Source organism: Pseudoxanthomonas sp. F11, assembly GCF_037046485.1.
Taxonomy (GTDB): Bacteria; Pseudomonadota; Gammaproteobacteria; order Xanthomonadales; family Xanthomonadaceae; genus Pseudoxanthomonas_A.
The window spans coordinates 564,828-621,100 of record NZ_JBANLZ010000002.1 but is presented as its reverse complement, the minus strand read 5'-3'; the positions used below and the strand labels follow the sequence as shown (position 1 = coordinate 621,100).

Sequence of the window (56,273 nt, the reverse complement as noted above, 5' to 3'; positions counted from 1 at the left end):
CACCGCCATGTTCAGGGCGCGCGCACCCTGGCTACCGCCCAGCACGAGCAGGCGCAGCGGGCCTTCGCGGCCGGCGAGGCGCGATGCCGGCGGCGCGATGGCAGCGATCTCTTCGCGCACCGGATTGCCCACTACTTCCTCGCGCTGCGGGAACGCACCGGGGAACCCGGTCATCACGCGGCGCGCCACCCTTACCAGTACGCGGTTCGTGAAGCCGGCAGCGCGGTTCTGTTCGTGCACCAGCAGCGGCAAACCCATCAGGCGCGCGGCGACGCCCCCGGGGCCGGACGCGAAGCCGCCGAAGCTGACCACCGCGCGGGGCGCCCGGCGGCGCAGCACGAAACCCGCGGCACGGATCGCGCGCAGCACGCGCACCGGCGCGCCGAGCAGCGCCAGCGTGCTCTTGCCGCGCAGTCCCGTGATCGCCAGCGTATCCAGCGGGATGTCGTGCTGGGGTACCAGGCGTGTTTCCATCGCGCCGTCCGCGCCCAGCCAGATCACGGGCACGCCGCGTGAGCGCAGCACCTTGGCCACGGCCAGCGCGGGGAAGATATGACCGCCGGTGCCTCCGGCCATCATCATCACGGGTGCCGGGGAGGTCGCGGCGCTCATGCGATCCTCTCGAAAGTGGGTTCGACGCGCGCGCGCAGGCGGCTGGTGCCCCGCAGCTTTTCGGACAACGACGGCGCCGGTTGCGGCGCGGCCGACGCGGCATCGACGGGCGCGCGTACCCCGCCGCTCGGCGTCGTCTGCAGCGCTTCGCCGCGCAGCGCGACCTGGCGCTGGGTGCGCTCAAGCTCGTACGACACCCGCAGCAGCAGGCCCATCGCCACGCAGGTCATCAGGATGCTGGAGCCACCGGAGGAGATCAGCGGCAGAGTCAGGCCCTTGGTCGGCAGCAGACCCAAGTTCACCCCCATCGAGACGAAGCTCTGCATGCCAATCCACAGCGCCACGCCGAAGGCGACATAGCCGGCGAAATGGCGGCGCATTTCCACGCAGCGCAGACCGATGACGAACGCGCGCCCGACCAGCAGCGCGTACAGCGCCACCACCACGCAGACGCCCACGAAGCCAAGCTCTTCGCCGATCACGGAGAAGATGAAGTCGGTATGCACTTCGGGCAGGTAGTTCAGCTTGAGCACGGAGCCGCCGAGGCCGATGCCCGACCATTCGCCGCGCCCGATCGCCATCAAGGCATTGGTCAGCTGGTAGCCGCTGCCGAACGGATCGGCCCACGGATCGGAGAATGACGTCAGCCGGCGCATGCGGTACGGCTCGGCGATCGCGACCACGGCGAGGATGGGCAGGCCCACCAGCACCGGGCCGAACATGCGCGGCATGTTCACACCGCCCAGCACCAGCATGCCGGCGGTGATCGCCAGCAACAGCGAGGACGAACCGAAGTCCGGCTGCATCAGCAGCAGCGCAACCAGCAGCACCACCACGCCCAACGGCTTCAGCATCGCCGCCCAGGTCGCGTTGACCTCGTCGCGGAAGCGCACCAGGTAGCTGGCCAGCCAGACGATGAAGAACACCTTCACCACTTCCACGACCTGGAAGTTCGACACGCCCAGGTTGATCCAGCGGTGCGCGCCCTTCACGCTCACGCCCAGTCCCGGCACGAACACCAGCAACAGCAGCACCACGCAACCGAGCAGCAGCAGGTGGTTGCGCGCCTCGATGCTCTTCAGCTCGGTGCGCGTCACCCACCACGCCAGGCCCGCGCCCGCGACCAGGAACATGCCGTGGCGGATCAGGTAGTAGAACGGATTGCCGTGCTGGTAGATCGACGCCGAGGCGACCATCACCACGCCCAACGATGCCAGCGCCAGCATGGCGCCGAGCAACCAGGGGTCGAAGCGGCCCCCGATGGCTTCCAGTCGCGTGGCTTGGCGCGGCGTGTCGTTCATCAGCGCACCTTCAACGTGGCCAGGCCGACGAGCACCAGCACGACGGAGATGATCCAGAAGCGCACGATCACGCGCGGCTCGGGCCAGCCCTTCAGCTCGAAGTGGTGGTGGATCGGCGCCATCCGGAATACGCGCTTGCCGGTCAGCTTGAACGACGCCACCTGGATCATCACCGACAGCGTCTCGATGACGAAGATGCCGCCCATGATCACCAGCACCAGTTCCTGGCGCACGATCACCGCAATGGTGCCCAGTACTGCGCCCAGCGCCAACGCGCCGATGTCGCCCATGAACACCATCGCCGGGTAGGTGTTGAACCACAGGAAACCCAGGCCCGCGCCCGCGATGGCGGCACAGATGATGGTCAGCTCGCCGGCGCCGGGCACCTGCGGGATCTGCAGGTAGTTGGAGAACACCGCGTTGCCGGAGGCGTAGGCGAACACGCCCAGCGCGCACGCCACCAGCACCGTCGGCATGATCGCCAGCCCATCCAGGCCGTCGGTCAGGTTGACCGCATTGGAGAAGCCGACGATCCAGAAGTACGCGATGGCGACGAAGCCGACGCCGGCCAGCGGCAGCGCGATCGACTTGAAGAACGGCACGTAGAAGGTCGTCGCCGCCGGCACGTCGGCGTACAAATACAGGTACAGGCCCGCGGCCAGGCCGAAGATCGACTGCAGCAGGTATTTCCAGCGGGATTTCAGGCCGTTCGGATCGCGCCTGACGATCTTGATCCAGTCGTCGTACCAGCCGATCACGCCGAAGCACAGCATGACCAGCAGTACCACCCACACGTACTTGTTGCGCAGGTCGCCCCACAGCAGCACCGACGCGGCCACCGTGATCAGGATCAGCGCACCGCCCATGGTCGGCGTGCCGGCCTTGGAGAAGTGCGACTGCGGGCCGTCCTTGCGGATCGGCTGGCCGCCCTTCAGCTGGCCCAGCCGGCGGATCACCGCCGGGCCCAGCCACAGCGACAGCGCCAGCGACGTCAGTGCGGCCAGGATGCCGCGGAACGTCAGGTAGCCGAACAGGCCGAAGAAGTTCTCCAGGCTCTGCAGCCAGCGAGCCAGTTCAAGCAACATGCGATGTGTCCTCCCCGGTGGACAGCAAGGCGGCGACGATCCGGTCCATCGCGCTGCCGCGCGACCCCTTGACCAGACAGCGCACGCCGGCCCGCAGGTCGGCGCGCAGCGCGGCCGCCAGCGAAGCGTGATCTTGGAATGAATGCGCACCCTCGCCGAATGCGGCGGCGGCGGCGGCGCTCAACGGTCCCAGCGTGTACAGCCGGCGAAGCCCAGCGGCCCTGGCGCGCGCGCCCATGTCGGCGTGCAGGGCTTCTTCGTCGGCGCCCAGTTCGCGCATGTCGCCCAGCACCAGCCAGCCTTCCCCGCCGGCCTGCGCACTCGCGGCGGCGAGCGTGTCGATGGCCGCGATCAGCGAACCGGGGTTGGCGTTGTAGCTGTCGTCGATCACCACCGCGCCGTTGGGCAACGTGTGCGCGACCTGGCGCCCGGCAACCGGCTGTGCGGCCGAGAGACCGTCGGCGATGGTCGCCAGCGATACGCCGCAGGCCATGGCGAGCGCCGCGGCGGCGAGTGCATTGCGCACGTTGTGACGGCCCGGCAGATGCAGGCTGACGGCGACGTCGCCATGCGGGGCCACCAACACGAAATCCGACCCGTCCGCGGTCGCGCGGATGTCGCGCGCCGTCAGGTCGGCCGTGGCATCCAGCCCGAAGCGCAGGATGCGGCGATCCGGCACGCGGCTGGCGAAATACTCGGCGAACGCGTCGTCGGCATTGATCACCGCGGTGCCGTCGGCCGGCAGCGCGTCGTAGATGGCGCCCTTGGTTTCGGCCACGCCGACCAGCGAACCCATGCGCTCCAGGTGGGCGGCGGCGATGTTGTTCACCAGCGCCACTTCCGGCGTGACGATGTCGGTGAGGTAGGCGATGTCGCCCGGCTTGCCGGCCCCCATCTCGTAGACGGCGAAGTCCGCATCGTCGGGCGCGTCGATGACCGCCAGCGGCAGGCCGATCTCGTTGTTGCGGTTGCCGGGATTGAAATAGGTCACGCCGGCCCGCTGCAGGATGGAGACCACCAGCGTCTTGACCGTGGTCTTGCCGTTGCTGCCGGTGATGGCGACCGTCTTTTCCACGCGGTCGCGCTGCAGGCCGGCGGCGATGCGCGCCAGCGCCAGCAGGGTATCCGGCACGACGACCTGCGGCACGTCGACCTTCACCTCGTGGTCGACCAGCACCGCGGCGGCACCACGCATGGAGGCGTCGTAGGCGAAGTCGTGCCCGTCGAAGCGCTCGCCACGCAGCGCCACGTACAGGCTGCCCGGCACCAGGGTGCGCGTGTCGTTGGTCAACGAGCCGATCACCAGATCATCGCCGATCAGCTCGCCACCGGCCCAGTGCGCCAGCAAGGAAAGGGGAAGCCGCTTCATCGACGGTCCTCCAGGGCGTGGCGCGCCACGGCGGTGTCGTCGAACGGGTGTTTCACGCCATGGATTTCCTGGTAAGGCTCGTGACCCTTGCCGGCCACCAGCACGATGTCGTCCGGACCGGCCTGGGCGACGGCCTGCGCGATGGCCTGCGCGCGGTCGCGCTGCACCAGGGCGGCATCCGGCTTAACGAAGCCGGCCATGATGTCGGCCACGATGCGGTCGCCATCCTCGGTGCGCGGGTTGTCGTCGGTGACCACCACCACATCGGCCAGGCGCTCGGCGATGGCGGCCATCTGCGGACGCTTGCCGGTATCGCGGTCTCCACCGCAGCCGAACACGCAGAACAGCCGGCCCTGCACGTGGTCGCGCAGGCTGGCCAGCGCCTGCTCCAGCGCATCCGGCGTGTGCGCGTAGTCGATCACCACCAGCGGACGGCGGACGCCGGCCGCGTCGGTATCGCCCCCCAGCCGGTTCATGCGGCCATGGATCGGCGCCAGCCGCGACAGCGTGCGCGCGATGTCGGCGGTGCTGTCGCCCAGCGCGCGCAGCGCACCGGCGACGGCCAGCAGGTTGTCCACGTTGAAGCGGCCCAGCAGGCGCGACTGCACCGGCTGCACCTCGTCGCCGATCACCAGGTCGAACCCGATGCCGTTGCCGTCCAGACGCAGGGCGTCCGCGCGTACGCTGGCATCGGCTTGCCCGCGCGAACTCACGCCGATGCGCTGCACGCCGTGCGGCAGCCGGGCGAACAGGTCGCGACCGTAGGCATCGTCCAGGTTGACCACGCCCGCCTTCAGGCCGGGGCGGAAGAACAGCAGCGACTTGGCCGCGCCGTAGCGCTCCATGTCGCCGTGGTAGTCCAGGTGGTCGCGGGTGAGGTTGGTGAATACGCCGACGTCGAAATGCACGGCGTCGACGCGGCCCTGGTCCAGCGCATGCGAACTGACTTCCATCGCCACCGCCTTCGCGCCCGCATCGCGGAACTGCGCCAGCAGTGCATGCATCTGCAGCACCAGCGGCGTGGTGAAGCCGGTCGGCACCACCTCGCCATACATGCCGGCGCCCAGCGTGCCGACCGTCGCACAGCGGATGCCGCGCAGGTGCCAGGCCTGCGCCAGCAGCTGCACCGTGGACGTCTTGCCGTTGGTGCCGGTCACCCCGACCATCTTCATGTCGTGCGAGGGCGCGGCGTGGAACCGGTCGGCCATCGCGCCCATGCGGGCGCGCAGCCCCGGCACCGCGATCGCGTCGCGTGGCGCTTCCAGGCCGTCCGGCACCGGCGGCTCGAACAGGATGGCACTGGCGCCATTCTCCTTCGCCTGTGCCGCGAAGTTCAGTCCGTGCGCGCCGAAGCCGGCGATCGCCACGAAGGCGTCGCCCGGCTGCACGCTGCGGCTGTCCAGGGTCAGTCCGCGCACCACGATGTCGCGCGGCACGTCCACGTCGGGCAGCAGTTCGGCCAGGGCCATCATCCGCCTCATCGCGTCGCTCCCGTGGCCGGCAGCGTGGCGTGCGGGGCGTCGAATGCGGACGGGTCCGTGGTGTCGACCACATCGTCGGCAATCGGCGTCGGCACGGGCGCCTGTGTGGCGGCACCCGGCTTGCCCGCGTTCTTGGCCTGCGCGGCCAGCCAGGCTTCGATGTCATCCGGCGGCACGTCCATCAGGCGCAGCGCACCATCCATCACATCGTGGAAGACCGGCGCGGCGACCAGGCCGCCGAAGTAGCCGCCTTCCTGGGAATCGTTGATGACCACGACAGCCGCGAAGCGCGGATTGCTGGCAGGCACCAGGCCGGCGAAGAAGGACGCGTAGCGACCCTTCGCGTAACCGCCGCCGGAGGCGATGCGGGCAGTGCCGGTCTTGCCCGCCACGCGATAGCCCAGCACCCCGGCGCGCTTGGCACCGCCCTGCGTCACCACGGTTTCCATCATGCCGACGACTTCGCGTGCGATGGCGGGGTCGAGCACCTGCGGCGCTTCGCTCCGCTGGCCCTTCACGAACGTGGGCGTCACCAGTCTGCCGCCGTTGCCCAGCGCCGAATAGGCGCGCGCGATCTGCAACGGCGTGACCGCCAGGCCGTAACCGTACGACATGGTCGCCTTCTGCAGGCCGTTCCAGCGGTCCGGCGGCGCCAGCATGCCGGCGGACTCGCCGGGGAAGCCGCTGCCGGGCTTCTGCCCGTAGCCGAAGCTGTGGATGCTTTCGTAGAAGTAGTCGTTGGGCAGTTTCTCGGCGATCTTGATCGAGCCGATGTTCGAACTTTTCGTGATGACGCCGGTGACGGTCAGCACGCCGTTGTTCCGGGGCACGTCGCGGATGGTGTAGCGGCTGTTCAGGGCCATGTAGCCCGGATTGGTGTTGACCAGCGTCGAGGGCGTGACCACGCCGGCCTTCAGCGCCGTCGACACGGTCAGGGGCTTCATCGTGGAGCCGGGCTCGATCATGTCCGTCAGCGCCCGGTTCCGCCGCGCGTCCGGCTTCACCCGGTCGATCGCGTTGGGGTTGTACGTGGGCAGGTTGACCATCGCCAGCACTTCGCCGGTGGCCACGTCCATGATGACGATGGAACCGCTGCTGGCCTGGTGTTCGAGCAGCGCATTGCGCAGCTCGCGGTGCGCCAGGTACTGGATGCGGCGGTCGATGCTCAGCGTCAGGTCCTTGCCCGGCTGCGCGGAGCGGATCAGGTCGACGTTCTCGACGATGCGACCGCGGTTGTCGCGGATCACCTTCTGCACGCCCGGCGTGCCGCTGAGCCATTCGTCGAACGCCAGTTCCAGCCCTTCCTGGCCGCGGTCGTCGATGTTGGTGAAGCCCAGCACGTGGGCCATCGCCGGCCCCTGCGGGTAGAAGCGGCGGAACTCGCGCTGGGAGAACACGCCGGGAATCTTGTGCGCCAGGATCTTCTGCGCCTCGTCCGGATTGATCCGGCGCTTGAGGTACAGGAACTCCTTGTCGGCCTTCTGCGACAGGCGGTTGGTCAGGTGATCCAGCGGCACGCCCAGGGCCTGCGCCAGTTCCGGCAGGCGGTCGGGCGCCTTCAGCAGTTCCTGCGGGTTGCCCCATACCGATTCCACCGGCGAGGACACCGCCACCGGCTCGCCGTTGCGGTCGGTGATCATGCCGCGCGAGGTCGGGATGGGGATCTCGCGCAGGAAGCGCGCATCGCCCTGGCGCTGGTAGAAATCGTGGTTGATCAGCTGCACGTAAGCCGCGCGGCCGACCAGGCTGACCGAGCACAGGCCCATTGCGCCCAGCACCAGGGCCAGGCGGCCGCGCAGGTTGAAGCGCGCCCGGTTGCGGTTCTTGGATGGCGCGGCGGTCATGGACGCACCACCACGATGTCGGCCGCTTCCGGGAACTTCATGCCCAGGCGTACGCGCGCGACCTGGTCGATGCGCGTGGCCTCGGCCACGGTGGCCTGCTCCAGCTGCAGGCGACCGAACTCGACGTTCAGTTCGTCCCGCGCGCGCTCCAGCCGCGTCACCTCGTCGAACAGCACGCGATGGCGGTGGCGCGCGTACACCACCCCGATCGCGGAAGCGATGTTGGCCAGCACCAGGACGGCGAGCAGGAAGCGCGTCACGCCGCGGCCTCCAGCTTCTCGGCCACCCGCAGCACCGCACTGCGGGCGCGCGGATTGGAGGCCACTTCATCGGGCTCGCCCTTCTGGCCGCTGCCGATGGCACGCAGCGTGGGCACGAACGTCTCGGCCACCGGCAGCCGGCGGTTGGCCGGTGGCGCCTTGGCGTGCTTGTTGATGAACTGCTTGACGATGCGGTCTTCCAGCGAGTGGAAGCTGATCACCGCCAGCCGGCCACCGGGCTTGAGGCAGGCCAGCGCGGCATCCAGGCCGAGTTCCAGGTCCGCGAGTTCGCGGTTGATGTGGATGCGGATGGCCTGGAAGCTGCGCGTGGCAGGATGGATCTTGTCGCCGCGCGGCATGACCGAGGCGATCACCGATGCCAGGTCGGCGGTGCGGGTGAACGGTTGGGTCGCGCGACGGGCGACGATGGCGCGCGCGATGCGGCGGCTCTGCTTCTCCTCACCGTAGGTCCACAGCACGTCGGCGATCTCGCGCTCGTCGGCGCGCGCGATCCACTCGGCCGCGCTCTCGCCGGACTCCGGGTCCATGCGCATGTCCAGCGGACCGTCCTTGCCGAAGCTGAAGCCACGCTCGGCCACGTCCAGCTGCGGCGAAGACACGCCCAGGTCGAGCAGCACGCCGTCCAGGCCGGCCGCCGCCTGGTCCCATTGCGCGAGCCCGGCGAAACTGCCGCGACGGATCGCCACGCGCGCGTCGCCCGCGAACATCTGTTCGGCATGCGCGATCGCGTCGGGATCCTTGTCCATCAACAGCAGCCGGCCTCCCGGGCCGAGTCGTTGCAGCACGCCGCGCGCGTGGCCTCCGCGCCCGAAGGTGCCGTCCAGGTACGTTCCGTCCTCTCTCACCTGCAGCCCTTCCATGACCTGCGTGTACAACACCGGCAAGTGCAGCGCTGGGAGGTGACCGGCCGGCGCGGACTGCCGCTTGCCGTCACCCCGGCTCACAAGCGCAACTCGAGCATGTGTGCGCTCAGATCGTCGTCGGTGAGGGTCTGACGGATCTGCGCGTGATGCGCCTGTTCGCTCCAGAGTTCGAACTTCTCGCCCATGCCAAGCAGCACGGCCTTCTTCTCGATGCCCACCGCACTGCGGTGGCTGGCCGGGATGCTGATGCGGCCGTTGCCGTCCAGTTCCACCGGCGAAGCGGCGCCGACCAGCTTCAGCTGCAGGCTGCGATGCGCGCGCTGGGTGCTGGGCAGCTTGTTGACGTCGTCGCGGACCCGCTGCCAGACCTTTTCGGGGTACAGGTACAGGCTGCCGGCCTCAAAGGGGTTGTAGGTGATCACCAGGCGGTTGCCGCACTCGCGCGCGACCAGGTCGCGGTACGCGGTGGGCACCGCGAGCCGTCCCTTGTCGTCCACTGTGATGGCGGTCTCACCCTGAAACACGACGCTGCCTTCCCGACGCCCTGACGAGCGATCAATTGAACCACGAAAACCCACCAAAAACCCGGTTTTCCCTCTGTTGCCCACGTTACCACCGCACACAGGGTTGTCAACAGGAAAACGGGCAGGAAATCACTTGGCGGATCAATGGCTTGCGGCAAACTTCAGAGACTTGTTCAAGCCTTATCCACAAGTTGCTGTTTCGTCTCAAATTTTGAGATTGAGGAACGATTCAGTGAGGTGACCATGCCTTCACGCCGCCCACCGTGGTGAGGCACCCGCGGGTGTGGAACTGCGCGAACCGGGGGTCCAGAATTCCCCCATGTGCCTGCTTGCGCTCGCCTGGAACGTGCATCCCCGCTGGCGCCTGCTGCTGGCCGGCAACCGCGACGAGTTCCATGCGCGCCCGACGGCCCCGCTGGCACCGTGGGCATCGGCGCCGCACGTCCTTGCCGGGCGCGACCTGCAGTCGGGGGGAACCTGGGCCGGCGCGGACCGGCAGGGTCGGATGGCGGTGGTCACCAACGTGCGCGACCCGCGCATCCAGGTGCCCGGGGCTCCCTCACGGGGACAGTTGGCGGCCGGGTTCCTGCAATCGCCCGATGGCGCGGACCACCGCGCCTCGGGACTGCTGGCGGCTGCCGAGGCCTTCGCCCCCTTCAATCTGGTGCTGGTCGATGCGACGACCTGCGAGTACCTGAGCAACTACCCCACCCCGCGCCGGACCGCCCTCGCACCCGGCCTGCACGGCCTGTCCAACGGCGACCTGGACGAACCGTGGCCGAAGACCCTGGCCCTGAAGACGCGCCTCGCGGACTGGGTGGCGTCGGGCGAGGATGACGTGTCGCCGCTGTGGAATGCCCTGGCCGACGAGACCCGCGCCGACGACTCCCGACTCCCGGACACCGGCGTGGGGCTCGAACTGGAACGCATGCTGTCGGCCGCCTTCATCCGCGACGCCCGCTATGGCACCCGCGCCAGCACCCTGATCGCGATCGATCATGCCGGGCACGGCTGGATCAGCGAGCGGCGGTTCGGGCCGGAAGGCGTTTTCGAGGGCGAAACGACATTGCGGATCGGACCCGGCGCGTAGCCCAGCGCCATCGCAGCTGAGGGTTTGCGGTCGCGACTCACGTCGCTCCTACAGAGCGCTGTCGAAGCTCCGCCTTACCAGCCCCCTGAGTCAGGGGGCGATCCGCACCGCAGGTGCGGATGGGGGTATGGCAGCGAAGGCCTGGGGCCCAAAGTTCGCGCTGCGAACTTTGGGAGCTTCATCGCGCGTCGCGCGATGAAGCTGGCGGCGGAGCCGGCCGGTAAGCCGGGTTCTGTCGTGGACAGTCATTCCTCTAGGCGCAACGTCACCGTTACGCTCAAGCAACCTACCCGGAGACACTGCGGGCCGCAGCGTAGCCTCCCTATTTGGTCTTGCTCCCGGTGGGGTTTGCCGTGCCGGTCCGTTGCCGGACTCGCGGTGCGCTCTTACCGCACCATTTCACCCTTGCCACGCATTCCGAAGAACCGTTCGGCGGTATCTTTCTGTTGCACTTTCCGTCGGCTCGCGCCGCCCAGGCGTTACCTGGCACCGTGCCCTGTGGAGCCCGGACTTTCCTCGGCATTGTTTCCAATGACGCGACTGTCTGGCCGGCTCCGCCACCTGCATTGTCGCACAGGGCCAGGGACTGGACGCGCTCAGCGCAGCGCAAGCGCCAGCATGCCGGCGAGCGGCGCCGCCAGGACCAGCCATCCTGTCGCCACCCGCCACCGCACCAATGCCACGACGCCCACGATCACCACGATCGGGTCGGCGACTCCCCGTACCGCCTCTGCCCTCAGCGGACCGCACAGCGCCGCCAACAGCAGGCCGACGACCGCGGCATTGATGCCCGCCAGCACGGCGCGCATGCGTGGCACTCGCGCGATGCGTTGCCAGAACGGCAGCACGCCGACCACCAACAGGAACGACGGCAGGAAGATCGCCACCAGCGCCAGTGCGCCGCCCACCCATCCGCCACGACCCGCCTCCATCGCGGCACCGAGATAGCCGGCGAAGGTGAACATCGGCCCCGGTACCGCCTGCGCGGCGCCGTAGCCTGCCAGGAAGACTTCCTGCGTGACCCATCCCGGCGCCACCACGCCTTCCTGGAGCAGCGGCATGACCACGTGCCCGCCCCCGAAGACCAGCGACCCCGCGCGATAGAACAAGCCGAACACGTCCAGCATCGACCCCGCGCCTGCCGCACGCCAGGGAACCACCAGCAGCGCCAAGAACACCGACAGCGCGACGATCCCCGTCCGCCGTGATCCCGCCTGCCCGGTGTGCGCGAGTGGCGGCGGCGGTCCGCCCACCGGCATGCCCAGGCCCGCCAGCGCGCCGAGCACGATCACGCCCACCTGCATCCATGTCGATGGCCAGATCAGCAGCAACGCGGCAGCCCCCAGCATCAGCCCCCAGGCGGCCGCCGTCCGACAGAACGCGCGCGCCATGCCCCATACGGCGTGGGCCACCACCACCACGGCCAGCAGCTTGAGGCCATGCAGCACACCGGGGGGCACCACGTCGCGCCAGTGCGACAGGCTGGCGCCCAGCGCCACCATCAACAGGGCCGACGGCGCGGTGAAACCGCACCATGCCGCGACGGCGCCGCGGATGCCTGCTTGCGACAGACCGATGGCCATGCCCACCTGGCTGCTGGCCGGTCCGGGCAGGAACTGGCAAAGCGCGACAAGCTCGGCGTACGCACTGTCCGTCAGCCACTGGCGTCGTGCCACGAACGCATCGCGAAAATAGCCGAGATGGGCGATGGGGCCACCGAATGACACCAGCCCAAGCCCAAGGAATACGCGGAATACCCCCCAGGCGCTGGCGCGTTGTCGCGGATGCCCCGCCGTCGTCCCTCGCATGAGCATCATCCCCATCCTTTCCTTCGCTATGGCGTCTTCCTCGACACCTCGATGATTCATGCCAGCGCTGCTGCACCATCGAGGACGTCCATGGGAAGCGGCCCGGACGCCAGGACGAAGTCGTTGTAGGCGCGTGGATCGAACCGCGCTCCCAGGCGCTGACGGACCTTCTCGCGCGTCACCAGTATCTGCTGCTTGCCGACCATGAAGCTGCAGGCCTGCCCCGGGTAGACGCAATAGCGGTCGATCTCGCGCTCGGCGGCGTCGCGATGTTCGCCGGCATTGGCCACCATCCAGTCGATGGCGTGCTGGCGGGTCCAGCGCGCGTGGTGGAGGCCGGTGTCGACGACGACGCGGCAGGCACGGAACAACTGCCCCTGTAGGTAGCCGATGCGCCCGAACGGATCGCTTTCGAAGGCACCCATCTCGTCCGCCAGCTGTTCGGCATACAGGGCCCAGCCCTCGGTCCAGGCCGAGAAGCGCACCGTGCGCCGGAACAGCGACAGTCCACCCGCCTCGCTCAGGACGCTGTCCTGGAAATGGTGACCGGGTATTCCTTCATGGTGCAGCAGCGTCGGGATGCGCCACAGCGCGTTCTCCGCGACCGAGCGCAGGTTGAGGAAGATGGTCGAAGTCTGGGCGGGATCGCTGCTGGCGCTGTAGAAAGCGCCCGGCGCGCCGTCCTGAATCGCGGGCGAGATGCGCTGCACCTCGACCGGCCGATCCGGAATCACCCGGAAACCCCGCGGCAGCAGGCCCTTGATCCGATCCAGGTGTGCGCTGGCGTAGTCGATGATCGCCTGGCGTCCCGCTTCCGTATCCGGCTTGAGGAAGCGCGGGTCGCGATCCAGGACAGCCATGCGCTCACCCACCGATCCGCGTGCCAGGCCCTGTGCACGCAGCAGCTGATCGATCTCGGCGGACAGTTCCTCTACCCAGGTCAGCCCGAGCTGGTGCAGCTCGCCCGGTGCATGGCGGGCCGTGGTGTTGGAATGCAGGGCCGAGGCGTAATAGGCCTCGCCGTCCGGCTTGGCCCAGACACCCGCCCGATCGTCGGCGCGATGCTGCAAGGCCACGAGCGCCTCGCTCTGGCGTTGCAGGGCAGGCACGATACGCTCGACGAAGATCGCGGAGGCGCGGCGGTCCAGATCGGCAATCCCGGCATCGCGCGCACGCGCCAGGGCCGATGCCGTCAGTGCATTGCCGGTCGGCGCGGCATCGCGCAGGGTCGCGATCTGCCTCAAGGTCTTGGCCAGGATGAAATCCGGGGGGATGACGCCCAGGCCCGCATCGTGGCGGATCTGTTCGGTCTCCTGGTCCAGGGCCACGGCGAACTGGCCCAACTTGTCCACGTAGCGGTCTGCATCCGCCGCGTCCTTCATCGGTGAGCGTCCGCCGATGCCGTCCGGCAGCCAGAAATAGGCGCCGTTCATCTGGCTGACGACATACGGGCTGGGTCGCAGGTTCAGGTCCGAAAATCCGTAGCGTCCGTACTGGTCCGCCATGGCCTCGTAGACGAAGCGGGCCGTGTCGTAGTCCAGCGTCGCGGTAGCCGAAAGCGCGGCACGCTCGATACCGCGCAGCTCGACCAGGCGCTGTAGCGTGGCCTGCCGGCGGCGCGCGCGTGCGGCCAGCGAATAGTCGGCCAGGCGGTCCAGCCCACCCTCTTCTGCCTTCAGGGCCTCGGCATGGCGTTGCAGCAAGCCCGCCAGACGGATGTCCTCGGCGGGCGCATTCCCCGTCGTGTCAGAGACAGGATTCGAACCGGCCATGCGCGCGGCCAGGGGCCACGTCACGCCGAGCGCCACGGCGCCGACCAGCAGTTCACGACGACGCATCAAGTGCACCTCCAAAACAAGGCGTCCGGAACCCTCCATACCGAAAGGCCGGAACGCAGAATGAGATCACGCAGTATCTCCGAAGAAGAAGCGCGCCCAGGGCCTACTGCGCTGCCTCGCCCGACATCAGCCAGCGGTCGATCTTGGCTTCCAGCACGTCCAGCGGCAGGGCGCCGGTGTCCAGCACCTGGTCGTGGAAACGCCGGATGTCGAAATCCGCGCCCAGGCGCTCGGTCGCACGCCGCCGCAGTTCCTGGAACTTCAGCTCACCCACCTTGTAGGCGCAGGCCTGGCCCGGGTTGGTGATGTAGCGGTCGATCTCGACCGCTACGTCGCGCGGGGCCATGGACGTGTTCGCCAGCATGTAGTCGATCGCGCGTTGACGATCCCATTGCAAGGCATGGAGACCGGTGTCGACCACCAGGCGTACGGCGCGCAGCATTTCCATGTCCAGGTGGCCGAACCATTGGTAGGGGTCGGAGAACATGCCCAGTTCCTGGCCCAGGGATTCGGCATACAGGCCCCAGCCCTCGGTGTAGGCGGTGGCCGGCACCTGGCCGAAGCGCAGCAGGTCCGGCAGGCTCTCGTCCTCCTGGACCAGCGAGATCTGGTAGTGGTGGCCGGGCACGCCCTCGTGCAGTTGCAGGGTCTCCAGGGTGGGGATGGGGCGCGTGTTCAACATGGCCATGTTGAAGAACAGGACGCCGGGCTCCGACGCGTCCGGCGGACCGGCGCGGTAGTAGCCCGTGCCCCGCTGGTCCCCCAGCGCCGGCAGCGGACGCAGCTCGAATGCGGCACGCGGACGACGCGAGAACAGTTCGGGCATCCGCTCCCAGACCTTTTTCTCGATGCGTTCGAAGTGACCGATGAGGTCTTCGGGTTTGGAATAGTAGAACTCGGGCCCGGTGCGGACGTGTTCGAAGAAGGCCGGCAGGTCGCCGTCGAAGCCGGTCGCCTGGCGCGCCTGCTCCATCGCGGCGCGGATCCTGGCCACTTCGGACAGGCCGATCTGGTGGATCTGCTGCGCGCTCATCGTGGTGGTGGTGTGCTGGACCAGCAGGGACGCATAGACGCGCTCGCCGTCCTTCATCGCCCACAGGCCTGCGCCCTCGGTGGCGACCGGCAGGTAGCGGTCGCGCAGGAACATGCGCCACCGTTCATAGGCCGGAATGGCGCGGCCCTCGATGGCCCGGCGGTACGCGACCTCCAGGCGGGCGCGGTCCACCGATCGCATGGCCTCGGGGAAACGCATGACCGGGGAGTACAAGGGATTCTCTTCGACCGGCAGCGTGAGGAAGGCTTCGACCTGCGCCAGGACGTTGTTCACCACCACCTTGGGCTGGTGGTAGCCCTGGGCCATGCCCTGCTCCAGGCGATCCACCGTACTGTCCATGTAGCCGGCGAAACCCTCCAGCTGCGCCAACCCCCGTTCGTAGTCTTCGACCGTCTTGAAGCGGACGCCCGACAGGTAGTCGGGGAATTCGACGTGCAGGCCGAAGGAGGCGTTCAGCGGCACCAGGTTGCGGATCGCGTGGATGCCGCTGTCGATGTCGCCCAGCGCCTGCTCGGCCTGGTAGCGGAACGCGTCGTAGGCAATCTGGTCTTTCTCGCCCAGGGAGGCACGGTCGATGCCGGCCAGCCCCGACAGTTCGGCGCGCTTGTTGGTCGCCAGCTGCCGGGCGAAGGCCTCGCTCTGCGGATCGACGAAGACGGCCCCGGTCGGGGGCAGGCCGCGCTCGGCAAGACGCAGCGGATGGAGCGCGTCGTCCGCCTTCTGGCTCTCCGCCACCAGCAGGCCAAAACGCTGACGGGCGTCCAGCGGGGTCCACGCCATCGCGGCGGGCGATGCGGCCAGTACGACCAGTATCGCGCCCGCCACCATGAGCAGTTCACGCATTCTCATCCTCATCCCCTTTCACTCGAGGTCAGCCAGAACTGCCCACTATCGCGCGCCATACAACTCCTTTCTCGGCGCGCCGGTGATCTCGGCAGCCAACTTGGCCGCCGTCGACGGCGGCAGGTGCTGGTTGAGCAGCGTGTAGACGCGGCGGCCCTCGGACAGGCGCGCCTCCCTGTCGTCGCCGGCGCCCTGCACCATCACGACGAACTCGCCCTTGCGCTGGTTTTCGTCGGCGTCGACTTTGGCTTGCAGGTCGGCCAGCGTGCCGTCGAGGACGGTCTCGAACAGCTTGGTCAGCTCGCGCGCCAGCACCGCCGGACGATCGTCGCCGAATGCGGCGCGCATGTCGGCCAGCGATTCAGCGATGCGGTGCGAGGATTCGTAGAACACCAGCGTGCGCGTCTCGCCCGCCAGCCGCTGCAACTGATCGCGCCGCGCGGACGCCTTCGCTGGCAGGAATCCCTCGAAGGCGAAGCGGTCGCTGGGCAGGCCTGCCACGCTGAGCGCCGCGATGGCCGCACACGCGCCCGGCAACGGGCTGACCCGGACGCCGGCCGCGCGCGCGGCGCGCACCAGGCGGAAGCCGGGGTCGCTGACCAGGGGTGTGCCCGCGTCGCTGACCAGCGCCAGCGATTCACCCGCCAGCAGCCGGTCGACCACGCGCTGCGCCAGCGCATCCTCGTTGTGCTCATGAAGGGCCACCAGCGGGGTGGAGATACCGAAGTGGGCCAGCAGCTGTCCGCTGCGGCGCGTGTCCTCCGCGCAGATGGCCGCCACCGAACGCAGCACCTCCAGCGCGCGCGGGGTCAGGTCGCCCAGGTTGCCGATCGGGGTGGCGACGATGAACAGGGTTCCGGCAGGCATTCCAGTGGGGTCCGGTGGCTGGGGGTAGAATCGTAGCCGGTTCCCCTGCCCGAACACCGACGATGCCCCTGGATCCGCCTGTCGCACGCACGCTTTCCGCACGCCTCCGTCCCGCGCAATGCCTGGTGGCATTGCTGTTGGTCGCCCTGCTGGCGAGCTGCGCCACCACGCCTAGCGCGGGCCCGGCGACGTCGGCGGTACGGTTCGCCCCCGCCTTCGCGGACGCCGCCACGCTGGCCCGTCAGGACGCCGCCCTCAGCGGCCAGGCCCGTACCGACAATGCGCGCGAGATCGATCGCCTGCTGGCCACGCTCGACGATGCCACCCTCGCGCGCGACGCCGCGGCATTGCCGTCGGGCGATCCGCTGTACAACTTCGCCGGCCGTGCGCTGCAGCGCCGCGGGTTGCCGCTGCCACGCCCGTTCGACCGCGGCGCCCAGTGGCGCTTCGATGCCGGCAACCGCCCGCCCGCGGACAGCGACGGCTACCGGCCCCCGATGAAGCTCGCCGTGCTGCTGCCGCTGTCGGGCAATCTGGCCACGGCAGCCGCGCCCGTGCGCGACGGTCTGCTGGCCGGCTACTACGGCGAGCGCCGTCGCCGCCCCGACATCCAGTTCTACGACACCACCGGCACCGCCGCGGGTGCGACCGCGGCCTATGCGCGCGCGACCGCCGAGGGTGCGGACTTCGTGGTCGGGCCGCTGGGTCGCGACGAAGTGAGCGCACTGTTCCAGCAGCCCGGGCTGACCACCCCCATGCTGGTGCTGAACCGTGGCACCGTGGCGCCCCCGGACGGCAAGGCCGGTTTTTCGCTGGCGCCGGAAGACGACGGCATCGCCGCCGCCGAATACGTGCTGGCCCGCGAGCGCAAGACCGCGCTGATCATCGAAGGCAGCGACGATAACGGACGCCGCGCCTCGCAGGCGTTCCGCGAACGCTTCTCCGAACGCGGCGGCCGTGTGACGCGCGTGATCAGCGTGCCCGAGGCACCCGGCGACCTGTCGGCGGTGCTGGCTACCGCCTCGCAGGAAGGCGCCGATGCCGTGTTCCTGGCCGTGCGCGGCAGCACCGCGCGGGCGCTGACGCCGCAGCTGGCGCTGGCCGGCCTGGGCGGCAAGACGCGCGTGGGCACTTCGCAGCTCACCTCCGGCACGGGCAAGCCGGAAGAAGACGTGGCGCTGGATGGCATCGCCTTCCCCACCGAGGCATGGACCTCGCGCGGCGTGCCGGCGCTGCCCGCCGCCAGCGTGACCGGCGAGCGCGTGCCGACCGCCCGCGGACCGGCGGCGCGCCTGTTCGCCTTCGGCTACGACGCCTGGCTGTTGACCGCCTACCTGGAAAAGCTGGCGACCGGCGCGAACGCCGAGATCCGCGGCGCCACCGGCCGCCTGCAGCTGGACGGGTTCGGCAACGTGGTGCGCACGCCGTCCTGGTCGACGTTCACCGGCGGACGCGCCGCACCGATCGCGGATGGCGGTTGACCGACGCGCCCGTGGGCGGGCTGTCGAAGTCGCTGCACGCGATCTGCTGCAGCGCGCAGGATTGACCGAGCTCGCCACCAACGCGAACTACCGCGGTGGTGAGCTTGACCTGGTGATGCAGGACGCCACCCGGTCCGGCACACCGACGGTGGTGTTCGTCGAAGTGCGTTACCGCCAGTCGCAGGCCTTCGGCGGCGGCATGGCCTCGGTCGACACCGGCAAGCGCCGCCGCCTGGTGCACGCGGCGCAGCGCTTCCTGCAGGACCACCCCGCGCTCGCCGACGCACCGTGCCGTTTCGACGTGGTCGATGCGCAGGGCGATCCGGCCTCGCCGCGACTGGACTGGATCCGGGACGCCTTCCGCGCGGACGAGGTCTGAGCGCGCGCCTACAATGGCGCCATGGACTCCAGCCTGCCGCGCGCGTTGCACGATGCCATGTCGACCCGGCTCGGAGACGGCTGGCTGACGGGCGAAGGACGGCGCCTCTACGGCGGCGACGATTCGCGCCGCTGGGCCATGCCTTCGGCCGTGGCGTTGCCGCGCACCCCCGACGACGTGGTGGCGCTGGTACGTGCATGTCGCGAACACCGGGTACCGCTGGTCGCGCGCGGCGCGGGCACCGGCACCACCGGCGCCGCCGTGCCCACGCAGGGAGGCGTGGTGGTGTCCTTCGCGCGCATGGACCGCATCCTGGAACTGCGCGCCGCCGATCGTTGCGTGGTGGTGGAACCCGGCGTGCTCAACGGTGGGCTGCAGCAGACGCTGGCGCCCTACAACCTGTTCTGGCCGCCGGATCCCTCCAGCGCGGACCTGTGCAGCGTGGGCGGCAACCTGGCCACCAACGCCGGCGGTCCGCGCGCGGTGAAGTACGGCACCGCGCGCGACAATGTGCTCGGCCTGGTCGCCGTGACGGGCGCGGGTGACCTGATCCGCTGCGGCGGCGCCTACACCAAGGACGCGACCGGCTACGACCTTACCCACCTGATCGTCGGCAGCGAAGGCACGCTCGCGCTGATCGTCGAAGCGACGCTCAAGCTCGCGCCGCGGCCGCACGCGCAAGCCGGCCTGCGCGTGCTCTATCGCGACGCGGCGACCGCAGCCGCTGCCGTGTCCCGCATCATGGCGCGGCCGACTACGCCCACGATGCTGGAGTTCATGGACCGCAGCGCCATCGCGCTGATCCGCCGCAACGGCAGCGACGTACCGGAAGCGGGCGCGATGCTGCTGGTCGAGGCCGATGGCGACGACGACACCCTGCCCTATGCGCTGCAGGCGCTGGCCGACGCGGCGGAGGGCGAGGGCCTGATCGCGCTGGATGTCGCCACCGACGGCAGCGCACGCGACCGCCTGTGGGCCGCGCGCCGTGCCCTGTCGCCGGCACTGCGCACCATCAGGCCGGGCAAGATCAACGAGGATGTGGTGGTGCCGGTGTCGCGCATTCCCGACCTGGTGGCGGCCATGGAGGCATTGTCGCTTGAGGCCGGCCTGCCCGTCGTCGTGTTCGGCCACGCGGGCAACGGCAACCTGCACGTCAACATCATGTACGACGACGCCGATGCCGCCGAGACGGCGCGCGCCCAGGCTGCGCTGCCCCGCGTGTTCGCGCAGGTGCTGGCGCTGGGCGGCACGCTGTCGGGCGAGCACGGCATCGGCCTGAGCAAGCGCAATTTCATGGCCGACGCATTCAGCGCCGCAACGCTCGACGCGATGCATGCCGTGAAGGCGGCGCTCGATCCCGACGGCATCCTCAATCCGGGCAAGGTATTGCCGCCGCGGGAACCCCTGTAGGAGCGACGTCAGTCTCGACCGCGCACCGTGCCCGACCAGGAATCCACCGACGGCATGTTGCCTCTCGCTCACCGACCTGCTGAAGATCGACATGCACTGACGACCTAAGGTCGCGACTCACGTCGCGCCTACAACAGCCTCAATGCTCCGCGAAGTGGTCGTAGCCGCGTCGCCGCGACGACCAGGGCTGGCTTTGGGCATCCACGGGATGTACACCCTCGCCTGCCGTGATCCTGCCGATACGTGTGATGCGGAGGCCGAGTTGGGTCGACACGGCATCGATGCCTGCGCGCGCTTCGAGCGGCGCGGTGAAACAGAGCTCGTAGTCGTCGCCGCCGCTGGCCTGCAGGGCCGTGCGGGTCGCTGCATCGAACGCGGCGCGCAAGGTCTCCGACATCGGCAAGGCATCGACTTCGACCTGCGCGGCCACCCGGCTCCGCGACGCGATGTGGCCGAGATCGGCCAGCAGTCCATCGGAAACATCGACACAGGCGGTCGCGATGCCGGCCAGGGCACGACCGGCGGCCACACGCGGCGTCGGCCGATCAAGCCGTGCGCGCAAGGCGGGGACAGGCTCGCGATCCAGCAACGCCAGACCGCCGGCCGCATCGCCCAGCGTGCCGGTCACCCAAACCTCGTCGCCCACCCGCGCGCCATCACGACGCAGCGCCTGACCCGGCTCCACCAACCCCATCGCGGTCACCGAGATCGACAGCGGGCCGCGCGTGGTGTCGCCGCCGACCAGCGCGATGCCGTGCTGCCCGGCCAGAGCGAGGAAGCCATCGAGGAAGCCCTCGATCCATGCCGGATCGGACTGCGGCAACGACAGCGACAGCGTGCACCACGCCGGCTCCGCCCCCATCGAGGCGAGGTCGGAGAGATTCACCGCCAGCGCCTTCCAGCCGATATCCGCCGGCGATGTGCCGCGCGGGAAGTGGACGCCGTCGTTCAGCGTATCGGCGGTGACGACGAGCTGCCGCCCGGGTGGCGGCGCCAGCAACGCGGCGTCGTCGCCGATGCCCAGCACCACGTCCGCGCGCGTCGCCACGCGTGCGCGGATGCGGGCGATCAGGTCGAATTCGCCGGCGCCCATCGCGTCAGGTCCGGGCGCGCGCCAGGTCGACGGCCGCCTGGATCGCCGCGCGTGCCTGCGGGCTGTTCTTCCAGCAGGTGGAGGCGGTCAGGCCGGCGGCACTGGCCACGATCTCGGACGGTTCGGCGGCGGCCAGTTGCCGCAGCGAGGCGATGCCCATCTGCTCCAGCCGCTGCACCACCGTGGGACCCACCCCCCTCACCGCGAGCAAGGCCTCACGCTCTTCCGGAGGAAACCGTGCGCCGCCGCCCGACACGTCAGCGCCGCGCCTGCGCCTCGGCGGGCCGCCATTCGACGGCGGCGTGGTCGAGCACGCCATTGATGTAGGTGTGCCCGTGTTCGGAACCGAAACGCTTGGCGGTTTCGATGGCTTCGTTCAGCACCACGCGGTACGGCACGTCGACGCGATGGATCAGCTCATAGGCGGCGATGCGCAACACGGCGCGCTCGATGGGGTCCACTTCTTCCACCGTGCGGTCGAGGAAGGGCAGCAACGCCTCGTCCAGCGAGGCGCGGTGCCTCACCACGCCCCGTACCAGGTCTTCGAAATACTCCAGGTCGGCGATCTCGTGCGCCTGCTCGTGCGCGAACTGGGCGATGACCTGGCCGACTTCGCCGCCCGACATCTGCCACGCGTACACGGCCTGCAAAGCGCGGCGGCGCGCGCGGGCGCGCGTGACCGGATCGATGCCGTCCTTGCGGGGGGAATGGGGATGTCGGCTCACGGCGGCTCCTGTGCTGCGTGTTCGTTGCGTACGGATGATCAGGCCAGCTGCGCCAGCAGGTGCGCCATCTCGATGGCGGCCAGCGCGGCTTCCTCGCCCTTGTTGCCATGGCTGCCGCCGGCACGGGCTTCGGCATCCTCGATGCGCTCCACCGCCAGCACGCCGTTGAGCACGGGCACGCCGGTATCCAGTTGCACGCGCATCAGGCCCTCGGCGCAGCGGTCGGCAACGTGCTCGTAGTGGCGGGTATCGCCGCGGATCACGCAGCCCAGGGCGATGATGGCCGCATGGTCGCCCGCCGCGGCCAGGCGTGCCGCCACCAGGGGGATCTCCCACGCGCCCGGCACGCGCACCACGTCGATCGCGTCCTCGCCCACGCCATTGCCGGCCAGGCTCTGGCGCGCACCGGCCACCAGCACATCGGTGATGCGCGGGTTCCAGCGGCTGGCGATGATCGCGAAGCGGGCGCCGTCGGGCGCGCGCAGATCGCCTTCGTAGTGGGACATGGCGGGTTCCTTGGGGGTGGGAAAGTCTAACAGCCGGGGCGGCCCGGGCGCCGCCCGGGGGATCAGGGCTGCACGTACTCGACCACGTCCAGGCCGAAACCGGCCAGCCCCACCTGGCGCCGCGGCGTGCCCAGCACGCGCAGCCGGCCCAGGCCCAGATCGGCCAGGATCTGCGCGCCGGCGCCGTTGCGGCGCCACTGGCCCACATCCTTGGCGTTGGCGCGCACTTCCGGCTGCTTGCGCAGTCGCGCCAGCAGGGCGTCGGCGTTGCGCGGTTCGGACAGGACCACCATGACGCCCTGCCCTTCGGTCGCGATGGCGCGCAGGGCATCGGTGGCGTGAACGCCGAAATCGTCGCGCCGCCAGTGCAGCAGGTCGCTCAGCGGGTTCTCCACCTGCACGCGCACCAGCGTGGGCGTGGTCCTGTCGGGCGTGCCGCGCACCAGGGCGAAATGCAGCTCGTGGGCGATGCGGTCGCGGTAGGTCACCAACCGGAACGGACCGAACTCGGTGTCGATCTCGCGCTCGTCGATGCGCTCCACGGTGTGCTCGGTGGCCAACCGGTAGGCGATCAGGTCGGCGATGGAGCCCATCTTCAGCCCATGCTCGCGTGCGAACACCTCCAACTGCGGGCGGCGCGCCATGGTGCCGTCCGGGTTCAGTACCTCGACCAGCACGCCGGCCGGCTCCAGTCCGGCCAGCATCGGCAGGTCACTGGCAGCCTCGGTATGGCCGGCACGCGTCAGCACGCCACCCGGCTGGGCGATCAGCGGGAAGATGTGGCCCGGCTGGCTGAGATCGGTGGGCTTAGCGTCGGGACGCACGGCGGTGCGGACGGTATGCGCGCGGTCGTAGGCGGAGATGCCGGTGGTCACGCCCTCGGCCGCCTCGATGCTGACGGTGAAGTTGGTGTGGAACTGCGCGGTGTTGTGCTGGACCATCGGCGCCAGACCGAGCTGGGCGCAACGCGCGCGCGTCAGCGACAGGCAGACCAGGCCACGCGCATGGGTCACCATGAAGTTGATGTCGGACGGCTTGACCAGCTCGGCCGCCATGATCAGATCGCCTTCGTTCTCGCGGTCCTCATCGTCGACGATGACCACCATGCGTCCGTTGCGGATCTCTTCAAGGAGTTCGGGAATCGGGGAAAAAGCCATCTTTCAGCGCTCGGATAATGGAAGAGAAGTCGTCATCCCGGCGAACGCCGGGATCCATCTTGATCTTGATGCTTGGTCTGTCTTGCCAGCGAAACAGCAACGTCAAAGTGGATCCCAGCGTTCGCTGGGATGACGGTGACGGATGACGGTGCGCGTGACGGTGTCCATAGACGGGTCGGACGCCACTCAGCGCGCGCCGAGCAGGCGTTCCACATAGCGCGCGACCAGGTCGATTTCCAGGTTCACCGCATCGCCGACGGCCGTCTGCGAGAACGCGGTATGCGACACCGTGTGCGGGATCAGCGCGACCTCGAAGCCTTCGCCGTCCACCTCGTTGACCGTCAGGCTCACGCCGTCGACGCAGATCGAGCCCTTCTTCGCGATGTACTTCAACAGCGGCGCCGGCGCGGCGAAACGCCAGCGCTGCGCGCGCGCATCCTCGTGCACCGACAGCACGCGGCCGACGCCGTCCACGTGGCCGCTGACCAGATGGCCACCGAGACGATCGGTCGGGCGCATGGCGCGCTCCAGGTTCACCAGCGCGCCGTCGCGCAGACGCCCGAGCGTGGTCAGCGAAAGCGTTTCGGTGGAGGCGTCGGCCTGGAAGCTGGACGCGTCGAACGCGATCACGGTCAGGCATACCCCATTCACTGCGATGCTCTCGCCGAGTTGGACGGCGTCGAACGGCAGCGTGCCCACGGCGACGGTCAGGCGGATGTCGCCGCCCACGGGTTGCAGCGCGGCGATGCGGCCCACGCCCTCGATGATGCCGGTGAACATCAGCAGGCCTCCGGCAGGAAGACAGGGAAAGCGCTGGGAATCGTGGAAGGCATGGCACGTCTCTCGCGGAAGCAAAGCGGAGACGCCCCCGGGGCGCGAAGGCAGGCGCACGACGCCGCGCTTGCGCGCGGTTCGGCGATGCCGTCTTCTTTCATCCGGACTATGACCGTCGGCTCCGGCATCTGACCGGATCTGCTGACCCTTCGGCGACATTGGAAAGTCCGCACGGGCAGGTGCGGGCTTTTGCGAGGGACTCGCATGCCGCCCCAGGCGCTCGCGGGCTCGTCGCTGGGCGACCTACCGCCGGTGGGGAATTGCACCCCGCCCTGAAGACGTCGTTGGTGGTGTGCCGGCGGACCGGCCCGCGCATTCTACACCGCGCCCCTTCCCCCGGCCGGCGAACGGAGTGTTCCGCGCGGACTCAGCCCTCAGGCTTGCGGCGCAGGTGCAGGATCAGGGGCCAGCGCATGGTGCGCACCCGCTGCGGATCGCCCCAGACCTCGGCCAGCGCCGGGGTGTGCGCGTAGACCGGGTCTTCCCCCGTCGCCGCCCGGTAGCTGCCGGTGGCGGACAGGCTGCCGAAATAACCCAGCAGCGTGGGCAGGTTCCAGTCGGCGGTCAGCCACAGGCGCGGCGTGGGCAGGGCCTCGAACGGCCAGACATAGTCGCCGTACCCCATGTCCACGTCGGCGCGCTCCGGCGGCCAGTAGGGGTCGATGTCGTCGCGGACCTTCTCGGCCACCTCAGCCAGGTCGTCCTCGAAGATGATGTCCTGGTAGGTCCAGGCGGCCAGCACGCCCCCGGGACGCAGCACACGTTCGCAGGTGGCGAAGAAGCGATAGCGATCGAACCAGTGCAGCGCCTGCGCCACGGCGACCAGGTCGACGCTGGCGTCGTCCAGGGCGGTGGTTTCGGCGGGTTCGACCGCCAGGCTGACCCTGGTATCGGACAGGCCCTGCGCCCAGTGGCGCTCGATCTGCGCCGCGCTGGGGTCGGTGGCGTGCACGTGGGCGAAGCGCGCGGCCAGTCCGCGCGTGGCCTGGCCGCTGCCCGCCCCCGGTTCCCACACCCTGCCGTCGGCAGGCACGACGGCGGTGATCGCGTCGTACAGCGCATCGGGGTAGGTCGGACGCGAGGCGAGATAGACGTCGGCGACGCCGGAGAAATGATCCTTGAAAGCCACCATGGCGGGCGGTCAGCGGGCAGGTTGCAGCAGGAGGCGGTGATCTTCGCCAATCATGCGGCTGTCCACAATCTCCAGCTTCAGCCGGTCCGCCATGGTCTGGATGCCCAGTCCGCCGAACAGTGGCCGGGCCTGGTCGCCCAGCAGCACCGGCGCGACGTACAGCAGCACCTCGTCCGCCAGGCCGGCCGCGATGAACGCGCCCGCCAGCGTGGCACCGGCCTCGGCGTGCACTTCGTTGATGCCGCGCCCGGCCAGCAACTCCAGCACCGCCTTCAGATCGAAGTTGCTGCCTGTGGCGGGCGCCACCACCCGCTGCACGTCGGCATCGCGCGGCGGCTTGGCATCGGCGGTGTGTACGTACAGGGTAGGCGCTTCGCCCTGGCGCACGTTGCCGCGCGCCACGGTGGCAAGCCCGGGATCGAGCACCACCCGCAGCGGCGGTTCGAAGGCGGTGTCGTCGCCGAAGCGCACCGTCAGCGACGGGTCGTCCGCCAGCACGGTACCCGCACCGGTCAGGATGGCCCCGGCACGCGCGCGCCAGCGCATCACGTCGCGGCGGGACGCCTCGCCGCTGATCCACTTGGAATCCCCGTTGGCCATTGCGGTGCGGCCATCCAGGCTGGTGGCCAGCTTCACCCGCATCCATGGCCTGCCGCGCTCCACGCGCGACAGGAAACCCCGGTTCAGGCGCCGCGCCTGCGCTTCCATCAACCCGGACTGCACGATGATCCCCGCGGCGCGCAGCCGGTCGAAGCCGGCGCCGTCGACCTGCGCGAACGGGTCGCGCATCGCCGCCACCACGCGCGCGACGCCCGCCGCCACCAGCGCTTCGGCGCAGGGCCCGGTGCGGCCGGTGTGGGCACAGGGCTCCAGGGTGACATAGGCGGTGGCGCCCTTCGCACGCTCACCTGCGGCCTGCAGTGCGAATACCTCGGCATGCGGCTCGCCCGCCTTCTGGTGCCAGCCTTCGCCGACGGTTTCCTCACCCTGGGTGATCACGCAGCCCACCATGGGATTCGGCCGCGTGGTGTAGGTACCTCGCTCGGCCAGGCGCAGCGCACGCGCCATGCAGTGGTGGTCGAAGGCGGAGAAACGGGTCTCGGTCATGCGTCGTCCACGCGATGCGGCGGAGGCTCAGTATGCGCCACGCGCTCGGCGGGCACGATCGACATGATCACCACCGGCGTGCCGTGCAGCGATGTGCGCTCCTCGACCTGCCAGCCGAGCGACGCGTAGAAGTCCTCGTGCCACAGGGTGAACAGCCGCAGCAGGGCCACGCCCTCCCGCGCGGCATGCGCGACGGCGGCATCCACCAGGAAGCGTCCACCGCCACGACCGCGCGCAGCCGGCAACACGAACAGGCTGCCCAGCCAGGGGCTGCCGCGGTCCTGCAGGGCGGGCGCGTCCTCGATCAGCAGACTGACCGATCCCAGTAAGTCCTCGCCATCCATCAGCAGCAGCGTCGTGGGCAACGACGTGCGCGTGGCGTGGTCGTCCAGCTCGGACGCCGCCGCATCCAGCGTCCAGTCGTCGTACAGGGCACCCCACTCGGCATGGTGCCAGGCCGCCAGTGCGGGGATGTGCTGCGGATGCCGGCCGATCCGGTCGATGCGCACGACTCAGCGCTTCTTGTTCTTGTCCGCGTGCTTGTCGAACGGCACCACGTCGCCGCCGAGCAGGGACAGCTGGCCCGCGCCGGGCGGCAGGTCGCGTTCGAGCTTCTCGATCTCCTCGCGGAAATCGGCCACGTCCTCGAAACTGCGGTAGACCGAGGCGAAGCGCACGTAGCCCACGTGGTCCAGCTTGCGCAATTCGTTCATAACGAATTCGCCGATCCTGCGCGAAGCGATCTCGCGCTCGCCACTCATGCGGATGGCATGGATCACTGCGCGCACGGCCGCCTCGATCTGCTCTTCCGACACCGGTCGTTTCTGCAGCGCGCGGTCGAAGCCGGCGCGCAGCTTGCGCGCATCGAACGTATCGCGCCTGCCGTCGCTCTTGATGACCGCCGGCAGCTTGATCTCGATGTTCTCCAGCGTAGAGAACCGCTCACCGCAGGCCTCGCACTCCCGCCGGCGGCGGATCGTCGCGCCGTCTTCGGAGACGCGCGAGTCGATCACGCGGGTATCGGTGTGCTGGCAGAAGGGGCAGTACATGGGATCAGGAACGAGTGGAGAGGAGTGAGGAACGAGCGAGAGCGACACCGCGTCGAGAAGTGGGAAGCACCGCTTTCACTCGTTCCTCACTCCTCATCGCTCGTTCCTCGCTTTCAGCCGTAAACCGGATACTTCCGGCACTGCGCAGTGACGTTCTCGCGCACCTTCGCCAGCACGGCCTCGTCGCTTGGCGCATCCAGCACGTCGCAGATCCAGTTGGCCAGGTCGATGCAGTCCTGCTCGCCGTAGCCGCGCGTGGTGACGGCGGGCGTGCCGATGCGCAGGCCCGAGGTCACGAAGGGCTTGCGCGGGTCGTTGGGCACGGAGTTCTTGTTGACGGTGATGTGCGCCTTGCCCAGCGCTTCTTCCGCGTCCTTGCCGCTGACGTCCTTGCCGATCATGTCGACCAGCATCAGGTGGTTCTCGGTACCGCCGGAGACGATCTTGTAGCCGCGGGCGATGATCGTCTTCGCCATCGCCTGGGCGTTCTTCACCACCTGTGCCTGGTAGGCCTTGAACTCCGGCTCCAGCGCTTCCTTGAACGCCACGGCCTTGGCCGCGATCACGTGCATCAGCGGACCGCCCTGGATGCCTGGGAAGACGATGCTCTGCAGCTTCTTCTCGATCTCCTCGCCGGCACCCTTCGCCAGGATGATGCCGCCGCGCGGGCCGCGCAGCGTCTTGTGGGTGGTCGAGGTGACCACGTGGGCGTGCGGCAGCGGATTCGGGTAGACGCCGGCGGCCACCAGGCCTGCCACGTGCGCCATGTCGACGAACAGGTAGGCGCCCACCTTGTCGGCGATGGCGCGGAAGCGCGCCCAGTCCACCACCTGCGAATAGGCGGAGAAGCCGGCCACGACCATCTTCGGCTTGTGCTCCAGGGCCAGCCGTTCGACTTCGTCGTAATCGATCAGGCCCTGGTCGTTCACGCCGTACTGAACGGCGTTGAAGAGCTTGCCCGAGGCATTGACCTTGGCGCCGTGGGTCAGATGGCCGCCGTGGGCCAGGCTCATGCCCAGGATGGTGTCGCCGGGGTTCAGCAGGGCGAAGTACACGGCCTGGTTGGCCTGCGAACCGGAATGCGGCTGCACGTTGGCGTAGTCGGCGCCGAAGAGCTGCTTCACGCGGTCGATCGCCAGCTGCTCAGCGATGTCCACGTACTCGCAGCCGCCGTAGTAGCGCTTGTGCGGGTAGCCTTCGGCGTACTTGTTGGTCAGCACGCTGCCCTGGGCCTCCAGCACGCGGGGGCTGGCGTAGTTCTCGCTGGCGATCAGCTCGACGTGATCCTCCTGCCGGCGCGCCTCGTGGGCGATGGCCTGGGCCAGTTCGGGATCGTAGGTTTCGATGCGGGCGTCGCGCGGGAACATCGGGTCTCCGGGGGCAAGAGCGGGCGGGATGGCCGATTGTAGCTCGCCCGGCCTCCGCCGACCCGGCCCAGGAAAGCGAAAAGCGCGCCGGAGCGCGCTTTTCTGGGGCCTCAAACCTGCTCAGTGGTGCAGTAGCAGGTCGGCGATGATGCCGGTGGCGATGGCGACCATCAGCAGGTTGCCGCGGTCGTCGCGGACCCAGTGGTAGCCACGGGGCGGACGGCGCACGTGGTAGTGGCCATAGTCGTTCACCACGTAGACCGGGCCGCGGTAGTAGTCGCGGTAGCGCTGGCCGACGGCCCAGCGGTGGTAATGGGGGGCCGGGCGGTAGACCACACGCGGCGGGGCGTAATACCGGCGGTCGTCGTAGCGACGGTCGTAGCGGCGGTCATCCCGGCGCCCGTCGCGATAACCATGGCGATAGGCCTGGCGCTGGTCGCGGCGGTCATGGCGGTCGTCCCGGCGGTCATCGCGCCAGTCGCGGCGGTCGTCACGACGGTCGTAGTGGTGCGAGCGGCCCCGGTCGTGGCCGCGGTCGTCGCGCGCCAGCACGGGAGTGGTGACGGCGAAGGCCAGGATGGCGCAGGCCATGCCCTGGAAAAGACGCTTGGTGTTCATGGAAGTCCCTCTGTGTGGCACGTGAGCCCATCATGCCGATCGCGTCTGAACCGATTCCGGCTGGAAAACGGTTACGGCCACGTCAAGGGCAGGTTAGCGGAACGTGTTCAGCCGCCGGTCGGCACGGCCGGAGCGGCTATAATTCCCACCTTCCCTTCTGCCTCCCCGCCCGCCGCCGAACCGGCCGGGCACGGGGCCTGCGTACCGGAGCCTGCATGTCCTCGCAATACATCTACACCATGAACCGGGTCAGCAAGGTGGTCCCGCCCAAGCGGCAGATCATCAAGGACATCTCGCTGTCGTTCTTCCCGGGCGCCAAGATCGGCCTGCTGGGCCTGAACGGCGCCGGCAAGTCCACCGTGCTGAAGATCATGGCCGGCGTGGACAAGGACTTCGAAGGCGAGGCCCGCCCGCAGCCGGGCATCAAGGTCGGTTACCTGGCGCAGGAGCCGGAACTGAACCCGGAGCACACCGTCCGCCAGGCCGTCGAGGAAGGCGTGGGCGAAGTGCTGCAGGCGCAGGCTGCGCTGGAGGCGGTCTACGCCGCCTACGCCGAGGAAGGCGCCGACTTCGATGCCCTGGCCAAGGAGCAGGAACGCCTGGAAGCCATCCTGGCCGCCGGCGACGCACACACGCTGGAGAACCAGCTGGACGTGGCCGCCGACGCGCTGCGCCTGCCGCCGTGGGATGCCGTCATCGGCAAGCTGTCCGGTGGCGAGAAGCGCCGCGTGGCGCTGTGCCGGCTGTTGCTGCAGAAGCCGGACATGCTGCTGCTCGACGAACCGACCAACCATCTGGACGCCGAGTCGGTGGAGTGGCTGGAGCAGTTCCTGGCCCGCTACACCGGCACCGTGGTGGCGGTCACCCACGACCGCTACTTCCTCGACAACGCCGCCGAATGGATCCTTGAACTGGACCGTGGCCGCGGGATCCCGTGGAAGGGCAACTACACCGAGTGGCTGGTGCAGAAGGACGAGCGCCTGAAGCAGGAAGAGAACCAGGAGAAGGCGCGTCAGAAGGCCATCCAGAAGGAACTGGAGTGGTCGCGCCAGAACGCCAAGGGCGGCCGCTCGAAGGGCAAGGCCCGCCTGGCCCGCCTGGAAGAACTGCAGTCGGTCGACTACCAGAAGCGCAACGAGACCAACGAGATCTTCATTCCGCCGGGCGAGCGCCTGGGCAACTCGGTGATCGAGTTCAAGAACGTCTCCAAGACATTCGGCGACCGCCTGCTTATCGACAATCTGAGCTTCCTGGTGCCGGCCGGCGCCATCGTCGGCATCATCGGTCCTAACGGCGCGGGCAAGTCCACGCTGTTCAAGATGATCACCGGGCAAGAAAAGCCGGACTCGGGCGAGATCGTGATCGGCCCCAGCGTGAAGCTGGCCTACGTGGACCAGAGCCGCGACAAGCTGGAAGGCAACCAGACCGTGTTCCAGGAAGTCTCCGGCGGCCTGGACATCCTCAACATCAACGGCGTGGAGATCCAGTCGCGCGCCTACATCGGCCGCTTCAACTTCAAGGGCCAGGACCAGCAGAAGCTGGTGGGTTCGCTGTCCGGCGGCGAGCGCGGGCGCCTGCACATGGCCAAGACGCTGCTGCAGGGCGGCAACGTGCTGCTGCTCGACGAACCCTCCAACGACCTGGACATCGAAACCCTGCGTGCGCTGGAAGACGCGTTGCTGGAATTCCCCGGCAACACCTTCGTCATCTCGCACGACCGCTGGTTCCTGGACCGCATCGCCACGCATATCCTCGCCTTCGAGGGCGACTCGCACGTGGAGTTCTTCCAGGGCAACTACCGCGAGTACGAGGAAGACAAGAAGCGTCGCCTGGGCGAAGAGGGCGCGCGCCCGCATCGGCTGCGGTTCAAGGCGCTGAAGTAAAAGCGCAGCGCTCGGCACCAAACAGAAAGCCCGCCAATCGGCGGGCTTTTTCTTTCCGTTGGTAGCAACTTCAGGCGAACATCGCCAACGCTACCACCGCAATCAGCACCTGTGTCAGCACGCTGCTGACAACGAAGAAGATCCCGAAGCCAAGAATCGCGCGCAACAAAGTCTTCCACCAAGCGCGTTCGTGAAAAAGCTGCACCAGCGAGAAGATCGCGAACAGCACGGAAACCAGCGTCACCCACATCTGCGGTTGGGGCAGCCAACGACTCAGCAGCACCATCACCACCCAGAACACGAACGTCTGCACGGTCAGAAAAGCCGCGACGACAAGCCACTCCGGATAATTGAATCCGGCGAAGCGGTGGAAGGCGACTCGGAACGCGGCGGCCTCGAGAGGGAGCAGCAGGAGCGTGAACAATGCAAAATGCTGGTTGGTCCAAGTGGCGACCTGCTCAGCCGCCTTCATGGCAACCGCGATGCCCTCGCTGACCTCACCCCTGCCTGCCGGGATCGAGGCGGCAAACCCGTCCATCACGCCCTCACCTAGCACGTACTTGCTGAGGAACACGACGGCGGCCGCCATGACCATGATCAGCAGCAGCGGCTTGGCCTGATTCGCACGCCGCCCTTCGAGGTAGGCCCGCATCAGATGCCCCGGCCGCAGCATCAGCTCTTTCAGCGAATACAGGATGCCGCGATCCATGTGGAGCACGCTGTGCTCCAGCTCGTGGCTGAGGAAATGCCAGTCGATGCGGTGCACCGGCGTGGGTTGGCCGCAGGCGGGACAGAACTTCTGCTCGGGATTGGCGACGGCCAGGCCGCAGTTGATGCACATGCTCGCGTCGCCCATTCCGGTCCCCTGTCGGTGGTCGGCGGATTCTAGGGAATCCGGTGCGGGCGCGTCCAACCTCGCCCTCGACAGCCGCCCCATTGCGGGGAAAGCCCGCACTGCAAAGGTGCCGATTAAAGCGCGTTCGCACCGCGCCGATAGCGCCTCAACAACGGGACCGACATGACGCTACCGCGGACCGACAGCGTGCGTGCCTGCCCCTCCCCACAAGGACCCCCATGAACGCTTGTGCTGCCGCCCCCCTGCCCGATGCCGGCATCGACGATCACATCCAGTCCGTATCGGGGCTGTCGGACTCGCTGCTCAAGCAACTGCGGCAATCGCTGCAGAAGATCGACGAGATCAACCGCATCACCCGCATCATCTCGATGAACGCCCGCATCGAAGCCGTCCGCATCGGCGCTGCAGGCCGCAGCTTCGGCGTGATCGCCGAAGAGATGGACACGCTCTCGCGCCGGGTCAGCGACACCGCGCAGGAGATCGACCACATGGCGGATCGCACCAGCACCGACCTGCGGGAACGGCTGGATCGCCTGCAGACCGACGTGCGCCGTACCCGCCTGACCGATCTCGCGCTGGCCAACATCGACCTGATCGACCGCAATCTCTACGAACGCAGCTGCGACGTGCGCTGGTGGGCCACCGACGACGCCGTGGTCGCCGCCACCCAGGACCCGAACCCCGCGGCGCTCGCCCACGCCAGCCAGCGCCTCGGGCAGATCCTGGACTCATACACCGTCTACTTCGACCTGGTGCTGGCCGACCTGGACGGCACCGTGATCGCCAACGGGCGCCCGCGGCAATACCACTCGGTCGGCCAGTCGGTGGCACAGCAGGCCTGGTTCCAGTCCGCCATGGCCACTGCCAGCGGCGAGGAATTCGGCTTCCAGTCGATGCATGCCAGTCCTATGGCGGGCGGCGAGCGCGTGCTGGTGTACGCCTGCACGGTGCGCCAGGACGGGCGCGTGAACGGCCGTCCGCTGGGCGTGCTGGGCATCATGTTCCGCTGGGACGCGCTGGCGCAGACCATCGTCGAACGCACGCCGCTGTCCGAGGCGGAATGGCGCCGCAGCCGCGTCTGCATCGTCGACGGACAGGGTCTGCTGCTGGCCGACACCCAGGCAGGGGGTGCTGCGAGACTGGATTTCCCCGGACGCGACGCCCTGTTCGCGCAGCCACGCGGGGCGGCGGAACGGATCGTGGACGGCCAGCTGCAGTGCCTCGCGCACGCCGCGTCGCCGGGCTACGAAACCTACCGGACCGGCTGGCATTGCGTGATCGTGCAGGGCGTCGGCTGAGACCGGCGCCCGACGCTCAGGCCAGCCACACCTCGCCGTCGCGCACCTGCACCTGCACGGCGCGCAGGGCGTCGCCGCGACAGGGGCCGGCGATGCAATCGCCGCGGTTCAGTTCGAACGACGCGCCATGCGCGGCGCACACCAAGTACCCGTCCTTGCTCTTCAGGAACTGGCCCGGTGCCCAGTCCAGCCGGCGCCCCGCATGCGGGCAGACGTTCAGCCAGGCGCGCACTTCGTCACCCAGGCGATAGAGAACCAAAGATTCAGCATCGCCATCGATCATGGCCTCTACTTCGGCGAACCCGCCGTCGGCGATGTCATTCAGTGCACTGAGTCGCATGGCGCTTAACGAAGTCCTCACACGGTCACAGAACCGTCATCCGATACTGGGCGCATCGGCTCCGGCCGCATTCTGTCACGACGCACCGCCATGTACGCACGCCACTTCCAGTTCAACGCCTTCCGCAACGCCTTTGCGCCCCGCAAGCCGCGGCATCCGCTGCTGCGCCTGGGCGTCGGCCTGCTGGGACTGGCCGTGCTGGCCGTACTGGTGTTCGTCAGCGTGTTCGTCGGCGCGGCCATGATCGCCGGCGGCCTGCTGTACAGGCTGCTGCGCCAGCGCGGCAAGCCGGTCGCCCGCGACCACGCGATGGAAGGCGAATACCGGGTGGTCCGCAAGCAGGCCCTGCCACTGCCGCGCTGAGCGCACTGCGCGGGGACGCGGTTCCCGCCTACACTCTGCGGCTTTCCGAGCATTGGATCGCCGCCATGGCCGACATCATTCCCACCCCGCCGGTCCCCCGCGTCCCTGTTCGCGGTGGCGGCACGTTTCCCGTGCGCCGCATCTTCTGCGTGGGCCGCAACTTCGCCGACCACGCGCGCGAGATGGGGGCGGCCGCACCGGCGTCGAAAGCCGAACGCGGCACGCCCGTGTTCTTCCACAAGCCGGCCGATGCCATCGTCACCGACGGCGCGGACGTCCCCTATCCACCCGGCACGAACGACCTGCACCATGAGGTCGAACTGGTCGTGGCGCTGGGCGCGGATGCGCCGGCCGGCGAGCTGTCGCGCGACGCTGCGCAGGCGCTGGCCATTGCGTATGGCGTGGGCCTGGACCTGACCCGTCGCGACCTGCAGGGCGCCGCCAAGGCGAAGGGCCTGCCGTGGGACACCGGCAAGGGATTCGACCATTCGGCCCCGATCAGTGAGCTGGTCCTCGCGGCGGATGTCGGGGGGCTGGAGGACCGCACGCTCACCCTGCGCGTGAACGGCGCTATCCGCCAGCACGGCGCGCTGCACGACCTGATCTGGGACGTGCCGGACATCCTGCACGCACTCTCCAAGCTCTATGCGCTGAAGGCCGGCGATCTGGTCTTCATGGGCACGCCGGCCGGCGTCGCCGCGCTGGTGCCGGGCGACACCTTCGTCGCGTCGCTGGATGGCGTGGTGGAACTGGGCGGCCGCATCACGGGCTGACCGCAGCTTGCTTCGTCGACGCGCGCGGTTATAGTCCACGCCAGTGGCGAATCGGCGCCGTTCATGGAGATCCCGCAATGGGCATGGTCAGCGAGTTCAAGGAATTCATCGCACGCGGCAACGTGGTCGATCTGGCCGTCGGCGTGGTGATCGGCGCTGCGTTCGGCAAGATCGTCACCGCCTTCGTGGACAAGATCATCATGCCGCCGATCGGACTGCTGGTGGGCGGCGTGGATTTCTCCAAGTGGGCATGGACGTTGAAGGAAGCCACCGTGGACGCCGCCGGCAAGGAGGTGCCGGCCGTCGCGATCGGCATCGGCGAGTTCCTCAACACGGTCATCCAGTTCGTCATCGTGGCCTTCGCGATCTTCCTGCTGGTCAGGGCGGTGAACCGCCTGCACCGCAAGCCCGACGCCGCACCGGCCGCGCCGCCCGAGGACGTGCTGCTGCTGCGCGAGATCCGCGATGCGCTGAAGAAGTAACGCGGCGTTCCGCAACGGCGACGTCGCCGACGGAAACACCGGGCCACGGGCTGCTAAGCTCGTGGTCTTCGTTTTTCCGGGGTTCTCCATGCGTCTTGCTCCGCTGCTGCTCGCTCTTGCCGTCACCGCGCCCGCCCTCGCCGCTTCCCGCGAAACCCGTATTCCCGACGCCGCCCTCGCCACCGCCGCGCAGCTGCGCGAACAGGCGCTCGCCGATCGGACCGGCTGGAACGTCGTCGAGTCGCTGACCACCGAGATCGGGCCGCGCCTGGCCGGCAGCGACGCGGATGCGAAGGCCGTCGCGTGGGCACAGGCGAAGTTCAAGGCCCTCGGCTTCGACAAGGTATGGATCGAGCCGGTGACGTTCCCCAAGTGGGTGCGTCGCAGCGAGCGTGCCGCTGTGCTGGGCGAACATGCACAACCGCTGACCGTCACCGCCCTGGGAGGCAGTCCGGCGGGCACGGTGGAAGCCGAGATCGTCCGCTTTGCCGACCTGGCCGCGCTGGAAGCGGCGCCCGCGGGATCGCTGGCCGGGAAGATCGCCTTCATCGACTACCAGATGACCTCCGCGCGCGACGGCAGCGATTACCGCAATGGCGGCGCGATCCGCTCGAAGGGTCCGTCGGCCGCGATCCGCAAGGGCGCGCTCGCCTTCCTGATGCGTTCGGCCGGCACCGACAACCACCGCGTCGCGCACACCGGCATCACCCGCTTCGACGAAGGCCTGACGCCGGTACCGTCCGCGTCGCTGACCATCCCCGATGCCGACCAGCTGGCACGCCTGCTGCAGCGCGGCCCGGTGCGCGTGTCGCTGGCGCTGGATTGCGGCTGGGACGGCGAATACACCTCGCACAACGTGATCGGCGAGATCACCGGGCGCAGCCTGCCGAAAGAAGTCGTGGTGATCGGCGCGCACCTGGACTCATGGGATCTGGGCACCGGCGCGATCGACGATGGCGCCGGCATCGGCATCACGATGGCCGCCGGCCACCTGATCGGCCAGCTGAAGCGGGCGCCGAAGCGCACCATCCGCGTGATCGCCTTCGCCAACGAGGAGCAGGGCCTGCATGGCGGCAAAGCCTATGCGGCGAAGCACCTGGGCGACATCGCGCGCCACCAGATCGCCGCCGAGAGCGACTTCGGCGCCGGCCGCATCTACGCCTTCAACACCGGCGCCCCCGACCACGCGCGCAAGGCCACCGAACAGATCGCGCAGGCACTGGCGCCGCTGGGGATCGAGTACGCTCCCGGCAAGGGCAGCGCGGGGCCCGACATCAGCCCGTTCGCGGCCAAGGGCCTGGCGTGGGCCTGGCTGGCGCAGGACGGCAGCGACTATTTCGACCTGCACCACAACGCCGACGACACGCTGGACAAGATCGATCCCGCCGCACTGGCGCAGAACGTGGCGGCGTATGCCGTGTTCGCCTACCTGGCGGCGGAAGCCGAGGGCGATTTCGGCAGCCAGTTGAAGGAATAGGTCTCGAGACCTTGCCGAGCCCTTCCCTGTCTTTGTAGGAGCGGGCCATGCCCGCGATGCGTTTCAGGTGACCGACAGAAGAGCATCGCGCCCATGGGGCGCTCCTACAGGGGCCCGCAGGTCCCAGCAGCGGAGCAGGCTCCGCTCTACAGACGCTGCTTCCACTGCGCCAGGAACACCGCGGTCGCCGCGGCGACATTGAGGCTCTCGACCGCACCGCTCCCGGGAATCGACAGGCGCAGGTCGCAGGCCTCGGCCAGGCGCGCATCCATGCCCTCGCCCTCCGCCCCCATCACGTATACCAGCCGCGGCGGCAGCTTCGCCGCGAACAGGTCATCGCCCCCACGCACGACGGTGGCAGCCAGCGAGAACCCTGCATTGCGCAGTTGCGCGGCCGCATTGTCGGCCTGTCCCACGCGCACCAGCGGCACCTGTTCGGCGCCCCCCTCTGCCACGCGTGCGGCCGCACCGGAGATCGCCAGCGTCGACTCGCGCGGCAGCAGGATGCCGGCCACGCCGAAGTGCGCGGCCGAGCGCAGGATCGCGCCGAAGTTGTGCGGATTGCCCACGCCGTCCAACCACAGCGCGGCCACGGGCTTGCCTTCGGGCAGCGCGCGCAGCCAGTCGCCCATCAGCAGCGGCTCGACCTTCAGGACGTCCGCCACCACGCCTTCGTGATGCGTGCTGGCGGCCAGGCGGTCCAGATCGCCCTCCTCCACCACGCGATAGCCGACACGCTGCTTGACGCACCACGCCAGCAATGGCTTCAACGCCGGAATACGCGATTCGGTCAGGTAGACCTTGCGGATGGCCTCCGGGCGGCGCGAGAACACCGCATGCACGGCGTTCAGCCCATACAGTCGCAACTCGCTGCGCGCCGCACTCGCGATGCGGTCGTCCCGTGACGCCTGCTCGCGCGCGGGACGCTCGTCCTGCGCACGCGGCGGCCGCCGCCGATCCTGGGCACCGGGCGGACGCGGCGGACGGTTGTTCCAGGGATTGCCCACCTCAGGCCTGCCTCTTCCAGAAGTGGGCATTGCGGATGCCCAGCGCGTCCGGATCGAACACCGGATCCACGCCCAGCTTCTTCTGCCGCTCGTAGTCGCGCAGCGCGATCAGTGCGGGCTTCTGCAGGATCAGGATGGCGATGACGTTCAGCCACGCCATCAGGCCCACGCCGATGTCGCCCAGCGTCCAGGCCATCGCGGCATTGTGGTACGCGCCGAACACCACCATGCCCACGATGCCCAGGCGCAGCAGCAGGGTCGCCAGCGGATGGGTCTTCTTCACCCCGGCCAGGTAGGTCAGGTTGGTTTCGGCCATGTAGTAATAGGCCATGATGGTGGTGAAGGCGAAGAAGAACAGCGCCAGCGCCACGAAGCCCGCACCCCACCCCGGCAGTACCGATTCCACCGCCGCCTGGGTGAACTGCGCACCCTCGGAGGGCTGCAGGCCGGGCACGCCGGAGAATATCTCGACCAGCGTTTCCTTGCCGTTCTCGGTCACGGTCTTGAACGTGTTGTACATGCCCGTGGACAGCAGCAGAAACGCCGTCGAGGTGCACACCAGCATGGTGTCGAAGTAGATGGCGAAGGCCTGCACGTAACCCTGCTTGGCCGGGTGCGAGACCTCGGCGGCCGCCGCGGCGTGCGGGCCGGTGCCCTGGCCGGCCTCGTTGGCGTAGATGCCGCGCTTCACGCCCCAGGCGATGGCCTGGCCGATGATGGCACCGAAAGCCGCGTGCGCGCCGAACGCGCTGGAGAAAATGTCGGCGAACATCGCCGGCACCTTGCCGGCATTGGCGATCATCACGATCACCGCCATCAGGATGAAGGCCAGCGCCATGAACGGCACCACGACCTCGGCGAAGGTGGCAATGCGCTTGATGCCGCCGAAGATGATCAGCGCCAGCACCGCCGCCACGCCCAGGCCGATCCACAGCTTCAGCGCGCCGGCGCCACCGACCGCCTCGCAGGCGCCCGCGCCGCACAGGACGTTGCTGGCGCTGTCGGCGATGGCGTTGGCCTGCACGCCCGGCAACAGCAGGCCGGTGGCGATGACGGTGGCCACGGCGAACGTCACCGCATACCACTTCAGGCCCATCGCCTTCTCGATGTAGTAGGCCGGACCGCCGCGGTAGCGCCCTTCGGCGTCCTTTTCCTTGTAGATCTGCGCCAGCGTGCATTCGATGTACGAGGTCGACGCGCCCAGGAAGCCCATCACCCACATCCAGAACACCGCACCGGGGCCGCCGTAGGCGATCGCCGTGGCGACGCCGGCGATGTTGCCGATGCCCATGCGGCCGGCCATCGAGATGGCCAGGGCCTGGAACGAGGACACGCCGGCGTCCGACTTCTGCCCGGTCACGGTCAGCCGGCACATCTCGGCGAAACCGCGCACCTGCATCACGCGGGTGCGGAGGGTGAACCACAGGCCGGCACCCAGGCACAGCGCGATCAGCGCATTGCTCCAGATGATGCCGTTCAACCAGTTGAAAAGGGCTTCCACGGGGATGCGTCTCCGTCGTTCGTGCGTGCGCTGGGATACGGGAAGGCGGCGCAGGCGCGCCACCGGGTCCCTGCAAGATAACCGCAACACGCGCCGCTGCGCAGTCCCCCGCGCATGTCTCAGCCGGGCCAGACCCGTCCGAACAGCCTCACATCGTGCAGGCCGTCCGGCTTGCGGATCGCGGCCCGCCGGCAGCCTTCCTCGGCGAAGCCGTTCTTTTCCAGCACCCGCGCCGAGGCTGGATGGGTGTCCAGCACATTGGCCTCGACCCTGACCAGTTGGAGCGCAGGGACCACCCAGCCCAGGTACGCGGCGACCACGCGCGTCATGTGGCCTCGGCCCCAGTGCTGTCGCCCGAGCCAGTAGCCCAGTTCCGCACTGTGCGCCCTCTCGCCCGCGTGGGGGCGCGCCGCGATGCCGCCGCAGGCCTCGCCTTCGATCTCGATGGCGAACACGGGGTGACCGAAGTCGACCACGCGACCGGCAAGGAACGCCTCGCCGTCGGCGCGCGTGTAAGGATGCGGGAAGCGGTCGCTCAGGCCGCGTGGCACCTGCGGATCGTCGGCATGGCGCAGCAGGGCCTCCAGATCCTCCTGCCGCCAAGCGCGCAGCAGGAACCCGTCGCCCGCGATGCGCACGTCCGCATGCGGGCGCGCACCGGCCTCAGCCATGGCCGCCGACGGAGGGCGTTTCCGCCTCCAGCTTGCCCAGTTCATGCGCCACCGCTTCCGGCGAACGCGTGAACGGGGCCAGCAGCGCGTAGAACGCCGGCACCACGTACAGCGAGAGCAGCGTGGAGAAGGTCACGCCGAAGATCACCACGATGCCGATGGTGGCGCGGCTGGCCGATCCCGGCCCGCCGGCCAGCACCAGCGGCACCGCACCGACGACGGTGGCGACCGAGGTCATCAGGATCGGGCGCAAGCGCACGCGGGCGGATTCGGCGATGGCCTGCGCCACGCTGGCGCCGTCGTCGCGCAGCTGGTTGGCGAATTCCACGATCAGGATGCCGTTCTTCGCCGCCAGCCCGATCAGCATGACGATGCCGATCTGGCTGAAGAGGTTCAGCGTGCCGCCCGTCACCCACAGGCCGATCAGCGCACCCAGCACCGCCAGCGGCACGGTCAGCATGATCACCAGCGGATGGATGAAGCTCTCGAACTGGGCGGCCAGCACCAGGTAGACGATCAGCAGCGCCAGGGTGAAGGTCAGCAGGATCGCGCCACCGGCCTCCTGGTACTCGCGCGATTCGCCCTTCCAGTCGATCTGCGCGTAGTCGGGCAGCTCCTCGTCCACCACCTGCCGCGTCCACTCCAGCGCCTCGCCCATCGAATAGCCGGGGGCCAGCCCTGCGCTGATGGTGATGGCGCGCAGCCGGTTGAAGCGGTTGAAGGTGCCGGGCTCGGCGATCTCGCTGAGCGTCACCAGGTTGGACAGCGGGATGAGCGCATCGTCGCGGCCGCGCACATAGGTGTTCGCCAGGTCCTCGGGGTTGGCGCGCTGCTCGCGACCGGCCTGCAGCATGACGTCGTATTCCTCGCCGCTGTCCACGTAGGTGGTCACCTGGCGCGAACCCATCATCGTTTCCAGGGTCCGGCCGATCTCCTGCACCGACACGCCGAGGTCGGCAGCACGGTCGCGGTCGATGTTCACCCGCATCTGCGGACGTGTTTCCTTGTAGTCCGAATCCGGATCCTGGATGCCGGGATTGGACTCCATCCGTTGCAGGATGCGGTCGCGCCACTGCGCCAGCTCGGCGTAGTCCGGCCCACCCAGCACCAGCTGGTAGCGCTGGCCGCGGCTGCCGACCAGACCACCCGGCACGTTGGCGCGGGCCTGCACGCCGGGCAGCTTGGCGAATTCGCTGCGGAGCTGCTTCACCACGTCGTCGGTGGCCATGTCGCGCGCGCGCCAGTCCTGCAGGAACACGATCACCTGGCCGGTGTGCATGTCCTCGCTGCCGCCGAAGCCGCGGGGCGTGCGCGAGTTGGCGCGGTCCACCGGCTTGCCTTCGCCCACCTGCGCCAGCACGATTTTCTCGACCTGCTGCATCTGTCCGACCATGTAGTCGAAGCCGGCGCCTTCGGGGCCGTCCACCATCACGAAGAAGCGGCCGCGATCCTCCGCCGGCGCCAGCTCGCTGGGCACGCGCAGCCCCAGCACGACGATCGCCACGCCGCACAACGCCATCGCCAGCAGCACCAGGCCGAGGATGCGCCTGCCACTCAGGCCCACCAGGCGCTCCACCTGCCGGCCATACCCGGTGCTGACGCGGTGGAGGGTGCGGTTGGTCCACGCATTCAGCCCGCGCGGTTCGGTGTGCGGGCGCACCAGCTTGGACGACATCATCGGCGTGAGCGTCAGCGCGACGAAGGCCGAGATGGCCACGGCCGCCGCCAGCGCCACCGACAGTTCGCGGAACAGGCGACCGGTGTTGCCTTCCATGAAGCCCACTGGCAGGAACACCGCCACCAGCACGGCGGTGGTCGCGATCACGGCGAACGCCACCTGCGCCGTACCGCGGCGCGCGGCGACCAGCGGCGGCTCGCCCAGGTCGGCGCGCCGCTGCACGTTCTCCAGCACCACGATGGCATCGTCGACGACCAGGCCGATGCACAGCACCAGCGCCAGCAACGTCAGCAGGTTGATCGAAAAGCCGAAGGCATAAAGCGCGATGAAGGCCGCCACCAGGCACACCGGCACGGTCACCGCCGGGATCAGGGCCGCGCGCAGGCTGCCGAGGAACAACCAGATGACCAGGAACACCAGCACCATCGCCTCGCCCAGCGTCCAGTACACGCGCTCGATGGAGGCCTCGATGAAGGTGGTGCTGTCGTAGGCGATGAAGATCTCGGTGCCTTCGGGCAGGGTCTTCTGGATCACCTCCGCCTCGGCGCGCGCCGCGCGGGCGACATCCAGCGCATTGGCGGTGGAGGTGCGGACGATGCCCAGCCCCACGTTGGGGACGCCGTTGCTGCGCAGGTAGGAGCGGCGTTCTTCCGGGCCCAGTTCCACCTGCGCCACGTCGCCCAGCCGCACCACGTACCCGTCCGCGCCCTTGCGCAACGGCAGCTGCGCGAACTGCTCCGGACGCTGGTAGCCGCGCTCCACGCGCAGAGTGAAATCGCGCGTCTTCGATTCGATGCGGCCGGCCGGCAGTTCCACGTTCTGCGCGCGGAGTGCGGTTTCGACGTCACCGGTGGTGATGCCGCGCGCCGCCATCGCTTCGCGGTCCAGCCAGATGCGCATCGCGTAGCGCTGGCCGCCGCCCAGCTGTACCCGCGCCACGCCGTCCAGCGCGGACAGGCGGTCCAGCACGTAGCGGTCGGCGTAGTCGGTCAGCTCCATCGTGTCCATAACGGTGGAACGCATGTTCAGCCAGATGATCACGTCCGCGTCGGCTTCGACCTTGGAGATCTCCGGCGGGTCGGCCTCTTCGGGCATGCGGTCCATCACCCGACTGACGCGGTCGCGCACATCGTTGGCAGCGGCCTCGATGTCGCGGCTGAGGTTGAACTCGATGGTCACGTCGGAGCGGCCGTTGCGGCTGCTCGACTGGATGGTCTTGATGCCCTCGATGCCGGACAGGCCGTCCTCGAGGATCTGGGTGATGCGCGTCTCCACCACGGCCGCGGACGCGCCGGGATAGTTGACCTCCACCGATACGATGGGCGGGTCGATGTTCGGCAGTTCTCGCAGCGTCAGGCGCAGGAACGACATCACGCCCAGCACGACCAGCAGCAGGCTGATCACCGCCGCGAAGACGGGCCGCTTGATCGACAGGTCGGAGAGTTTCATGGCGCTCAGCCCTGGTCGTCGGCGGCCGGCGCAGCCTGCTTTGCCGGGGCCGTCGGCGCGGCATCGGCCACCTTCACGCCCGGCCGCAGCTTGCCGGTGCCGTCGATGACGATGCGCTCACCGGCGGCGATGCCTTCGGCGATCTCGGCCTGGCCGTCGCGGCGCACGCCCACGGTCACCGGCGCCTGCTCGACGCTGCCGTCGGCCTTCACCCGGTACACGAACGAATCGCGCCCCACCTGCACCACCGCGATCTCGGGGATCACCAGCGCCTGCCGCTCGGGACGGAACAGACGCACGTCCATCAGCATGCCGGGGCGCAGCCTGCGGTCGTCGTTGGCGAACACGGCGCGTACGGTCACCGCGCGGGTGGCAGGGTCGATGCGCGCGTCGATCGTCTCGACTCGACCCTGGAAGGTCTCGCCCGGGTAGGCGGTCGCCGTGGCGGTGACGGCGTTGCCGATGGCGACCGAGGCGAGGGCCGCTTCCGGCACCTGGAAATCCACGTACATGCGCGAGACGTCATCCAGCGTGGCGATGGTGCTGTTGGCGGTGATCAGCGAGCCGGGGCTCACCTGGCGGATGCCCAGCACGCCGGCGAAAGGCGCACGCACGCTGCGGTCGGCGATGTCGGCGCGCGCCTGGCGCACGCGCGCAGCGGCGGCGTCGCGCAGCGCCAGCTGGGTATCCAACTGCGAGCGCGCGATCAGCTGCTGGTCGGCCAGCTCCTTCTGCCGACGGTAGAGACGCTCGGCTTCGGCATAGGTCGCCTCGGCCTGCACCAGCGCGGCCTGTGCGGCATCGCCCTTCAGCGTGACCAGGACCTGGCCCGCCTGGACCTGCTGGCCGCTTTCGAAGTGCACGTCCTGCACGATCTCGCTGACCTTGGCGGTCAGGGTGACGGATTCACGCGCCTTCGCGGTACCCAATGCCTGCAGCGTGTCGTTCCACGCCGACGGCTGCACCACGCGCGTGGTCACCGGAATCGGGCGCTCGGCCGCACTGCCGTTCGCCTTCGCCTGCGGCTCCTTCCCGCCGCACGCGGCGAGCAACAGGAACGGCAGGCAGGCTGCGAAGCAGCGGAATCCGGATCGGCTGAGCATGCATCATCCCGTAATCTTCGTTATCCACGCAGTTTAGCGAGCCTACGCAGCCCGCGCTGGTGCGGATGCGGCGGTGCGTGCTGGAAACGCGCCGAAGGGCGTGCGGTGGACACGCCTGACCATGACCAATGACCCTTGCGGGCCTGCGCGGTCAGTCCAGTCCCAGATGGGCCAGCACCTGCAGCGCCATCGCTTCGGGATCGCTCGCGCCGGCATCCAGGTGCAGTTCGGGATGCTCCGGCGCTTCGTACGGGGAATCGATGCCGGTGAAGTTGGGGATCAGGCCGGCCCTCGCTTTCCTGTACAGGCCCTTCACGTCGCGGGCTTCGGCCACGACCAGCGGCACGTCGACGAACACCTCGACGAACTCGCCGGCATCGAACCGCGCGCGCGCCATCCGGCGCTCGGCACGGAACGGCGAGATGAAGCTGACCAGCACGATCAGGCCGGCGTCGGTCATCAACTTGGCCACCTCGGCGACGCGGCGGATGTTCTCCACACGGTCCTCGTCGGTGAAGCCCAGATCGCGGTTCAGGCCATGGCGCACGTTGTCGCCGTCGAGCAGGAAGCTGTGGTAGCCCAGCGCATGCAGGCGCTTGTCGACCAGGTTGGCGATGGTGGACTTGCCCGCGCCGGACAGGCCGGTGAACCACAGGACCTTCGGCACCTGCCCCTTCTGGCGCGCACGCGCGGCCTTGTCGACATCGACATGCTGCCAATGCACGTTGCCCGCGCGCCGCAGGGCGAAGTCCAGCGTGCCCGCCGCGGCGGTGCCGTTGTCGTAGCGGTCGATCAGGATGAAACCGCCCAGTGTGCGGTTGCGCGCGTAGGCCTCGAAGGGAATGGGCTCATCCAGGCTGAGATTGCAGTAGCCCACTTCGTTGAGTTCCAGCCGCTTGGCGGCCAGGTGCTCCTGGGTGTTCACGTCGACGCGGTGCTTGATCTCGGTGACCGTCGCGGACACGGTACGCGCGCCGATCTTCAGCCAGTAGGGCCGTCCCGGCAGCAGCGGCGCGTCGGACATCCACAGCAGGTGGGCGGCGAACTGGTCGGCGACTTCGGGGGGATCGCCCGCGGCGGCGATCACGTCGCCGCGGCTGATGTCGATCTCGTCGGCCAGGGTCAGCGTCACCGCCTGTCCTGCGGTCGCGGATGCGACGTCGCCCTCGGCATCGAGCACGCGGCTCACGCGCGAACGGCGCGCCGACGGCAGCACGATGACCTCGTCGCCGGGCTTCACCTCGCCGGCCGCGAGGGTGCCGGCATAGCCACGGAAATTCTGGTGCGGACGGTTCACCCACTGCACGGGCAGGCGCAGGCTGCCGCCGCCCTCCTGCGCGTCCACCTGCACCTGTTCCAGGTGCTCCAGCAGCGCGGGCCCGTCGTACCAGGGCGTGCGCGTGGAGCGCGAGGACAGGTTGTCGCCTTCCAGCGCCGACAGCGGGATGCAGGTGACCTCGGCGATACCGAGGCGCCGGGCCAGCGCGCGGTAGTCGGTGGCGATGCGCGCGAACACCGCTTCGTCGAAATCGACCAGGTCCATCTTGTTCACCGCCAGCACCACGTGGCGGATGCCGAGCAGCGAGACGATGTAGCTGTGCCGGTGCGTCTGCGTCAGCAGGCCCTTGCGTGCATCGACCAGCACCACCGCCAGGTCGGCGGTGGATGCACCGGTGGCCATGTTGCGCGTGTACTGCTCGTGCCCGGGGCAGTCGGCGACGATGAACTTGCGCTTGTCCGTGTCGAAGTAGCGGTAGGCCACGTCGATGGTGATGCCCTGCTCGCGTTCGGCGGCCAGACCATCCAGCAGCAGCGCGTAATCGATGCGCTCCCCCTGGGTGCCGTGCCTGCGGCTGTCCTTCTCCAGCGCGGCCAACTGATCGTCGAACAGCCGCTTGCTGTCGTACAGCAGGCGGCCGATCAGCGTGCTCTTGCCGTCGTCCACGCTGCCGCAGGTGATGAAGCGCAGCAGCGGCTTGGCTTCGTGCTGCTTGAGGTAAGTGGCGATGTCGCTCGCGGTATTCATGCGGCGACCACCGGCATCGTCTTCATGCGCGTCAATTCCACACCCGTATCGTCATCCCAGCGAACGCTGGGATCCATCTTGATCTTGCAGGGAGCCCAGGCAAGTGCCATCGATCGCGCGAACGTCAAAATGGGTCCCAGCGTTCGCTGGGACGACGGCGAAGGGATGTACATCAGAAATACCCCTCCAGCTTCTTCTTCTCCATCGACGCCCCGGGGTCGTGGTCGATCACCCGGCCCTGGCGCTCGGAGCTGGTGGTCACCAGCATCTCGGCGATGATCTTCTCCAGCGAGTCGGCGTCGGAGTCGATGGCACCGGTCAGCGGGTAGCAGCCCAGCGTGCGGAAGCGCACGCGCCGCTGCTGCGGCACTTCGCCCTCGTGCAGCGGCAGGCGTTCGTCGTCGACCATCAGCAGCGCGCCGTCGCGTTCGACCACCGGCCGCTCGGCGGCGAAGTACAGCGGCACCACCGGGATGTTCTCGCGGTAGATGTAGAGCCAGATGTCCAGCTCGGTCCAGTTCGACAGCGGGAACACGCGCACGCTCTCGCCGGTGTTGATGCGGGCGTTGTAGAGGTTCCACAGTTCCGGACGCTGGTTCTTCGGGTCCCAGCGGTGCCTGTCGTTGCGGAACGAGAACACGCGCTCCTTGGCGCGCGATTTCTCCTCGTCGCGACGGGCGCCGCCGATCGCCGCATCGAAGCGGTAGTGGTCCAGCGCCTGCTTCAGACCCTGGGTCTTCATCACGTCGGTATGGACGGTGGCGCCGTGGGTGATCGGACCGATGTCGCGGGCGATGCCGTCCGGGTTGATGTGCACGCGCAGGTCCACACCGGTCTCGGCCGCGCGCCGGTCGCGGAAGGCGATCATCTCGCGGAACTTCCAGCGCGTGTCCACGTGCAGCAGCGGGATCGGCGGCCGGGCGGGCGCGAACGCCTTCAGCAGCAGGTGCAGCAGCACCGAACTGTCCTTGCCCACCGAATACAGCAGCACCGGGTTGCGGAACTCGGCAGCGACTTCCCTGAGGATGTGGATGCTTTCCGCTTCCAGGCGGTCGAGGTGGGACAGGCGGTGTACGGCGGTCATCGAAGGGCGCGGCAGGGGTGGAATCCGGACGCGCTAGCCTAACAGGGCTTCGCTTGATGGCCGGCAGGGCCGCCAGTATTCGGCCGCGGGCGCATGCCGGCGAAATAAGCGGGCGACATAAGCCCATAACCAGGCGTCCTTTCTGCCCGCGGGAACGGGTTCCTAACATCGACCGTCCCAGTCGCGCCCACGGGCCATGCCGATGTCCGCCACCCAGCCTGTCCTTGCCCCCATCCCCCTTGCGGAGGAGCGGCGGGCGCTGCTGGCCCAGGCAGTGACCGGCCTGGATGGCGCCAGCCTGTGGTGGGTCTCCGGCTACGCCGCCGGCCTGGCGCAGGCCCAGCTGGCACCGCAGGCTGCCTCGGCCACCACGTTGCCGAAAGCGATCGCCCCTGCCATCGGCACGCAGGCCGCGCAGCGCCTGACCATCGTCTACGGCAGTCAGACCGGCAATGCCCGCCGTGTCGCCGAGGGCCTGTCGCAGCAGGCCGAAGCCGCTGGCCTGTCGGTCCGCCTGCTACGCGCCGACGCCTACCCGCAGCGCGAACTGGCCAGCGAGCGCCTGCTCTACGTCGTCATCAGCACCCAGGGCGAAGGCGATCCGCCGGACGACAGCATCGGCCTGGTCGAATTCCTGCGTGGCAAGCGCGCGCCGAAGCTGCCGGAACTGAAGTACGCCGTGCTCGGCCTGGGCGATTCCAGCTATGCCGACTTCTGCGGCATCGCGTCGCGGCTGGATGCACGCCTGGCCGAACTCGGCGGCAGCCGGCTGTTCGCCGCCGGGCTCGCCGACCTCGACATCGAGACGGTCGCCACCCCTTGGCGCGAGCAGGCGCTGAACCACGCCCGGGACCTGCTGAAAACACCGGCGACCGCCCCGGCCACGTTGGCGACCGTCACCCCGCTGCGTCCGGGCCATGCCGGCACGTGGTCGCACGAACACCCCTTCCCGGCCGAACTGCTGCTCAACCAGCGCATCAGCGGCCGCGACTTCAAGGGGCCGCGCTTCGGCCAGCACGGCGCTGCCGACAAGGACGTGCGCCATATCGAGCTGTCGCTGGACGGCAGCGGCCTGCAGTACGAACCCGGCGATGCTCTCGGCGTGCGCCACCGCAATCCGGCCGCACTGGTCGATGGCGTGCTGGAGGCGTTGAGACTCGACGGCGAGACCGCGGTCAGCGACGGCGGCGACACCCTGCCGCTGCGCGAGTGGCTGGCCGCGCGCCGCGAACTGACCCGACTGTCGCGCCCGTTCCTGGCCACGCATGCGGCACATGCGCAGGCCGATGAACTGAACGCTCTGCTCGCGCCGGCGCAGAACGCCGCGCTGGCACAGCTGTTCAACACGCACCAGCTGATCGATGTGCTGCGCCGCTGGCCGGCCGGCTGGTCCGCGCAGGAGCTGGTCGCCGCGCTGCGCCCGCTCGCGCCGCGCCTGTACTCGATCGCCTCCAGCCGCAAGCGCGTCGGCGAAGAAGCGCACCTGACCGTCGATGTATTGGGCTACGACGCCTTCGGCCATGCGCACAGCGGTGCCGCCAGCGGCTTCCTTGCCGCACGCGAGGAAGGCGACCAGGTGCCGGTGTACATCGAGGCCAACGAACGCTTCCGTGTCCCGGCCGACGGTAACCGCGACATCCTGATGATCGGCCCTGGAACCGGCGTGGCGCCGTTCCGCGGTTTCGTGCAGGAGCGCGCCGAGACCGGCGCGCGCGGCCGCAACTGGCTGTTCTTCGGCGCCCAGCACTTCAACCACGGCTTCTTCTACCAGAGCGAATGGCAGGACGCGCTGCGCAGCGGCGAACTGCACCGCCTGGACCTGGCCTTCTCGCGCGACCAGGCCCGCAAGATCTACGTGCAGGACCGCCTGCGCGAGCGCGGCCGCGAAGTCTACGACTGGCTGCAGAACGGCGCGCACCTGTATGTGTGCGGCGCCATCGGCATGGGCAAGGACGTGCACGCGGCCTTGCAGGCCATCGTCGCGGAGCACGGCGGGCTGGATGAGGACGCCGCGCGCGACTACCTGGTGAACCTGCAGACGGAGGGGCGCTATAGCCGCGACGTGTACTGACGACCATGCCTTGTAGGAGCGACGTCAGTCGCGACCTGCAGCCTTCCGGTCGCGACTGACGTCGCTCCTACAGTGGAACACCGATGAGCAACCATTCCGTCGAAGACATCAAATCCGAAAGCCATCGCCTGCGCGGCAGCCTGCTCGACAGCCTGGCCGATCCGGTCACCGGCGCACTGCGCGAATCGGACCAGACCCTGATCAAGTACCACGGCAGCTACCAGCAGGACGACCGCGACCTGCGCGACGAGCGCCGCCGGCAGAAGCTGGAGCCGGCGTACCAGTTCATGATCCGCACGCGCACGCCCGGCGGCGTGGTCACGCCGGCGCAGTGGCTGAAGCTGGACGCCATCGCCACCCGGTACGCCAACCACTCGCTGCGCATCACCACGCGCCAGGCCTTCCAGTTCCATGGCGTGATCAAGCGTGAACTGAAGGCGACGATGCAGGCCATCAACGCCGCGCTGATCGACACGCTGGCCGCCTGCGGTGACGTGAACCGCAACGTGCTGGTGGCCGCCAACCCGCTGGAGTCGCGCGCGCATGCCGACGTGCAGGCCTGGGCCGCGAAGCTGTCCGAGCACCTGCTGCCCAACACGCGCGCCTACTACGAGATCTGGCTGGACGAGGAGCGCGTGGCCGGCAGTGGCGAGGAGGAGGAGCCCATCTACGGCGCCACCTATCTGCCGCGCAAGTTCAAGGTCGGTTTCGCGGTCCCGCCGGTCAACGATGTGGACGTGTTCGCCAACGACCTGGGCTTCATCGCCATTCTCGAAGACGGCGTACTCGCCGGCTTCAACCTGGTGATCGGCGGCGGCATGGGCGCGACCCACGGCGACGCCGAAACCTACCCGCGCGTCGGCAACGTGGTCGGCTTCATCACCCCGGACCAACTGCTCGAGGTCGCCACGGCCGTCGTCACCACCCAGCGCGACCTCGGCAACCGCGAACAGCGCAAGCGCGCGCGCTTCAAGTACACCATCGACGACCATGGCCTGGACACGGTCGTCGGCGAGATCGAACGCCGCAGCGGCGTGACGCTGCAACCGGCACGCGGGTTCCGCTTCGAGCACAACGGCGACCGCTACGGCTGGGTGGAGGGCGAAGACGGTCGCTGGCACCTGACCCTGCACCTGTTCGCCGGCCGCATCGCCGATACCGCGCACGCCACGCACCTGACCGGCCTGCGCGAGATCGCCAACGTACATCGGGGCGAATTCCGCATGACGGCGAACCAGAACCTGGTGATCGCCGGCGTCCCCGCCAGTGAACGCGAACGCATCGATGCGCTGGTGAAGGCGCATGGACTGGATGCCGGTGAGCGCCTGGGTACCGCCCTGCAGCGCGCGGCCGTGGCCTGCGTGGCCTTGCCCACCTGCGGCCTGGCGATGGCCGAAGCCGAACGCTACCTGCCCGACTTCACCGGCCGCCTGCAACCGTTGCTGGACAAGCACGGCCTGCGCGATGCCCCCATCCTGCTGCGCATCTCCGGCTGCCCGAACGGCTGCTCGCGCCCCTACCTCGCCGAGATCGCTCTCGTCGGCAAGGCGCCGGGCCGCTACAACCTGATGCTCGGCGGCGATGCCCGCGGCCAGCGGCTCAACACGCTGTACCGCGAGAACATCGACGAGGCCGCCATCCTCGACACGCTCGATGGCCTGTTCGCGCGCTACGCCGGCGAACGCGAAGGCGGCGAGGGCTTCGGCGACTTCCTGCACCGCAGTGGCGTGGTCGCCCTGCCGTCGTACCCCACCCATCGACAGATCGTACCGGACCTTTACGCATGAGCGCCCCCGCCCTTTCCCTGGACACCGACCAGATCGCCGAGCACAACGCCTGGCTGGAAACGCAGACGGCCGAACAGCGCGTCGCCTGGGCGCTCAAGCACGGGCCGGCCGAGGCCGCCATGTCCTCCAGCTTCGGCGCGCAGGCGGCGGTGCTGCTGCACATGGTCACCCGGCAGAAGCCGGACATCCCGGTCGTGCTGATCGACACCGGGTACCTGTTCCCGGAGACCTACCGCTTCGCCGACGAACTGACCGAGCGATTGAAGCTCAACCTGCAGGTGTTCCGTCCGCTGGTCAGCCGCGCCTGGATGGAGGCCCGCCACGGCCGCCTGTGGGAACAGGGACTGGTCGGCATCGAGCAGTACAACAGCCTGCGCAAGGTGGAGCCGATGAAGCGCGCGTTGAAGGAGCTGGGCGTGGGCACCTGGTTCACCGGCCTGCGCCGCACGCAATCCACCAGCCGGGCGAACGCCCCGGTGCTGCAGCAGCGCGAGGCCCGCTGGAAGGTCAATCCCATCGTCGACTGGACCGACCGCGACGTCTGGCAGTACATGAAGCAGCACGACCTGCCCTACCACCCGCTGTGGGAGCAGGGCTACGTATCGATCGGCGATTTCCACACCACGCGCCGCTGGGAGCCCGGCATGCGCGAGGAGGACACCCGCTTCAATGGCCTCAAGCGCGAGTGCGGCATCCACGTGGAAGTCTGATGGCGCGCCCGGGCGGCTGACGGATTCGCGCCGGAACCGCCCCGTTTCGTCGCCGCATCGCCGGCTCCGTCGCGCCCCCCCTTCCCTCCCGGGACGGGCCCGTTATCCTCCACGGCACTCCCGAAGCCGCGGTGTCCGACGTGTTTCCCAGCCTGCTCCTGATCGTCCGCATCCTGATCGCCTGGTTCGTCGCCGTGCTCATGGCGGGCTTCGTCTGGAACGGCATCTTCGAACGGACCATGCTGTCGGGCGCGGCCGAGTGGCTCTTCAACCTCGCCTCGACCCTGGTGATGCTGTCGGTGCTGATCGGCCTGATCAGCCACCTGCGCCGGATCTGGCTGATCACCGGGCGCCTGGACAGCACCACGCTGGCGAGCCGCCAACGCCGGCAGATCGAAGTGCCGCTGGACACCGCCGCGGCCTTTGCCCTGATCGAAGGCGCGCTGCGTGAGCTGCCGCGCGCCGAAGACCCCGAGAGCGCGCCCGACAGCCTGCAGGTGCGGGTCAAGGTGCGCCGGGTGGACAGCTTCGACGGCCCCAGCCAGCCCTCGCGTTTCAACATCATGGCGCGCTTCGCGGTGAAGCGCGACCTGGTGCAGGCCACGGTCACGCCCGGCAACGGCACCAGCAGCATCACCCTGATGGTCGGCCCGGATGCGAGCGCCTGGCTCGACCTGTTCGTGCTGGACGACGGCGTGAACGTCGAGAACGTCGAGGCCGTCACCCGCGCCATCACCCGCCGCGTCGCCGACCAGCGCCGCCAGGAGCAGGCCGACGTGGAGAAGACCGTCAGCGAGAAGGAACTGACCGTGGCGCGCCTCAACCTGCTCAACGCGCAGGTGGAACCGCACTTCCTCTACAACACGCTGGCCAGTGCACAGGTACTGACGCGCACCGACCCGCCACGCGCCGACGTGATGCTGGGCCACCTGATCCAGTACCTGCGCAGTTCGCTGCCGCGCACGGAAGACACGCTGTCCACGCTGGGCGAAGAGCTGGAACGTACCCAGGCCTATCTGGAGATCCTGAAGATCCGCATGGGCAACCGCCTCAACGTGCAGGTCGACGTGCCGGACGCGCTGAAGGCCGTGCCGATGCCGTCCATGATGCTGCAGACGCTGGTCGAGAACGCCATCAAGCACGGCCTGGAGCCGAAGACCGGCGGCGGCACCATCTGGATTCTCGCCCGCAGGCACGACGACCACGCCACGCTCACCGTCGCCGACGACGGCCAGGGCTTCGGCGGCCAGAGCACCGGCACCGGCATCGGCCTGAAGAACCTGCGCGAACGCCTGCGCCTGACCTTCGGCAGCGAGGCCTCGTTCGCCATCGTCTCCAACTTCCCCAGTGGCGTCGCCGCCACGCTGACGCTGCCGCTGGACGGCAAGGCCGGTGCCGCATGAATTTCCGGGGCGTGATCGCCGAAGACGAGGAGCTGCTGCGCACCGCGCTGTCCTCGCTGCTGAAGGAGGCCTGGCCGCAGCTGCAGATCGTGGCCGAATGCGAGGACGGCGCCAGTGCGCTGGAATCCATCGCCGAACTGCAGCCGGATGTGGCCTTCCTCGACATCCGCATGCCGGGGCTCACCGGCATCGAAGTGGCGCGCGGCCTGGCTGACGCCAGCCCGCGCACGCAGGTGGTGTTCGTCACCGCCTACGACCAGTACGCGATCGACGCGTTCGAGCAGGGCGCGATCGACTACCTGCTGAAGCCGATCACGCGCGAACGGCTGCTGGCCACTGTGCAACGCATCCAGGCGCGCGCGGCGGCCGGGCACCCCGACGGCGCCACCCTGGAAGCGCTGCTGCGCCACCTGTCCGCGCGCGAGATGCCGGCGTCCAAGCCGCCGCTGGTGTGGATCACCGCCAGCGCGGGCAAGGACACCCGGCTGATCATGGTGGACGACGTGGCCTACTTCCAGGCCGACAACAAGTACACCACGGTGATGACGGCCGAGGGCGAGTCGCTGCTACGCACGCCGCTGCGCGAACTGCTGGACGCGCTGGACGCCGCCACCTTCAAGCAGATCCACCGTTCCACCATCGTCAACATGAAGGCCGTGGCCTCGGTCAGCCGCGACGACACCGGCCGCGGCCGGCTGAAGCTGAAGAACCGCCCGGAGACGCTGACCGTCAGCCAGCCCTTCATGAGCCTGTTCCGCACCATGTAGCGCCGACGTAAACCCCGCCGCCCCGAGCGGCATCCAACGTAGCATCGCCGGCATGGCGCGCACGCGCCGTGGTGGGCATGCCCTTGCCGAATGGAACCCGAGGAACCGCCATGCGCATCATCACGTCCCTGATGTCCTGCCTGCTGGCCCTGGCAGGATGCAACCAGAAGCCCAGCGTCACCACCATCCACCACAGCAGCGCCAACGGCGTGGACACGCTCTTCAGCAAGACGACCTTGCGCGAAGGCGTGGCCACGTTCGAGTGCTTCGCCAGCGAGAGCGGGCAATGCCACTACCGCGTCTACACGGAGCGCTGCCCGGCGGCCACGCCAGGGGAGAACCCGGCCAGCTGCGCGCGCACGCCGCTGGAGGACTTCACCCTCGCGCCGGGCAAGACGCACGAGATCCATGGTCTGCCGCAGGACTTCCGGCAGTGCGTGTCCAAGGAGGCCGGCATGGGGCCGTCCTGTGGGGCATGACGCGATTCAGCGCGCCTTGCCCGGTTTGCGTACTTGCAACATGCCCGGCCGCAGCAATCGCTCGCTGCGCATGACATGCAGGATCAGCACGCGCCCCGGCTCCGATCGATAGAACACGCGGCATGGCGGTTCGACGATCTGGCGATAGCGGCCGCGCTTCAGCTCTGGAGGTCGGCTGCCACTATCGGGATGATCCGCCAGGTGGTCCACATGAGCGAATACGCGCCGGACCAGTTCGATGGCGGCCGCGCGGTTGTCCAGGGCGATGTAGTCGGCGATGGCGTCGAGGTCGGCGAGCGCCGGCTCCGACCAGACTATTTCAACCATCTGGCAAGCCGGTCCCTGGCTTGAGGATGGGTGACCGCCCGACCTTCAGCGACGGCCTGCTCGCCGCGCGCGATGCCTTCCAGCACGGCCATGCGCGACAACAGCGTTTCGTAGGTTTCCACGTCGACGAGATACGCGCTGGGCAATCCATGCTGCGTGATCAGGATCGGCTCGCGATCCCGTTCGACATCGGCCAGCAGATCGGTGGCCTGGCGCTTCAGCGTGGTGACGAGTTCGGTGCGCATGCGAGTGACACTACAGTATCACTTCCTGCCCGGCAAGCGCCGCTCCAGCAGGCACGCCAGCACGAAACCGATCAGGTAGGCGACCACGTCGAGCCAGTCCGGCGTGCTGCCCAGCACGATGCGCAGCACGGGCGACGCCACCTGCCAGCCCATCTGCTGATTGACGTACTGCACCGCCTCGACGGCCAGCCCAACGGCGAGCGCCAGCAGGGGACGCACCGGCGGACGCAGCCACATGGCACTGGCGAGCAGGCCATGCAACCAGAGGACGGCGAGCACATCGCCCACGAAACTGCGTATCCAACCCAGTCCCGCACCGAGGGTCGCCAGCAGCACGAGCAGCACGAACAGGCCCAGCGTCCACACCGCCGCGGCACGGTCGAACCGCCACCTCACGTGCCGCCGCAATGCGCGCCTTCCAGCGTCTTGCCGCCGCACGCCAGGCATTTGCGGTACTTCTGCCGCTGCCGGTTGTAGCGCACCCGCGACATCATGCCGCCGCAGGCGCAGCGCAGTTCACGGCCGCGCGCCCAGCGGTAGAGCCGCCAGGTGGAGTGCAGGGCCCAGGCGGTGCCCAGCAGGATGGCCAGCAGGAACGCCAGCGAGGCCAGACGCTGTGGCGTGACGTCGCCGAAACTGCGCCCGCTGCGGGTGACGGCTTCGGCCGTGGCGAACCCGCTGGCGGCGATCACCGCCGCCGGCACGTACATGCGCACGACCATCCTGGAAATACGATTCATGGGGATGCCGACACATGCCCGGAAGAGTGCCATCA

General features: G+C 68.8%; 52 protein-coding genes, 1 other RNA gene, 2 pseudogenes and 1 riboswitch (1 of these 56 only partly in view). Of the genes and pseudogenes, 16 read left to right on the top strand and 39 right to left on the bottom strand.

The features are described 5' to 3' along the window. The 9 genes and pseudogenes from murG to mraZ form a co-directional block, all read right to left on the bottom strand. Positions 1-612: the 5' portion of an undecaprenyldiphospho-muramoylpentapeptide beta-N-acetylglucosaminyltransferase gene (gene murG / locus V8246_RS08705; protein ID WP_336188792.1), read on the bottom strand. The gene continues 489 nt to the left of window position 1, outside the view; 612 of the gene's 1,101 nt are visible here — the first part of the coding sequence; its start codon is at positions 610-612; its stop codon lies off the left edge, out of view. Further along, positions 609-1,913, bottom strand: a complete 1,305-nt coding sequence (gene ftsW, locus V8246_RS08700; protein WP_336188791.1) for a putative lipid II flippase FtsW — start codon at positions 1,911-1,913, stop codon at positions 609-611. Before ftsW ends, murG begins: the two co-directional genes overlap by 4 nt. Beyond that, entirely contained in the window at positions 1,913-2,998 is a 1,086-nt protein-coding gene (mraY, locus tag V8246_RS08695) for a phospho-N-acetylmuramoyl-pentapeptide-transferase (protein ID WP_162108391.1), read from the bottom strand. The genes ftsW and mraY overlap by 1 nt, the downstream gene beginning before the upstream one ends. After that, positions 2,988-4,367 (bottom strand): UDP-N-acetylmuramoyl-tripeptide--D-alanyl-D-alanine ligase, encoded by a 1,380-nt coding sequence (gene murF, locus V8246_RS08690; protein ID WP_336188790.1) that lies wholly within the window; start codon positions 4,365-4,367, stop codon positions 2,988-2,990. Before murF ends, mraY begins: the two co-directional genes overlap by 11 nt. Next, a complete protein-coding gene (locus V8246_RS08685) occupies positions 4,364-5,848 on the bottom strand; it encodes a UDP-N-acetylmuramoyl-L-alanyl-D-glutamate--2,6-diaminopimelate ligase (protein ID WP_336188789.1) in 1,485 nt (494 codons plus the stop codon). The genes murF and V8246_RS08685 overlap by 4 nt, the downstream gene beginning before the upstream one ends. A 113-nt stretch (positions 5,849-5,961) precedes the next feature. Next, a pseudogene (locus V8246_RS08680) lies at positions 5,962-7,692 on the bottom strand (penicillin-binding transpeptidase domain-containing protein); the annotation flags it as partial. Continuing rightward, positions 7,689-7,952 carry a cell division protein FtsL gene (ftsL, locus tag V8246_RS08675; protein ID WP_162108395.1) on the bottom strand — a complete coding sequence of 88 codons (264 nt, stop codon included), beginning with the start codon at positions 7,950-7,952 and terminating at the stop codon, positions 7,689-7,691. The pseudogene V8246_RS08680 and the gene ftsL, both read right to left, overlap by 4 nt. Further along, complete coding sequence (rsmH, locus tag V8246_RS08670) at positions 7,949-8,917, bottom strand: 16S rRNA (cytosine(1402)-N(4))-methyltransferase RsmH (protein WP_336188788.1); 969 nt, start codon at positions 8,915-8,917, stop codon at positions 7,949-7,951. Before rsmH ends, ftsL begins: the two co-directional genes overlap by 4 nt. Continuing rightward, on the bottom strand, positions 8,914-9,360 hold the full coding sequence (mraZ, locus tag V8246_RS08665; RefSeq protein ID WP_162108396.1) for a division/cell wall cluster transcriptional repressor MraZ: 447 nt from the start codon (positions 9,358-9,360) through the stop codon (positions 8,914-8,916). The genes rsmH and mraZ overlap by 4 nt, the downstream gene beginning before the upstream one ends. A 319-nt stretch (positions 9,361-9,679) precedes the next feature. On the opposite strand from mraZ, the gene V8246_RS08660 reads away from it, so the two are divergent. Beyond that, complete coding sequence (locus V8246_RS08660; RefSeq protein WP_313221580.1) at positions 9,680-10,450, top strand: NRDE family protein; 771 nt, start codon at positions 9,680-9,682, stop codon at positions 10,448-10,450. Between the two features lie 205 nt (positions 10,451-10,655). On the opposite strand, the gene rnpB is transcribed toward V8246_RS08660, so the two are convergent. The 5 genes from rnpB to rsmI all read right to left on the bottom strand — a co-directional run bounded on the left by rnpB (position 10,656) and on the right by rsmI (position 16,860). Beyond that, positions 10,656-11,006: RNase P RNA component class A (gene rnpB, locus V8246_RS08655), an RNA gene on the bottom strand. A 40-nt stretch (positions 11,007-11,046) separates the two neighbouring features. Beyond that, positions 11,047-12,258 carry a chromate efflux transporter gene (gene chrA / locus V8246_RS08650; protein ID WP_336189078.1) on the bottom strand — a complete coding sequence of 404 codons (1,212 nt, stop codon included), beginning with the start codon at positions 12,256-12,258 and terminating at the stop codon, positions 11,047-11,049. Between the two features lie 56 nt (positions 12,259-12,314). Continuing rightward, on the bottom strand, positions 12,315-14,096 hold the full coding sequence (locus tag V8246_RS08645) for a DUF885 domain-containing protein (RefSeq protein ID WP_336188787.1): 1,782 nt from the start codon (positions 14,094-14,096) through the stop codon (positions 12,315-12,317). A gap of 103 nt (positions 14,097-14,199) precedes the next feature. Continuing rightward, positions 14,200-15,993: a DUF885 domain-containing protein gene (locus V8246_RS08640; protein ID WP_336188786.1), complete on the bottom strand. Its 1,794-nt coding sequence runs from the start codon at positions 15,991-15,993 to the stop codon at positions 14,200-14,202. A 45-nt stretch (positions 15,994-16,038) separates the two neighbouring features. Then, positions 16,039-16,860: a 16S rRNA (cytidine(1402)-2'-O)-methyltransferase gene (gene rsmI / locus V8246_RS08635; RefSeq protein WP_336188785.1), complete on the bottom strand. Its 822-nt coding sequence runs from the start codon at positions 16,858-16,860 to the stop codon at positions 16,039-16,041. Positions 16,861-17,084: 224 nt separating this feature from the next. Here rsmI and V8246_RS08630 point away from each other — a divergent pair. The 3 genes and pseudogenes from V8246_RS08630 to V8246_RS08620 all read left to right on the top strand — a co-directional run. Beyond that, a pseudogene (locus V8246_RS08630) lies at positions 17,085-18,341 on the top strand (penicillin-binding protein activator); the annotation flags it as partial. After that, on the top strand, positions 18,331-18,720 hold the full coding sequence (locus V8246_RS08625) for a YraN family protein (protein ID WP_336188784.1): 390 nt from the start codon (positions 18,331-18,333) through the stop codon (positions 18,718-18,720). The pseudogene V8246_RS08630 and the gene V8246_RS08625, both read left to right, overlap by 11 nt. Positions 18,721-18,741: 21 nt before the next feature. Then, entirely contained in the window at positions 18,742-20,130 is a 1,389-nt protein-coding gene (locus tag V8246_RS08620; RefSeq protein ID WP_185894098.1) for an FAD-linked oxidase C-terminal domain-containing protein, read from the top strand. 139 nt (positions 20,131-20,269) lie between these two features. On the opposite strand, the gene thiL is transcribed toward V8246_RS08620, so the two are convergent. The 12 genes from thiL to V8246_RS08560 form a co-directional block, all read right to left on the bottom strand. Continuing rightward, a complete protein-coding gene (gene thiL / locus V8246_RS08615; protein WP_185894099.1) occupies positions 20,270-21,223 on the bottom strand; it encodes a thiamine-phosphate kinase in 954 nt (317 codons plus the stop codon). A gap of 4 nt (positions 21,224-21,227) precedes the next feature. Next, positions 21,228-21,416 carry a hypothetical protein gene (locus V8246_RS08610; RefSeq protein ID WP_245125271.1) on the bottom strand — a complete coding sequence of 63 codons (189 nt, stop codon included), beginning with the start codon at positions 21,414-21,416 and terminating at the stop codon, positions 21,228-21,230. A 64-nt stretch (positions 21,417-21,480) separates the two neighbouring features. Then, entirely contained in the window at positions 21,481-21,948 is a 468-nt protein-coding gene (nusB, locus tag V8246_RS08605) for a transcription antitermination factor NusB (RefSeq protein WP_185894101.1), read from the bottom strand. Between the two features lie 38 nt (positions 21,949-21,986). Continuing rightward, positions 21,987-22,454, bottom strand: coding sequence for a 6,7-dimethyl-8-ribityllumazine synthase (ribH, locus tag V8246_RS08600; RefSeq protein ID WP_336188783.1), 468 nt, complete (start codon positions 22,452-22,454; stop codon positions 21,987-21,989). 62 nt (positions 22,455-22,516) lie between these two features. Continuing rightward, positions 22,517-23,611 (bottom strand): 3,4-dihydroxy-2-butanone-4-phosphate synthase, encoded by a 1,095-nt coding sequence (ribB, locus tag V8246_RS08595; RefSeq protein WP_336188782.1) that lies wholly within the window; start codon positions 23,609-23,611, stop codon positions 22,517-22,519. A 186-nt stretch (positions 23,612-23,797) separates the two neighbouring features. Then, complete coding sequence (locus V8246_RS08590; RefSeq protein ID WP_336188781.1) at positions 23,798-24,391, bottom strand: riboflavin synthase; 594 nt, start codon at positions 24,389-24,391, stop codon at positions 23,798-23,800. A 139-nt stretch (positions 24,392-24,530) separates the two neighbouring features. Continuing rightward, positions 24,531-24,729: riboswitch (FMN riboswitch) on the bottom strand. Positions 24,730-24,812: 83 nt separating this feature from the next. Next, positions 24,813-25,577 (bottom strand): class I SAM-dependent methyltransferase, encoded by a 765-nt coding sequence (locus V8246_RS08585; protein WP_185894105.1) that lies wholly within the window; start codon positions 25,575-25,577, stop codon positions 24,813-24,815. Between the two features lie 9 nt (positions 25,578-25,586). Further along, positions 25,587-26,684, bottom strand: coding sequence for a bifunctional diaminohydroxyphosphoribosylaminopyrimidine deaminase/5-amino-6-(5-phosphoribosylamino)uracil reductase RibD (ribD, locus tag V8246_RS08580; protein ID WP_336188780.1), 1,098 nt, complete (start codon positions 26,682-26,684; stop codon positions 25,587-25,589). Next, the gene (locus V8246_RS08575; RefSeq protein WP_336188779.1) at positions 26,681-27,193 is read right to left on the bottom strand and encodes a GNAT family N-acetyltransferase; all 513 of its coding nucleotides are present in this window, start codon (positions 27,191-27,193) and stop codon (positions 26,681-26,683) included. Before V8246_RS08575 ends, ribD begins: the two co-directional genes overlap by 4 nt. A 3-nt stretch (positions 27,194-27,196) precedes the next feature. Then, on the bottom strand, positions 27,197-27,733 hold the full coding sequence (gene nrdR, locus V8246_RS08570) for a transcriptional regulator NrdR (RefSeq protein ID WP_245091929.1): 537 nt from the start codon (positions 27,731-27,733) through the stop codon (positions 27,197-27,199). 113 nt (positions 27,734-27,846) lie between these two features. Further along, on the bottom strand, positions 27,847-29,100 hold the full coding sequence (glyA, locus tag V8246_RS08565; RefSeq protein ID WP_336188778.1) for a serine hydroxymethyltransferase: 1,254 nt from the start codon (positions 29,098-29,100) through the stop codon (positions 27,847-27,849). Positions 29,101-29,220: 120 nt separating this feature from the next. Beyond that, positions 29,221-29,718 (bottom strand): RcnB family protein, encoded by a 498-nt coding sequence (locus V8246_RS08560; RefSeq protein ID WP_336188777.1) that lies wholly within the window; start codon positions 29,716-29,718, stop codon positions 29,221-29,223. Between the two features lie 215 nt (positions 29,719-29,933). Here V8246_RS08560 and ettA point away from each other — a divergent pair, with 215 nt between their 5' ends. Beyond that, positions 29,934-31,601: an energy-dependent translational throttle protein EttA gene (gene ettA, locus V8246_RS08555; protein WP_185894110.1), complete on the top strand. Its 1,668-nt coding sequence runs from the start codon at positions 29,934-29,936 to the stop codon at positions 31,599-31,601. Positions 31,602-31,671: 70 nt separating this feature from the next. Here ettA and V8246_RS08550 read toward each other — a convergent pair whose 3' ends face one another. Continuing rightward, positions 31,672-32,457, bottom strand: coding sequence for a DUF3667 domain-containing protein (locus V8246_RS08550; RefSeq protein WP_336188776.1), 786 nt, complete (start codon positions 32,455-32,457; stop codon positions 31,672-31,674). Positions 32,458-32,675: 218 nt separating this feature from the next. On the opposite strand from V8246_RS08550, the gene V8246_RS08545 reads away from it, so the two are divergent. After that, the gene (locus V8246_RS08545) at positions 32,676-33,755 is read left to right on the top strand and encodes a cache domain-containing protein (protein ID WP_336188775.1); all 1,080 of its coding nucleotides are present in this window, start codon (positions 32,676-32,678) and stop codon (positions 33,753-33,755) included. A gap of 16 nt (positions 33,756-33,771) precedes the next feature. Here the strand turns inward: V8246_RS08545 and V8246_RS08540 are convergent, their stop codons facing one another. After that, entirely contained in the window at positions 33,772-34,095 is a 324-nt protein-coding gene (locus tag V8246_RS08540; protein ID WP_336188774.1) for a Rieske 2Fe-2S domain-containing protein, read from the bottom strand. A gap of 90 nt (positions 34,096-34,185) precedes the next feature. On the opposite strand from V8246_RS08540, the gene V8246_RS08535 reads away from it, so the two are divergent. The 4 genes from V8246_RS08535 to V8246_RS08520 all read left to right on the top strand — a co-directional run bounded on the left by V8246_RS08535 (position 34,186) and on the right by V8246_RS08520 (position 37,190). Then, the gene (locus V8246_RS08535) at positions 34,186-34,458 is read left to right on the top strand and encodes a hypothetical protein (protein ID WP_336188773.1); all 273 of its coding nucleotides are present in this window, start codon (positions 34,186-34,188) and stop codon (positions 34,456-34,458) included. Between the two features lie 65 nt (positions 34,459-34,523). Continuing rightward, positions 34,524-35,231: a fumarylacetoacetate hydrolase family protein gene (locus V8246_RS08530; protein WP_185894115.1), complete on the top strand. Its 708-nt coding sequence runs from the start codon at positions 34,524-34,526 to the stop codon at positions 35,229-35,231. A 77-nt stretch (positions 35,232-35,308) separates the two neighbouring features. Then, a complete protein-coding gene (mscL, locus tag V8246_RS08525) occupies positions 35,309-35,713 on the top strand; it encodes a large-conductance mechanosensitive channel protein MscL (protein ID WP_185894116.1) in 405 nt (134 codons plus the stop codon). Between the two features lie 88 nt (positions 35,714-35,801). Next, positions 35,802-37,190, top strand: a complete 1,389-nt coding sequence (locus tag V8246_RS08520) for a M28 family peptidase (RefSeq protein WP_336188772.1) — start codon at positions 35,802-35,804, stop codon at positions 37,188-37,190. A gap of 146 nt (positions 37,191-37,336) precedes the next feature. Here the strand turns inward: V8246_RS08520 and V8246_RS08515 are convergent, their stop codons facing one another. The 7 genes from V8246_RS08515 to cysD all read right to left on the bottom strand — a co-directional run bounded on the left by V8246_RS08515 (position 37,337) and on the right by cysD (position 47,709). Then, positions 37,337-38,197 carry a TrmH family RNA methyltransferase gene (locus V8246_RS08515; RefSeq protein WP_336188771.1) on the bottom strand — a complete coding sequence of 287 codons (861 nt, stop codon included), beginning with the start codon at positions 38,195-38,197 and terminating at the stop codon, positions 37,337-37,339. 1 nt (position 38,198) lies between these two features. Then, positions 38,199-39,698: an alanine/glycine:cation symporter family protein gene (locus V8246_RS08510; protein WP_185894119.1), complete on the bottom strand. Its 1,500-nt coding sequence runs from the start codon at positions 39,696-39,698 to the stop codon at positions 38,199-38,201. Between the two features lie 119 nt (positions 39,699-39,817). Next, the gene (locus V8246_RS08505) at positions 39,818-40,369 is read right to left on the bottom strand and encodes a GNAT family N-acetyltransferase (RefSeq protein WP_336188770.1); all 552 of its coding nucleotides are present in this window, start codon (positions 40,367-40,369) and stop codon (positions 39,818-39,820) included. Further along, positions 40,362-43,496 (bottom strand): efflux RND transporter permease subunit, encoded by a 3,135-nt coding sequence (locus V8246_RS08500; RefSeq protein WP_336188769.1) that lies wholly within the window; start codon positions 43,494-43,496, stop codon positions 40,362-40,364. Before V8246_RS08500 ends, V8246_RS08505 begins: the two co-directional genes overlap by 8 nt. Before the next feature lie 5 nt (positions 43,497-43,501). Then, entirely contained in the window at positions 43,502-44,599 is a 1,098-nt protein-coding gene (locus V8246_RS08495) for an efflux RND transporter periplasmic adaptor subunit (protein ID WP_336188768.1), read from the bottom strand. A 151-nt stretch (positions 44,600-44,750) separates the two neighbouring features. Next, positions 44,751-46,625, bottom strand: coding sequence for a sulfate adenylyltransferase subunit CysN (gene cysN, locus V8246_RS08490; RefSeq protein ID WP_336188767.1), 1,875 nt, complete (start codon positions 46,623-46,625; stop codon positions 44,751-44,753). A gap of 172 nt (positions 46,626-46,797) precedes the next feature. Beyond that, a complete protein-coding gene (cysD, locus tag V8246_RS08485) occupies positions 46,798-47,709 on the bottom strand; it encodes a sulfate adenylyltransferase subunit CysD (RefSeq protein WP_336188766.1) in 912 nt (303 codons plus the stop codon). Between the two features lie 202 nt (positions 47,710-47,911). Here cysD and V8246_RS08480 point away from each other — a divergent pair, with 202 nt between their 5' ends. From V8246_RS08480 to V8246_RS08455, 6 genes are all read left to right on the top strand, one after another. Then, positions 47,912-49,780 (top strand): assimilatory sulfite reductase (NADPH) flavoprotein subunit, encoded by a 1,869-nt coding sequence (locus V8246_RS08480; protein WP_336189077.1) that lies wholly within the window; start codon positions 47,912-47,914, stop codon positions 49,778-49,780. An 83-nt stretch (positions 49,781-49,863) separates the two neighbouring features. Beyond that, positions 49,864-51,567, top strand: a complete 1,704-nt coding sequence (gene cysI / locus V8246_RS08475) for an assimilatory sulfite reductase (NADPH) hemoprotein subunit (RefSeq protein WP_336188765.1) — start codon at positions 49,864-49,866, stop codon at positions 51,565-51,567. Next, entirely contained in the window at positions 51,564-52,277 is a 714-nt protein-coding gene (locus V8246_RS08470; protein ID WP_162108432.1) for a phosphoadenylyl-sulfate reductase, read from the top strand. Before cysI ends, V8246_RS08470 begins: the two co-directional genes overlap by 4 nt. A 140-nt stretch (positions 52,278-52,417) precedes the next feature. Next, positions 52,418-53,680 carry a histidine kinase gene (locus V8246_RS08465; protein WP_185897074.1) on the top strand — a complete coding sequence of 421 codons (1,263 nt, stop codon included), beginning with the start codon at positions 52,418-52,420 and terminating at the stop codon, positions 53,678-53,680. Then, a complete protein-coding gene (locus tag V8246_RS08460; protein ID WP_185894126.1) occupies positions 53,677-54,447 on the top strand; it encodes a LytTR family DNA-binding domain-containing protein in 771 nt (256 codons plus the stop codon). Before V8246_RS08465 ends, V8246_RS08460 begins: the two co-directional genes overlap by 4 nt. Positions 54,448-54,557: 110 nt before the next feature. Then, positions 54,558-54,926 carry a hypothetical protein gene (locus tag V8246_RS08455; RefSeq protein WP_336188764.1) on the top strand — a complete coding sequence of 123 codons (369 nt, stop codon included), beginning with the start codon at positions 54,558-54,560 and terminating at the stop codon, positions 54,924-54,926. A gap of 6 nt (positions 54,927-54,932) precedes the next feature. Here V8246_RS08455 and V8246_RS08450 read toward each other — a convergent pair whose 3' ends face one another. Genes V8246_RS08450 through V8246_RS08435 form a run of 4 tightly spaced genes read right to left on the bottom strand, consistent with a single transcriptional unit; the run spans position 54,933 to position 56,238 of the window. After that, positions 54,933-55,253 (bottom strand): type II toxin-antitoxin system RelE/ParE family toxin, encoded by a 321-nt coding sequence (locus V8246_RS08450; protein ID WP_185894128.1) that lies wholly within the window; start codon positions 55,251-55,253, stop codon positions 54,933-54,935. Next, complete coding sequence (locus V8246_RS08445; protein WP_185894129.1) at positions 55,241-55,498, bottom strand: type II toxin-antitoxin system Phd/YefM family antitoxin; 258 nt, start codon at positions 55,496-55,498, stop codon at positions 55,241-55,243. Before V8246_RS08445 ends, V8246_RS08450 begins: the two co-directional genes overlap by 13 nt. A gap of 18 nt (positions 55,499-55,516) precedes the next feature. Further along, positions 55,517-55,894: a DUF2809 domain-containing protein gene (locus V8246_RS08440; RefSeq protein ID WP_313495016.1), complete on the bottom strand. Its 378-nt coding sequence runs from the start codon at positions 55,892-55,894 to the stop codon at positions 55,517-55,519. Next, positions 55,891-56,238 (bottom strand): hypothetical protein, encoded by a 348-nt coding sequence (locus V8246_RS08435; protein WP_336188763.1) that lies wholly within the window; start codon positions 56,236-56,238, stop codon positions 55,891-55,893. Before V8246_RS08435 ends, V8246_RS08440 begins: the two co-directional genes overlap by 4 nt. Between the last annotated feature and the right edge of the window lie 35 nt (positions 56,239-56,273).

Bases quoted from the DNA above. Each gene is read 5' to 3' on its own strand.
- ftsW (WP_336188791.1), bottom strand. From the start codon at position 1,913: ATGAACGACACGCCGCGCCAAGCCACGCGACTGGAAGCCATCGGGGGC.
- mraY (WP_162108391.1), bottom strand. From the start codon at position 2,998: ATGTTGCTTGAACTGGCTCGCTGGCTGCAGAGCCTGGAGAACTTCTTC.
- murF (WP_336188790.1), bottom strand. From the start codon at position 4,367: ATGAAGCGGCTTCCCCTTTCCTTGCTGGCGCACTGGGCCGGTGGCGAG.
- V8246_RS08685 (WP_336188789.1), bottom strand. From the start codon at position 5,848: ATGAGGCGGATGATGGCCCTGGCCGAACTGCTGCCCGACGTGGACGTG.
- V8246_RS08660 (WP_313221580.1), top strand. From the start codon at position 9,680: ATGTGCCTGCTTGCGCTCGCCTGGAACGTGCATCCCCGCTGGCGCCTG.
- chrA (WP_336189078.1), bottom strand. From the start codon at position 12,258: ATGCGAGGGACGACGGCGGGGCATCCGCGACAACGCGCCAGCGCCTGG.
- V8246_RS08645 (WP_336188787.1), bottom strand. From the start codon at position 14,096: ATGCGTCGTCGTGAACTGCTGGTCGGCGCCGTGGCGCTCGGCGTGACG.
- V8246_RS08640 (WP_336188786.1), bottom strand. From the start codon at position 15,993: ATGCGTGAACTGCTCATGGTGGCGGGCGCGATACTGGTCGTACTGGCC.
- rsmI (WP_336188785.1), bottom strand. From the start codon at position 16,860: ATGCCTGCCGGAACCCTGTTCATCGTCGCCACCCCGATCGGCAACCTG.
- V8246_RS08625 (WP_336188784.1), top strand. From the start codon at position 18,331: ATGGCGGTTGACCGACGCGCCCGTGGGCGGGCTGTCGAAGTCGCTGCA.
- V8246_RS08620 (WP_185894098.1), top strand. From the start codon at position 18,742: ATGGACTCCAGCCTGCCGCGCGCGTTGCACGATGCCATGTCGACCCGG.
- thiL (WP_185894099.1), bottom strand. From the start codon at position 21,223: ATGGGCGCCGGCGAATTCGACCTGATCGCCCGCATCCGCGCACGCGTG.
- ribH (WP_336188783.1), bottom strand. From the start codon at position 22,454: ATGTCCCACTACGAAGGCGATCTGCGCGCGCCCGACGGCGCCCGCTTC.
- ribB (WP_336188782.1), bottom strand. From the start codon at position 23,611: ATGGCTTTTTCCCCGATTCCCGAACTCCTTGAAGAGATCCGCAACGGA.
- V8246_RS08590 (WP_336188781.1), bottom strand. From the start codon at position 24,391: ATGTTCACCGGCATCATCGAGGGCGTGGGCCGCATCGCCGCGCTGCAA.
- V8246_RS08585 (WP_185894105.1), bottom strand. From the start codon at position 25,577: ATGGTGGCTTTCAAGGATCATTTCTCCGGCGTCGCCGACGTCTATCTC.
- ribD (WP_336188780.1), bottom strand. From the start codon at position 26,684: ATGACCGAGACCCGTTTCTCCGCCTTCGACCACCACTGCATGGCGCGT.
- nrdR (WP_245091929.1), bottom strand. From the start codon at position 27,733: ATGTACTGCCCCTTCTGCCAGCACACCGATACCCGCGTGATCGACTCG.
- glyA (WP_336188778.1), bottom strand. From the start codon at position 29,100: ATGTTCCCGCGCGACGCCCGCATCGAAACCTACGATCCCGAACTGGCC.
- V8246_RS08560 (WP_336188777.1), bottom strand. From the start codon at position 29,718: ATGAACACCAAGCGTCTTTTCCAGGGCATGGCCTGCGCCATCCTGGCC.
- ettA (WP_185894110.1), top strand. From the start codon at position 29,934: ATGTCCTCGCAATACATCTACACCATGAACCGGGTCAGCAAGGTGGTC.
- V8246_RS08550 (WP_336188776.1), bottom strand. From the start codon at position 32,457: ATGGGCGACGCGAGCATGTGCATCAACTGCGGCCTGGCCGTCGCCAAT.
- V8246_RS08545 (WP_336188775.1), top strand. From the start codon at position 32,676: ATGAACGCTTGTGCTGCCGCCCCCCTGCCCGATGCCGGCATCGACGAT.
- V8246_RS08540 (WP_336188774.1), bottom strand. From the start codon at position 34,095: ATGCGACTCAGTGCACTGAATGACATCGCCGACGGCGGGTTCGCCGAA.
- V8246_RS08535 (WP_336188773.1), top strand. From the start codon at position 34,186: ATGTACGCACGCCACTTCCAGTTCAACGCCTTCCGCAACGCCTTTGCG.
- V8246_RS08530 (WP_185894115.1), top strand. From the start codon at position 34,524: ATGGCCGACATCATTCCCACCCCGCCGGTCCCCCGCGTCCCTGTTCGC.
- mscL (WP_185894116.1), top strand. From the start codon at position 35,309: ATGGGCATGGTCAGCGAGTTCAAGGAATTCATCGCACGCGGCAACGTG.
- V8246_RS08520 (WP_336188772.1), top strand. From the start codon at position 35,802: ATGCGTCTTGCTCCGCTGCTGCTCGCTCTTGCCGTCACCGCGCCCGCC.
- V8246_RS08505 (WP_336188770.1), bottom strand. From the start codon at position 40,369: ATGGCTGAGGCCGGTGCGCGCCCGCATGCGGACGTGCGCATCGCGGGC.
- V8246_RS08500 (WP_336188769.1), bottom strand. From the start codon at position 43,496: ATGAAACTCTCCGACCTGTCGATCAAGCGGCCCGTCTTCGCGGCGGTG.
- V8246_RS08495 (WP_336188768.1), bottom strand. From the start codon at position 44,599: ATGCTCAGCCGATCCGGATTCCGCTGCTTCGCAGCCTGCCTGCCGTTC.
- cysN (WP_336188767.1), bottom strand. From the start codon at position 46,625: ATGAATACCGCGAGCGACATCGCCACTTACCTCAAGCAGCACGAAGCC.
- cysD (WP_336188766.1), bottom strand. From the start codon at position 47,709: ATGACCGCCGTACACCGCCTGTCCCACCTCGACCGCCTGGAAGCGGAA.
- V8246_RS08480 (WP_336189077.1), top strand. From the start codon at position 47,912: ATGTCCGCCACCCAGCCTGTCCTTGCCCCCATCCCCCTTGCGGAGGAG.
- cysI (WP_336188765.1), top strand. From the start codon at position 49,864: ATGAGCAACCATTCCGTCGAAGACATCAAATCCGAAAGCCATCGCCTG.
- V8246_RS08470 (WP_162108432.1), top strand. From the start codon at position 51,564: ATGAGCGCCCCCGCCCTTTCCCTGGACACCGACCAGATCGCCGAGCAC.
- V8246_RS08460 (WP_185894126.1), top strand. From the start codon at position 53,677: ATGAATTTCCGGGGCGTGATCGCCGAAGACGAGGAGCTGCTGCGCACC.
- V8246_RS08455 (WP_336188764.1), top strand. From the start codon at position 54,558: ATGCGCATCATCACGTCCCTGATGTCCTGCCTGCTGGCCCTGGCAGGA.
- V8246_RS08450 (WP_185894128.1), bottom strand. From the start codon at position 55,253: ATGGTTGAAATAGTCTGGTCGGAGCCGGCGCTCGCCGACCTCGACGCC.
- V8246_RS08445 (WP_185894129.1), bottom strand. From the start codon at position 55,498: ATGCGCACCGAACTCGTCACCACGCTGAAGCGCCAGGCCACCGATCTG.
- V8246_RS08435 (WP_336188763.1), bottom strand. From the start codon at position 56,238: ATGAATCGTATTTCCAGGATGGTCGTGCGCATGTACGTGCCGGCGGCG.